This window comes from Streptomyces sp. NPDC006476 (assembly GCF_040612015.1).
Taxonomy (GTDB): Bacteria; Actinomycetota; Actinomycetes; order Streptomycetales; family Streptomycetaceae; genus Streptomyces; species Streptomyces griseorubiginosus_B.
Genome location: NZ_JBEXPK010000032.1, coordinates 1 through 55,240 on the forward strand (window position 1 = coordinate 1; position 55,240 = coordinate 55,240).

A 55,240-nucleotide genomic window follows, 5' to 3' on the forward strand; every position below is an offset into this window, starting at 1 on the left:
GCAGGGGGGACCCTGTGGGAGAGTAGGACGCCGCCGAACAATTTGTGAGAAAACCCCCGGCCGGGGATACCGGTCCGGGGGTTTTCTGCGTTCCGCTACCGTGGCTCCATGAGCTACAAGATCCGTTCCATCCGTGCCGATGAATGGCCGGCCGCAAAGGCGCTGCGGCTCGTCGCCCTGCAGGACCCGGTGGCGCCCCTCGCCTTTCTGGAGACGTACGACAACGCTCTGGCCCATCCCGACTCCTTCTGGCAGGAGCGAGCCAAGGGGAGCTGTGAAGGAGCCACTGGCGCCCAGCAGATCATCGCCGAAGGGCCGGACGGTGAGTGGGTCGGGACGCTGACCGTGCTCATAGAGGAGGCGGGGGCCACCGACTGGGCCGGATTTCCGGTCGAGCGGAGGCAGGGGCACATCGTGGGGGTGTTCGTCCGGCCCGAGTACCGGGGGATCGGGCTCACCGAAGTGCTCTTCGACGCCGGTCTCGAGTGGGCGTGGGCCCAGGGTGCCGAGCGGGTGCGGCTCATCGTGCATGAGGACAACGGGCGGGCTCAGCGGCTGTATCGGAAGGTCGGGTTCGTGCCGACCGGGGTGACCGTGCCGCTGCCGCAGGCCGGCGGGGAGGCCGAGCTGGAGTTCGCCCTGGAGCGCGAGGCTGGTTGATCAGACCGGGAGTTCGTCGTGGGGCCAGCGGGCGCGGCCCTGTTCGCGGGAGCGGAGCAGGGCCAGGGTCGGCAGGCCGCGGTCCGCGCCGGTGGCGAGCAGCTCGGGGAGCTGGGGGAGCGGGGCCACGGCTGCGACGTCGTCCAGGACGAGCGTGAGTGGTGGGTCGAGGCGACCGGCGGATGACCGTTCGGCCATGCGCCGGCCGCGCTCGACCACGCTGGAGACGAGGGCCGTCAGGAGAGGCATCGCGCCTGGGTTGCTCCTGGGATCCTCGATGGATTCCCCCACTACATAAAGCGTTCCCCCTTCGTCCACGAAGGAATCCAAGGCGATGGCATCGGTTCGGTTGGGTGTGCAGGCCTCTCGGATGTTGACCGTGAAGAGGGAGGACAGTGCTCTCGTCGTCAACTCCTGGGCCATGTCGCGGCGGTCGGGGTGCGCGGTGAGCGCGGCCTCGAGTTCGCCCGCGGAGCCGGGGGAGGCCTTGGGGTTCGTGCGGAGGATGCGGACGGCGTCCTGGATCTGGGTGCCCTGGGACCAGCGGTGGACGTGGCGGATGGTGCGGCCGTCCACGGCGGCGGCGTGCAGGTAGCTGCGGAGGAGCGTTTCCGCCGTGGTGGAGAGGGCCTCGTCCAGTTTGGCCGTGGGGCGGATGGGGGCGAGGAGGGCCGCGGCCCGTGCGGAGGCCGTCTGTCTGTCCTCGCAGCCGGCGGTGGGGGACCAGTGGAGGCGGGCCGGAGTGTCGCAGCGGTGGGTGGGGTCGTAGAGGAGGACCGGGCCCAGTTTCGCGCGGGGGTCCTTGGTGTCCGCCCAGAGGGACGGGTTCGAGGTGACGACGAGGGCGGGGCCCTCCGCGTCCCGTATGGCCTGGGTCGCGGTCGTGTGGCGGCTCGCGGGCGGGGCGTAGTGCACGGCGCCCTCGGCGCGGTCCCAGCCGCCCGCTACCGGTGCGACGGCCGTCTCGAGCTGGATCGGGGCCGCCGGCTGGGGGAGAGCCGGCTCCGTGCGGGGCACCGGCACCTCGTGGACATCGGCCGGTTGGGGCGGTCGTACCTCCGTCGGCTGCTGTGTCGTTCTTTCCAGCGGCTGTGCTGTCGGTTCCGGGGCCGGGGCGGTCGCCGCGGCCGTCGCGCGTTCCACCGCCGCCACTTGCTCCAGGCGGCGTCTGGCGCGGCCCGCGCGCCAGCGGGCCACGGTGCCCATGACGAAGACGGTCAGGACGAAGAGGACCATCAGCTGGCCGATGAACAGCCCCCAGAACAGGCCGTACCCCGACAGCTGGGCCGTCGGGGTGTCCGGCCAGGCGCCGGTGATGTCGTGGGGCCGGCCGATGAGGTGGCGCATGGCGAGCGGGGTGCGGGTGAAGGAGACGCCGTCGGGCCAGGAGCCCTTGGCGAACAGGCCCGCGAGGCCCGTCGCCGTCCACACCATCAGGGTCATGCCGAGGAGGAAGGCGAGTATGCCGACCAGCAGCCCGTCGGGGATGCCGCCCTGGCCCTCCCGTTCGTCCCGTCTCCGAACGTCCGGTCTCACCACGTCCGCCTCCCCGCCGCCGTTACGCCACCGTCGACTCGGACGAGTCGTCGTAGTCGCTCAGGTGCTGCTCCACGAAGGCCGCCGCGCGTTCCTCCGCTTCCAGTTCGGCGGCGCGCAGGGCGTCGTCGGCCAGCTCGAGGTCGGCGGACGACTCGGTCATCGCCCGGTCGGTGAAGACCAGGGGGCGTTCCGTCTCGGTGACCAGGTGTTTGACGACCTGGACGTTGCCGTTGACGTCCCAGACGGCGATGCCCGGGGTGAGCGTCGGGATGATCTCCACCGCCCAGCGGGGCAGGCCGAGGACCCGGCCGGTCGCGCGGGCCTCGTCCGCCTTCTGGGCGTAGATCGTCCGCGTCGACGCCATCTTCAGGATGGCCGCCGCCTCCTTCGCCGCCGCTCCGTCCACCACGTCACTCAGGTGGTGGACCACCGCCACGAAGGACAGACCCAGCCGGCGCCCGAACTTCAGCAGCCGCTGGAACAGCTGCGCCACGAAGGGGCTGTTGATGATGTGCCAGGCTTCCTCGACCAGGAAGATGCGCTTCTTGCGGTCGGGGCGGATCCAGGTGTGCTCGAGCCAGACTCCGACGATCGCCATCAGGATCGGCATGGCGATGGAGTTGCGGTCGATGTGGGAGAGGTCGAAGACGATGAGGGGCGCGTCGAGGTCGATGCCGACGGTGGTCGGGCCGTCGAACATGCCGCGCAGGTCACCGTCGACGAGCCGGTCCAGCACGAGGGCGACGTCCAGGCCCCAGGCCCGTACGTCGTCTATGTCGACGTTCATCGCCTCGGCCGACTCCGGCTCGGGGTGCCGTAGCTGCTCGACGATGTCCGTGAGGACCGGCTGGCGTTCGACGATGGTCTCGTTGACGTAGGCGTGCGCGACCTTGAGGGCGAAGCCGGCGCGTTCGTCCAGGCCGTGGCCCATCGCGACCTCGATGATCGTCCGGAGCAGGGCGAGCTGGCCGGTGGTGGTGATCGCGGGGTCGAGCGGGTTGAGGCGGATGCCCATGTCCAGGGCGGCCGTCGGGTCCAGGCGGATGGGAGTTATCCCCAGCTCCTCCGCGATCAGGTTCCACTCGCCGACCCCGTCCTCGCCCTGTGCGTCCAGGACGACGACCTGGCGGTCGCGGAAGCGCAGCTGGCGCAGGACGTACGTCTTCTCCAGCGCCGACTTGCCGTTGCCGGACTCGCCGAGGACCAGCCAGTGGGGGGCGGGGAGCTGCTGGCCGTAGAGCTGGAAGGGGTCGTAGATGTAGCCCTTACCGGAGTAGACCTCGCGGCCGATGATCACTCCCGAGTCGCCGAGGCCCGGTGCGGCGGTCGGCAGGTAGACCGCCTGGGCCTGGCCGGTCGAGGTGCGCACCGGCAGGCGGGTCGTCTCGACCTTCCCGAAGAGGAAGGACGTGAAGGCGTCGGTGAGGACGGACAGCGGATCCCGCATGCTTGGTCCCTACCTTCGGATGCCGGTGGCGAACGGGAGTGTGTTCACGAAGGCGCGGTGGTGCTCGCGGTCGCACCACTCCAGCTTCAGGTACGACTTTCCGGCCGAGGCCCGGATGGTCCGCTTGTCGCGGGCCAGGGCCTCGGGGGAGCGGGAGGAGACGGTGATGTAGCCGACCAGGTTCACTCCCGCGGCGCCGCTCGCCAGGTCCTCGCCCCGCTGGTCCAGGCGGGTGTGGGCGGCGACGTCACGGGGGTCCACGGTGCGGTTCATCTTGGCGGCGCGGGAGGCCTCGGCTTCGTCGTTGGTCTTCTCGGTCAGCATGCGTTCGATGGCTACCTCGGTGGGCTCAAGATCCATCGTCACTGCGACCGTTCGGATGACGTCCGGGGTGTGGACCAGGAGGGGGGCCAGGAAGTTGACGCCCACCGGGGTCATCGGCCACTCCTTCACCCAGGCGGTGGCATGGCACCAGGGCGCACGCGTGCTCGACTCCCGGGTCTTGGCCTGGAGGTACGTCGGCTCCATGGCGTCCAGCTCGGCCGGCCAGGCGTTGCGCTTGGTCATCGCCTGGATGTGGTCGATCGGGTGGTCGGGGTCGTACATGGAGTGGATGAGGGAGGCGAGCCGGCCCTGGCCGAGGGGCTGGCGGACGCGGATGTCGGCCTCCTGCAGGCGCGAGCAGATGTCGGTGAGCTCGCGGGCCATGACGACCGCGAGGCCCGCGTCCCGGTCCACCTTGCGGCCCGCCTGGGGCCTGGCGGCGCGTGCCATCGCCTGTGCCTCGGCGGCGAGTTCGCGGGTGAAGTGCATGCAGGCGACGAGATAGGCGCGGTGCTGCTCGCTGCTGGTGGACACCATGGACTGCAGCTGGTCGTACGACGACTGCAGCCACGGCAGGGACTTGTCGTCCCCGCGCAGGGCGACGTCCTTGGCGTGGGCGTCGGGGTCGGCGGGGAGGGTGCGGGCGAGCATCTGCAGGCGGGTGACGAAGCCGTCGCCGTTGGCCACGTGCTTGAGGAGGGTGCCGAAGCGGTCGACGAGGGCTTCCTGGTCCTCGGAGTCGCGCAGGCCGACGCCGGGGCCCTCGATCTCGATGGCGGCGGTGACGGTACGGCGGTCCGCGTGCAGGAGTACGGCGATCTCGTCGGGGCCGAAGGGGGCGGCCAGCCAGGTGATGCGGCCGATGCCGGGTGGCGGGCCGATCTCGACCTCACGGCCGTCGAGCCGGGTGCCGGCCTCCATGACTCCGGACCGGTAGAGCGTGCCCTGCTTCAGGGTGCGCTTGTAACTGCGGTTGATCTCGAACCACTTGTAGAAGGTGCGGTGCTTGTACGGCACGTACACCGCTGCCAGGGCGAGCAGCGGGAAGCCCATCAGCAGCACGATGCGCAGGGAGAGGACGGGGATGAGGAGCCCGCACATCATGCCGAGGAACGCGCCCACGATGATCAGCGCGATCTCGCCGGACTCGCGGTTGCGGCCGACGATCGCGTTCGGCCGGGCGCGGCCGATGAGATATGTACGGCGGGGCGTGACCGGATGGGACAGGTGGGACTCGGTCGTCAACGCCCTTCACCTCCCGTGCGGTTGGTACTGCTGTTGCGGGTGTTGCTGGCGTGCGGGGTGTTCACCGGGCTCGCCGAACGGGGTGCGGGTGCGGCGGAGGGGACAGTTCCGCCGCCACCACCGTTCGGGGTGCGGGTGCTGTGGGCTGCGACGCCGCCGGAGACCGGGTTGGCCGGCCGGGCGCCGCCGCCCGAGGACGACTGGCCGCCGCCTCCGTTGTCGTTGGCGCGGGCGCTGTGCGTCTTGATGCCCTGCGCGACCATGGTCGCCGGGGAGCTGATGACCGCGGCGGCCTTGCTCTCGGCGCCCTGCATGATGCGGTTGTTGCGGCCGCTGGCGATCTCGTCGCCGAAGCCGGGGACGAAGCGGTAGATCATCCCGGAGGCGAAGATCGCGAGCAGGATGATGGCGAGGCCGGAGACGACGGCGGCGAGGGAGTCGGGCCCTCCCCCCGAGGCGAGGGCCCCGGCGAGGCCGAGGACGATGACGATCACGGGTTTGACCAGGATGACCGCGATCATGATGCCGGCCCAGCGGCGGACGTGACCCCACAGGTTCTTGTCCACGAGGCCCGCGTAGACCACGACGCCTAGCAGGGCGCCGACGTACAACAGTACGGCCCGCAGATAGAGCTCCAGGTAGAGGACGCCCGCGGCGAGTACGGAGACCAGCGACACGATGATCAGCATGATCGGGCCGCCGCCGATGTCGTTGCCCTTGCTGAGGGCTGCGGAGAACGTGCCGAAGAACGTGTCCGTCTGGTCGCCGGTGCCTTTCGCGATGACGTCGGTGACGGCGTCGGTCGCCGATACGACGGTGTAGAGGATCAGGGGCGTGAACGCCGAGGCCAGGACCGTCAGCCAGAGGAAACCGACCGCCTCCGAGATGGCCGTCGTGAGGGGGACACCTCGGACGGCTCGCTTGGCCACCGCGAGCAGCCAGAGGAGGAGGGTGAGGATTGCGGACGCCGCGAAGACGACTGCGTACTGCTGAAGGAACTTCTGGTTGGTGAAGTCGACGTTCGCGGTCTCCTTGACGGCATCACTGAGTTTGTCGATGGTCCAGGAGGCGGCTTTGGCACAGCCCTGGGCCAGGGAGGCGAGCGGGTCGAGCGTCGAGGTGAGGCTGGGGGTGGTACCGCCGGTGGTGCCCTTGTCGCCGTTGCCGCGCTCGCAGTACTGCTTGGCGGGCCCGACGATGAGGTCGCACTTGTCGTCCGAGGGCGACGGGGAGGGGGCGGCTGCGGCTCGGGTCGCGAACAGTACGGCAGCGGTCTGTACGGCCGTCAGGGCGGCGGTGACCTTGAGAGCGCGGCTACCGGGCATAGGTGAAGCCTCCGTACTCCTCGACGGCCTTGGACATCTCGTCGGCGCTGGACGCCTTGTTGTCACCGGGGACCGGCGCGGGGCCGTCCTTCTGGGAGAAGCTGTCGACCTTCCAATCACCGCCGGACCAGCTCAGCTGGAGCGTCATGGTGAACCAGTCGCTGGTGACCGGGGTGGTCGACTGCTGGCCGGCGGTGCCGTACAACCCGGTGCACCAGACCTCGGCGGTGGCCGTGGTGTCCGAGTAACTCGTGGTCTTGGTGCCGATCGGCACGGTGCGGGAGACGTAGGTGCTGCCCGCGGCCGCGTTGCCGTTTGCGTCGAGGCCGATCTTGCTCAGGAAGTCGCTGGAGTAGGCGCTGTCGAGTTGCTGCTGCAGCGTGGCCTGCTTGGCGGGGACGAAGACCTGCTGGACGATCTCGGTACGCCGGGCCGGCTTGAGGATGTCGGCCGAGACGAGAACCGTCGCATAGTTCGCCGCCGCGCTCTCCGCCCCCTGCTGGTCGTGGGCGAAGCCCGACGGGATGCCTGCTGCTCTCGACCGGACCGGCTTGGTGCCCGTTGCCGTTGTCGATGAGCTGTTCGGCTTCTTCGCGTTGCTGTCGGTCGATGATGAGGAGTCGTCACCGCCGCGGTTCGCGAAGGCGATCGCTGCGATCAGGAGGACCACCACGCCGACCACCGTCACCAGGCCCCGGGACGACGAGCGACCGCCCCGCCGCGCGCCCCCGTACACGTCGCCGCCCGCGTCGGGCAGCCTCGTCCGGGTCTGCCCCTCGTCTCCGAGACTCATGCCGCGTACGCCCTCTCCACCTCGTAGAGATACGACGGTAGCCGTGCTGGTTCCCGCGCGGGCGCGGTGTGGTGACTCGACATCAGGGAAACGCAACCTCAGCCGGTGAGCACGACGGGCGGGTGGGGGAGGAGTTGTCTGCTAGACGGCCATGCCGTACACGATGGTGAAGAGCGTGCCCAGTGAACCGATGATGAAGACGCCGGTGAGGCCGGCGATGATGAGGCCCTTGCCCTGTTCCGCGCTGAAGGTGTCGCGCAGGGCGGTCGCACCGATGCGCTGCTTGGCCGCGCCCCATACCGCGATGCCGAGGCAGAGCAGGATGGCGACGGCCATCACGACCTCGATCATCACCTTCGCCTCGTTGCCCAGGCTGCCGAAGGGGCCCCAGTCCGGAGCGATCCCGCCGATGATGGTGTTGATGTCTCCCTTGTCGGCCGCAAAGAGCATGTAAGTCACCGCCCCTGGTGGGTAGTTCCGGTCGATCCGGTGGTTCCGGTTCCGCGTCCCCTGCCTCGGTGCAGAGGTCAGGCTCATTGTCGCCGACAATGTCGCCGTCGCATGTCGACTTGACGTCATTGGTTGGCGGGTTTCGTACGAATAGCTCGTACGGTAACTCTGTGTATCACGGCAGGTCACGCCGGGCAATGAGGCCTGCGCGGAACCAGTCGTGTGGTTCCGTCGTTGACCCCTTCTATGACCTGCGCCGTTTCTGACGGTCGGTCGGGTGAGTGGTCGTGCCGATGTTCTCCCGGTGAAGGGTAACCCGGCAACGCGAACGGGCCGCGGTGGGAGGCCGCGGCCCGCTCGGTGACGGAGGGTCAGTCGGTCAGCCGGTGAAGGCGGAGACCCCCTCGGGGGTGCCCCAGCCGGTCGGGCCGTCGTAACCCGACTGGGCGGTGCACAGGTAGCTGGTCGAGCAGGAGCCGTTGTTGCCGCTGGTCACGTCGTTCAGCGCCGAGGTGCCGGCCTTCGCGTAGGGGAAGGAGGCGGGGTAGGAGGAGGACGACGGGGTGCCGGCGAGGGCGTAGACGCCCGCGATGATCGGCGAGGAGGCGCTCGTACCGCCGAAGGTGTACCAGCCGGCGGTGACGCCGTAGGAGTCGTACACCGAGACGCCGGTCGCCGGGTCGGCCACCGCGGAGACGTCCGAAATCGTGCGCTTGGAGCAGCCGGTGTCGGTCTGCCAGCTCGGCTTGGCGTCGTAGGAGGAGCAGCCGGAGCCGGTGCCCTCGGTGCTGGAGGTCTTCCAGACGGTCTCGGTCCAGCCGCGGGCGGTGGAGGAGGTCTTCAGGGCGGTGCCGCCGACGGAGGTGACGTAGCGGGAGGCGGCCGGGTACTCGGCGCCGTAGCCGCTGTCGCCGGCGGAGACGGTGATGGCGACACCCGGGTGGTTGAAGTACGAGGAGTCGTACGACGTGTCCGAGGAGGACTCGCTGCCGCCATAGCTGTTGGAGACGTACTTCGCGCCCAGGGTGACGGCCTCGTTCACGGCCTTGCCCAGGTTGGCCATGGTGGCGCTGGTGGCCTCTACCAGGAGGATGTTGCACTTCGGGCAGATGGCGGAGGCCATGTCGAGGTCAAGGGAGATCTCCTCGGACCAGCCGCTGTCACTGGAGGGCAGCGAGGTGGTGGAGCCGGTCTGGCTGACCTTCTTGAAGCAGCCGTTGGCGGTGGTGCAGGCCGACAGGCCGTAGTAGGAGCGGTAGGAGGCGAGGTCCGACTCGGCGTTCGGGTCGTTGTACGCGTCGACGATGGCGATGGTCTCGCCGGAGCCGTTGGAGGCGGCGGCGGAGGTCAGGCCGTACGCGGACTGGAGGTTGCTCGGGCCGTAGCCGGAGGGCGTGGTGGCGTCGGCGGCCTTCGGGGTGACCCCGGTGCGGGCGGCCTGCTGCTTCTGGAAGGCGGTGAGTCCGCCGGTCACGCGGTAGGAGTTACAGGCCAGTTCGCCCTTGTGCTTGGGGGTGGCGCAGGGGGTCGCGGTCCAGGTGACCTTGGCGGGGGCGGTGGCCGCGTCGGCCTGTACGGCGGTGCCGAAGCCCGCGAGCACGAGGGCCGCTGCCGCGGCCGCTGCGGCCCCGATGCGGCGCCAGGCTCTGTGGCCGGCCGGTCTGTTGGGGGGAGTGGAACGCATCGTGCAGCCTCCTGATGTTCCTGAGTGGGGTGGAAACAGGGGCGGTGCGGGTGCGAAACCGCCGGTACGGGTTCCCCGGCGGTGGGGCGGCGGCCCGCCACGACTGTCGCTTGTTGAGTACGTGACAACAAGAGGTGTACGGAATTCTGACTTCCGGATTACTGAAGAAGGTCGGGGACTTTACCCAACGCACAGGAAGGTCAAGGTTGTTGCATGGGAAACGGGTCGCGGCCGGCTGCCGTGACCCGTTCCCCCTGCGTGCCGCCGAGGAGACCCCACGTACTCCTCACTCGGCCGGCTCCCCGTGACCCGTCGGGGAGGTCGTGCGTGCTCCGGTCAGCCGGCCGTGAAGGCGTCCAGGCCCTCTGGGGTGCCCCAGCCGGTCGGGCCGTCGTAGCCCGACTTCGCGGTGCAGAAGTAGCTGGTGGAGCAGGTGCCGTTGTTGCCGCTGGTCACGTCGTTGAGGGCGGAGGTGCCGGCCGCGTTGTACGGGTACTGGGCCGGGTAGTCGCTGGAGCCCGGGGTGCCGGCGAGGGCGTAGACCGAGGCGATGATGGGCGAGGAGGCGCTGGTGCCGCCGTAGGTGTTCCAGCCGGTGCCGTCGGAGCCGTAGGAGTCGTAGACGGAGACACCGGTCGCCGGGTCGGCGACGGCGGACACGTCGGCGATCATCCGCTTGCTGCAACCGGTGTCGGTCTGCCAGCTCGGCTTGGCGTCGTAGGAGGAGCAGCCGGAGCCGGTGCCCTCCGTGCTGCTGGTCTTCCACACGGTCTCTGTCCAGCCGCGGCTGTTGGAGGAGGTCTTCAGGGCGGTGCCGCCGACGGCCGTCACGTACCGGGAGGCGGCCGGGTACTCGGCGCCGTAGCCCTCGTCGCCGGCGCTCGCGGTGATGGCGACGCCCGGGTGCTTGTAGTACGAGGAGTCGTAGGTGGTGTCCGAGGAGGACTCGGAGCCGCCGTAGGAGTTGGAGACGAACTTGGCGCCCAGCTTGACCGCCTCGTTCACCGCCGTGCCCAGGTTGGCGTCGCTCGCGGACTTCGCCTCGACGAGCAGGATGTTGCAGTTCGGGCAGACGGCGCTGACCATGTCGAGGTCGAGGGACTCCTCACCGGCCCAGCCGCTGTCGGCCGAGGGCAGGGAGGTCGTGGAGCCGGTCTGACTGACCTTGCTGAAGCAGCCGTTGTCGGTCGTGCAGTCGGGCAGGCCGTAGTACGAGCGGTAAGTGGCCAGGTCCGCCTCGGCGTTGGGGTCGTCGTAGGCGTCGACGATGGCGACGGTCTCACCGGAGCCGCCCGAGGAAGCCGCGTCCGTCAGGCCGTAGGCCGACTGGAGGTCGCTCGGGCCGTAGCCGGTCGGGTCGTCCGAGGCGGCGTTCGGCTTCACGGTCTTCGGGGCGATGCCCTTCAGCGCGGCCTGCTTCTCCATGAAGGCGGTGGTGCCGCCGGTGACCCGGAGGGCGTCGCAGGAGGCGTAGCCCTTCTTCGGGTGCGCGGCGCAGGCGTTCTCGTAGCGCACATGGGCCTTGGCCACCTGCGCGGCGATCGTCCTGGCGCTCACCTTGTGGGTGCCGTCGGTCGCCGCATCCGCGTGGGCCGCGCTGCCGAGACCGGCGAGCACGAGGGCGGCGGTGGCCGCGGCCGCAGAGCCGATGCGGCGCCATCTGCCGCGTATGTGGGGGGAGTTGGGGGTGGACGTACGCAACGTACAGCCTCCTGGGAGTGGTGGACAGAGGCCTGCGGGTGGGGGGTCCACCGGTGTGGTTGCCGGTGGGGGCGGCGGCCCGCGACGACGATGGCTTGTTGAGTACGCGACAAACAAGACAGTTTCGGAATCCTGACTTCCGCGTTACCGAAGGGATGGGCGGGCTTACTGCGGGATGGGCGGGGGATGGGCGTGAGCTGGCGGGGGCTTGACCATCGCCACAGGAGGTCCACAGATGGACGCGCGTTGAGTAGGGCGAGCCTGCTGTTACGGTGGCCCGATGGCATCGGTGAAGCAGTTCCAAGTCACCTTCGACTGCGCGGATCCTGAGCGCGTCGCTCGTTTCTGGTGCGAGGTGTTGGGGTACGTCGTACCGCCCCCGCCGAAGGGGTTCGCCAGCTGGGAGGAGTTCGACCGCTCGCTGCCGTCCGAGCGGCAGGGCTCGGCGTTCGCCTGTGTCGATCCGACCGGTGTGGGCCCGCGCCTGTTCTTCCAGCGCGTTCCCGAGGACAAGGTCGTCAAGAACCGGGTCCATCTGGACGTGCGGGTGGGGACCGGACTCGTGGGCGAGGAGCGTCTCGCCGCGCTCGAAGCCGAGCGCGCGCGACTGGAGGCCCTCGGCGCGGTGTGCGTGCTGGTGCAGCGTGCTGACGGCTTCAACGAGTCGTGCATCACGATGCAGGACATCGAGGGCAACGAGTTCTGCCTCGACTGAGCTCGTCACCCCGGGGGGCTGCCCGCTCGGTCGCCATGTCGCTGAGCGCGTCGACGAGGGCCTTGTCGCCGCAGTCGTAGTGGCAGACAAGCGTACGGACGCGTTCCGAGCTGACACCGGCACGTCCCGCCTCGACATTGCTGATCTGGTTCTGCTGCACGCCGAGCAGGCGGCTGGCCTGCGTGGAGGTGAGGCCGGCACGTTCGCGGAGCTTGCGTAGTTCCCGCCCTGTCCCCAGAAACGCACCGCCCGACGGGACGGCAAGCCGCACGATCCACGCGCGCCGGGAATCGCCCGGGCCACCCTGCGTGCGCTGCTCACCGCCCACGAGCTCGCCGAACTCGCGCCGGCCGCCGAGCTGTTGGCCGGTGAACTGCTCGCCAACGCCCGCCGGCACACCCAGGGGCCGTACGCCCTGCGGGTGCGGCCCATGGAGTCGGGGCGGCTGTGGGTCGCCGTGTGGGACAGCGAACCGCGGGTTCCGGCCGGGTTTCGGGACGGGGAACCGTACGGCCCACCGCCGGTGGACGCCGAGCGCGGGCGGGGGCTGCAGATCGTGCGGGCCTGCGCGGACGTCGTCGGGGTATCCGTGCTGCGGGAGCTCGGCGCGTCCAAGGGCGCAAAGCTCCTGTGGGTCGAGTGCCCGGCCAAGTGACTCAGAGTGACGCGGAGGCGAGCGGGAAGTGGGCGCAGTACGGTGGTCGGGACGCCGTAGAGGTGGTGGACGAAGGAGGCGGTCCATGTTCACGGAGATATCTCAGTGAACGGCAGACGGTTTTCTCACCTTCGTCGGACACAGTGGGTGCCGATGAAGCGCACCTCTCGGATCAGCAGGCGTATCGCCAGTCCCTTGTGCGCGGCCGTCGTCCTGGCCGTGCCGGCTCTCACCTCCGCGTCCCTCGCCAACGCCGACGACGGGCCCGGACCGCTCGGCGTGACCGTGGCCGCCGCGGCGACCTCGCAGTCCGTGCGGGTCGGTCCGCTGTTCCCGGCCGACCGAAGATCCACTCTCATAGGCGGGCACCACTGCACCGCCTCCGTCGTCCACAGTCCCAACCGCAACCTCATCGTCACCGCGGCGCACTGTCTGGACAGCGACCAGGACTTCGTTTTCGTCCCCGGATACCGGGACGGCAAGGCGCCCTACGGGGTGTGGACCGTGCACCGGACGTTCCTGCCGGACGGGTGGCGCAAGGAGCAGGACGAGGACAGCGACGTCGCGTTCGGGATCACCGGCGATCAGCACGGCAAGGGCGTCGAGGACGCCGTCGGCGGGAACCGGTTCGCGACCGGGACGGCCACCGGGGCCACCGCGGTGACCGTCTTCGGGTATCCCAGCTCCCAGGAGGTGCCGGTCAGCTGCACCAACCGGCCGACCGCGCACAGCCGCACCCAGCAGCGGATCGACTGTCCCAGTCTGAGCGGGGGGACCAGCGGGAGTCCCTGGGTGAACGGCGACGGGCAGGTCGTCGGCGTGCTCGGCGGCCACGAGGAGGGCGGCGACACCGACGACATCTCCTACAGCGTGGTGCTGGGAGCCGAGGCCGCCGAGTTGTACAAGGACGCTGCCGCCGATCCGTGATCCGTCATCCGAGGGGGTGGCGGGCGTCTGACGTCTGACAATGGCCGAGTGTGATCATTCCGAAACACAGGCACCGCCCCTAGACTGACCCCTCGACGGATTCCTGGGCGGACTCCCGGGCGGCGAGGGGCGGGTGACGGTGCGTAAGGCATGGATCATCGCGTCCGTGGCTGTCGGCTCCGCCATGGCCTTCGTCATGCTGCTCGTCGTCGGGGTGTACGTCGTCGCCGGGAACCTCGTCAACGGCGTGGTGGGCGGCACCAAGGCGCTGGCCAAGGGGGCCGTACCGGCCGCGTACTCCGCCATCGTGCAGAAGTGGGGCAATCTCTGCCCCGCCCTCAACCCGGCTCTGCTCGCCGCCCAGCTCTATCAGGAGAGCGGGTTCAACCCGCGGGCCCGGAGCGCCGCGGCGGCCGAGGGGATAGCTCAGTTCATCCCGGGGACCTGGGCCACGCACGGGATCGACGGAAACGGCGACGGCGTCAAGGACGTCTGGGATCCGCAGGACGCGATCCCGTCCGCCGCGTCGTACGACTGCCAACTCGCCTCGTACGTGAAGGACGTACCCGGGAATCTGACTGAAAACATGCTCGCCTCGTACAACGCCGGGGCCTACGCGGTGATCAAGTTCGGGGGTGTCCCCCCGTACAAGGAGACCCAGAACTACGTCAAGACCATCACCACGTTGGAGGAGAGCTTCGCCGCGCCCGCGTCGCGGGTGGACCCGAGCCAGCAGGCCGCCGGGGCCATCTACTACGCGCAGAAGAAGCTCGGCACGCCCTATCTGTGGGGCGGCAACGGAACTGCCGCCGACAACGGGCGTTTTGACTGCTCGGGGCTGACGAAGGCCGCGTACGAGAGCGTCGGCATCACGCTGCCGCGCGTGGCCAACGACCAGTACAACGCGGGTCCGCACCCCCAGCGGGACGAACTGCTCCCCGGGGACCTGGTGTTCTTCTCGACCGATCCGACGGACTCCCGGGCCATTCACCATGTCGGTATTTATGTGGGTGGCGGGTACATGATCGACGCGCCGCGCACCGGCGCCGTCATCCGGTTCGATCCGATCGACACCTCCGAGTACTTCGGGGCGACCCGGGTCACGGAAGATGGCGCGAAAGCACTGCCCACCACGGTGTGAGCCGTCTGTGAACCCACCCCCTGAGCTGCGGCGATGAGTCTCTCTTCGATAACGTCTGCGTGATCATTCGGTGGAGTGTGGAACGTATTAACCGGGAGCGTGCGTTCCTGTTCCCGTAGCAAGCAGACGACGAAGGGGCCGCAGCACGATGGCTGGACTCGCAGACACCGGGTCGAACCCCGACGTCGACCTGCTCTATGACATCAACGGCCTGGCCAAGGACGCTCCGCACTGGTTCGACCGGGTCGTGGAGTTCGTCGGGGAGTACGGGCTGCTGGTGGCCATGGTGCTGCTGGTGGTGTGGTGCTGGTGGTCGGTGCGCAGGAAGGGCGGTGAGGAGGCGGCCTCCTCCGTGGCCGCGCTGGTGTGGACGCCGCTCGCCGCCGCGATCGCCGTGCTGGTGAACGTGCCCATACGGGGTTTCGTCGAACGGCCCCGGCCCTTCCTCGTCCACCAGGGGCTGGACGTCCTCGTGTCGGGCAAGACCGACTACTCCTTCGTCAGCGACCACGCGACCATCACCATGGCCATGGGCGTGGGACTCTTCGTCGCCAACCGGAGGTTCGGGCTCGTCGGTATCGGGCTCGCGCTGCTCGAGGGCTTCTGCCGGGTCTACATGGGCGTGCACTACCCGACCGACGTGGTGGGCGGCTTCGCGCTCGGCACGGCCGTCGCCCTGCTGCTGTCCCCGCTCGCCATGGCCCTGCTCACCCCGGTGCTGAAGGCCGTCGAGACCTCCGCGTGGGGCGCCTGGTTCGTCCGGGCGCGGGGACGCTCGGCCCTCGGCGAGGGCACGATGATCCCCGGCGCCCGCAAGGACGTCGAGTCCGAGGAACGGGACCTCGCGGCCTAGAGCAGGCCTGGAGCAGGCCCACAGCCGGTTACAGCGCCTGGGGGTAGGTGAAGAAGCGGTTCGGGTCGTACTGCTTCTTCACCGTCGTCAGCCTCGCCGCCGCGTCGCCGTAGTAGGCCTTGCGCCAGTTCGTCAGGGTCGGGTCGGTGTAGTTCTGGTAGGCCGCGCCGGAGGCGTACGGCTTCATCGCGTCGTGGGTCTTCGTCAGCCAGGACTGGGCGGCCGTGCCCGTCGTCCCCGCGCGCCAGGACGCTATGTACTGGGCGAGCATCCGGGAGCGGCGGTGGACGAAGGCCGTCGCGGTGGGGGAGACGCGGTTGACCGCGCCGCCGAGAGCGGTGAGGGCGATGCTGCCGGCGCCGCCCTGGACAGACTTGATGTGCGCCAGCATCGTCTGGATGCCGGCCGTCGAGATCGAGCGGTCGAAGAAGTCCGAGCGGGCCGCGTAGGTCTCCCGGCCGAGCGCGCCCTGCGGGCTGCGGCCCGGGGTGGAGCCGGGCAGATGGCACTGGGCGGCGGTGGGGAAGGAGGAGCAGCCGGCGTACGCCTCCATCGCGCCCTCGTAGGTGTGCCTCTTCAGCGTGACGCTGCGGGCGGGGGCGCCGACCTTCGAGGCCAGGCGGTCCAGCGCGTTCTGGAGTTCGCCGTAGGTGCCGAGCGAGAACGCGGCGACGGACACGGTCGGCGAGCCGCCGTTCTCCAGATGGCAGGAGGACCAGATCTCGTCGGGCTGGTCGGGGCCCCACTCCTGCCAGGCCTTCACCACGGCCGCCGCCTTCGCCCACGGCCAGGTGACGTACGCCGACACGGCCTGCGGCGCCGGGTGGGTCCTGAAGTGCAGTTCCGTCACGACGCCGAAGTTGCCGTTGCCCGCGCCGCGCAGGGCCCAGAAGAGGTCCTTGTTGGTCGTCGCGTTGGCGGTGAGCTGCTTGCCGTCCGCCGTGATCAGGGTGGCCTCGGTGAGGCTGTCGCAGGTCAGGCCGTAGGCCCGGGAGACCACGCCGTGGCCGCCGCCGAGCACCAGACCGGAGACGCCGACCGTGGGGCAGGAGCCCGCCGGTATCGTCACGCCCTTCGCCGTCAGGGCGCGGTAGACGTCGATCAGCTTGGAGCCGGCGCCCACGACGGCCTGTCCACCGCCGACCCGTATGCGGTTCAGCTCGGAGACATCGAGGATCAGCTTGCCGTTCCCCGAGGACCAGCCGGCGTAGGAGTGGCCGCCGTTGCGGATGGCGACCTGGATTCCGTGGGCGCGGGCGTACGTCAGGGTCGTACGGATGTCGTCGGCGTGGGCGACGTAGGCGACCGCGGCCGGCTTCAGACCGTCGAAGCGGGTGTTGTACAGCTGGTGGGCCGTGGCCCACTTGGCGTCGCCCGGGCGGATGAGGGTGCCGTCCAAGTCTCGGGCGAGAGCCGTCCAGTTCGCGGCGGCGGCCTGGGCCGACGTCGACCGGAGGGACGTACCGGAGGAGGACGAGGAGCTGGTGTCCGCGTCGGCGGAGCCGCCCTTGCAGGCGGTCGTGGCGACCGCCGCGATCGCGGCCGCGCCGCCGATGAACGTACGCCGTTCCATGCTGTGCCTCCCGATGGCTCTCGGGGTACGAGACGGCGCGCCGATCTCGTGGGTTCCAGGAGAACTGTCACTCCTGTGTCACCGTGAGGCCGGAACCTACACGTGCCCTCCCCGTGAGCATTCCGTGACCTAACCACAAAGTCTGCAGGGGTTCACCTCCCGTTCATTTGCGCCCATTGGCGCCTTCACCTGATCTGCCTAATTTCAGCCTTACGAGATGCGGCCGCATCGCTACAGACGCGTCCGCATCAACCGAAACTTCGCAACTCCGCACGCCGCCGATTCAGGACGGCGGCTCCTGGAAGGATCTCTTTCAAGTGAAGCTTCAGCGCATGAACCGGCGGGCCCTCGCTCTCGGTGCTCTCGCCGCCTCCGGCGCCCTGGTCCTCACGGCGTGCGGCTCGGACGACACCAGCAACAACAGCGGCGGCGGCAGCAGCGCTTCGGCCTCGACCCAGGCCGGTTCCGTCAAGTGTGACAACGCCAAGGGGCAGCTCCTGGCCGACGGCTCGTCCGCGCAGAAGAACGCGATCGACGCCTGGGTGGCCAACTTCTCCAAGGCCTGTGGCGTCCAGATCAACTACAAGGGCGGCGGCTCCGGCGCGGGTGTCACCTCCTTCACCCAGGGGCAGATCGCCTTCGCCGGTTCGGACTCGGCGCTGAAGCCCGAAGAGGTCACCGCCTCCAAGAAGGTCTGCACCGGCGGCCAGGGCATCGACCTCCCGATGGTCGGCGGCCCGATCGCGGTCGGCTACAACCTCTCCGGCGTGGACAACCTGGTCCTCGACGCTCCCACCCTGGCGAAGATCTTCGACAGCAAGATCACCAAGTGGAACGACCCGGCGATCAAGAAGCTGAACCCCTCCGCCAAGCTGCCCGACCTCAAGATCCAGGCGTTCCACCGCTCGGACGAGTCCGGCACCACGGACAACTTCACCAAGTACCTGAAGGCCGCCGCCCCGAGCGACTGGACGTACTCCGGTGGCAAGGCCTGGCAGGCCAAGGGTGGCCAGGCCGCCGCGCAGTCCTCCGGTGTCGCCGCCCAGGTCAAGCAGACCAACGGTTCCATCGGTTACTTCGAGCTGTCCTACGTGGCCGAGGGCGTCAACGCCGTCAGCATCAACACGGGTGCCAGCGCGCCGGTCGCCCCGAGCAGCGACTCCGCCTCCAAGGCCATCGCCGACGCCAAGGTCATCGGCACGGGCCAGGACCTCGCGCTGCAGCTGAACTACAACACCAAGGCAGACGGCGCGTACCCGATTACGCTGGTTACGTACGAGATCGTGTGCGACAAGGGCAACAAGGCGGACACCCTACCGGCCACCAAGGCGTTCCTGGGGTACATCGCCTCCGAGGACGGCCAGGGCGTTCTCTCCGGCCTGAAGTACGCGCCCATCCCGGCCGACATCATCGCCAAGGTCCGCACCACTGTCGCTGGCCTGAGCTGATCTGAGTGTGTGGGCCGGTCCCGGCCCCTGATCCCGGGACCGGCCCACACCGTCCGGTGCACCGCCGCCATGAGCCGTACGTCACGTACGGCTTCGCAGAGCCGTACCTCGTGTGCGGCTCCGCAGACCGGAGAACCCGATGGACACGACACAGATAACTGACGCACCCCCTCCCACGCCCCAGCCCACGCCGGCCGAGCAGAAGCGCAACGCCCGCGGCGCCACCCGACCCGGAGACCGGATCTTCCTCGGTCTCTCCCGTGGGTCGGGCATCCTGCTGTTGGTGATCATGGCCGCGATCGCGGTCTTCCTCACCTACCGAGCCTCCCTCGCGCTCAGCAAGAACCACGGCAACTTCCTGACCACCTTCGAGTGGAACACCAACGTCACGCCGCCCAGCTTCGGCATCGCCGTCCTGGCGTACGGCACGGTGATCTCCTCGATCATCGCCATGGTCCTCGCGGTCCCAGTCGCGGTGGCCATCGCGCTGTTCCTCACGCACTACGCGCCGCGCCGGCTGGCCGGTCCCATCGCGTACGTCGTCGACCTGCTCGCCGCGGTGCCGTCCATCGTCTACGGCCTGTGGGGCGCGCTGATCCTCGTACCGCACATGAACGGCCTCTTCGGCTGGCTCAACGACTTCTTCGGCTGGACCGGGGTCTTCTCCTGGGACCAGGGCGCCCCGCGCTCCCTGCTGACCGTGGGCATCCTGCTCGCGGTCATGATCCTGCCGATCATCACCAACGTCAGCCGCGAGGTCTTCCGCCAGGTCCCGCAGATGCACGAGGAGGCGGCCCTGGCCCTCGGCGCCACGCGCTGGGAGGTCATCCGCATGGCCGTCCTGCCGTTCGGCCGCTCCGGTGTGATCTCCGCGTCGATGCTCGGCCTCGGCCGCGCGCTCGGCGAGACGATGGCCGTCGCCACCGTCCTCTCCCCGGACTTCCTGATCCACGGCAGCCTGCTCAACCCGGGCGGCGGCACCTTCGCCCAGAACATCGCCAGCAAGTTCAGCGAGGCCACCGAGTTCGGCCGTGACGCCCTCATCGCCTCCGGTCTGGTCCTGTTCGTCATCACCCTGTTGGTCAACGGCGCGGCTCGCATGATCATCGCCCGCCGCAAGGAGTACTCGGGGGCCAACGCATGAGCAACGCCGCCATCGCCGAGAAGCGCCCCAGCACCCTGCGCGGCGCCAGTCTGCCGAAGTGGTCGCCCTGGGCGATCGCCGCCGGTTCCGTGGCCGTCGCCGTTGCCATCGGGGCGGGCGCCGGGCTCACCAAGGTGCAGTGGGGTCTGATCGCCGGTCTGCTCTTCCTGATCGCCACCTACGTCATCGCCGCCACCGTCGAGGGCCGCCGCCAGGCCAAGGACCGTATCGCCACCGGTCTGGTCTGGGTCGCCTTCCTCGTCGCCCTCGTGCCGCTCGTCTCCCTGGTCTGGGTGACCGTCGTACGCGGTGTGAAGGTCCTCGACGTCTACTTCCTGACCCACTCGATGGGCCTCGTCGCCGACTCCCAGCCGGGCGGTGGCATCTACCACGCCATCATCGGCAGCCTGGAGCAGGTCGGTCTCGCCACCATCATCGCGGCGCCGATCGGCGTCCTGACCGCCATCTACCTGGTGGAGTACGGCCGTGGCCGGCTCGCCCAGGCGGTCACCTTCTTCGTCGACGTCATGACGGGTGTCCCGTCGATCGTCGCGGGTCTGTTCATCCTCTCCCTGATGCTGATCTTCGACATGGAGCCGTTCGGCTTCGCCGGCTCGCTCGCCCTGGCCATCCTGATGATGCCGGTGGTCGTGCGCTCCACCGAGGAGATGCTCAAGCTCGTCCCGAACGAGCTGCGGGAGGCATCCCTGGCGCTGGGTGTCCCGAAGTGGCGCACCATCCTGAAGGTGGTCCTGCCGACCTCCATCGGCGGCATCACGACCGGCATCATGCTGGCCGTCGCCCGTATCACCGGTGAGACCGCCCCTGTGCTGCTGTTGGTGTTCGGAAACCGGTTCATCAACAACAACCCCTTCTCGGGGCCGCAGCAGTCGCTGCCGCTGTACATCTACCAGCAGTACGCCGCGGGCAACGACTACGCCTACAACCGGGCCTGGGCGGCTTCGCTCGCCCTGATCGCCTTCGTGATGATCCTCAACCTGGTGGCCCGGGCCATTGCCCGCTGGAAGGCCCCGAAGACCGGTCGCTGACGCGGCCATCGGCGACCGATCAAGACTTTCTGGAAGTGACGTAATCATGGCCAAGCGAATCGACGTAAGCGGACTGACCGCCTACTACGGCTCCCACAAGGCGATCGAGGACATCTCGATGACCGTCGAGCCGCGCACGGTGACGGCCTTCATCGGCCCGTCCGGCTGCGGCAAGTCGACGTTCCTGCGCACGCTGAACCGGATGCACGAGGTCACCTCGGGCGGCCGGGTCGAGGGCAAGGTGCTGCTGGACGACGAGGACCTCTACGGCCCCGGGGTGGACCCGGTGTCCGTGCGGCGCGAGATCGGCATGGTGTTCCAGCGGCCGAACCCCTTCCCCACCATGTCGATCTTCGACAACGTGGCGGCGGGGCTGCGGCTGAACGGCAACGTCAAGAAGAGCGAGCTCGGTGACGTCGTCGAGAAGTCGCTCAAGGGCGCGAACCTCTGGAACGAGGTCAAGGACCGTCTGAACAAGCCGGGTTCGGGCCTGTCCGGTGGTCAGCAGCAGCGTCTGTGCATCGCCCGCGCGATCGCGGTCGAGCCGAAGGTGCTGCTGATGGACGAGCCCTGCTCCGCCCTCGACCCGATCTCCACCCTCGCCATCGAGGACCTGATCGGTGAGCTGAAGGAGCGCTTCACGATCGTCATCGTGACGCACAACATGCAGCAGGCGGCGCGTGTCTCGGACCGTACGGCGTTCTTCAACCTCGCGGCGGTCGGGCAGCCCGGCAAGCTGATCGAGATCGACGACACGGAGCGGATCTTCTCCAACCCGTCGGTCCAGGCGACGGAGGACTACATCTCCGGCCGCTTCGGCTGATCCCGAAGACCCCTCGCGGTGCTGCATGGCGGTGCCACCGCGAGGTCGATGAAGGGCCCGCCCCTGGCTCCCGGGGGCGGGCCCGTCGTTCACACGGAGCCCGCGGCGCGGCCGAGGCGACCGGGGCCGAGACGGCGGCGACCGGAACCCGGGTTCCGCCGAGGCGGCCGGAACGGGGTTCCGCGATGGCGGCCGCCCGGGCGGGCGACCGCGGTGAGGCCGGGATGTCGCGGGGGCGGGTGAGGCGACCGGGGTCAGGGCGGCTGCGGGGGCTGAGGCGGCGGCGTCGGGGCCCGGGTTCCGTCATGGCGGTCGGCACGGGGTTCCGTGATGGCGGTCGCCCGGGCGGGCGACCGCGGTGAGGCCGGGGTGTCGCGGGGGCGGGTGAGGCGACCGGGGTCAGGGCGGCTGCGGGGGCTGAGGCGGCGGCGTCGGGGCCCGGGTTCCGTCATGGCGGTCGGCACGGGGTTCCGTGATGGCGGCCGCCGGGCGGGCCGCCGCAGTGAGGCCGGGGTGGCGGCTCGAAGGCGAGGGCTTCGGCCTGGTCTGCGTTGCCGGGAGCCGGGCGTCGCGTTCGGCGTTCGCTGGTGCCGGGCGGGTCGCGACAGGTCCTAGAGGAACGCCAGGTTCACCAGGCCGTAGGAGCCTGCCGCCACCATGGCCGCCGCCGGCATGGTGATGAACCAGCCCAGGACGATGTTCTTGGCGACGCCCCAGCGGACCGCGTTCACGCGCTTCGTCGCGCCGACGCCCATGATGGCCGAGGTGATGACGTGGGTCGTGGAGACCGGGGCCTTGAAGAGGTACGCGGTGGAGAACATGATCGCGGCGCCGGTGGTCTCCGCGGCGAAGCCCTGCGGCGGGTCCAGTTCGATGATCTTGCGGCCGAGGGTGCGCATGATGCGCCAGCCGCCCGCGTAGGTGCCCAGGGAGAGCATGACGGCGCAGACCAGCTTCACCCAGACCGGGATCGGGTCGCCGTAGGTCGCGTGGCCGGAAATCACCAGTGCCATGACGACGACGCCCATCGTCTTCTGGGCGTCCTGGAGGCCGTGGCCGAGGGCCATGCCGGCGGCCGACACGGTCTGCGCTATGCGGAAGCCGCGCTTGGTCTTGTGCGGGTTGGTCTTGCGGAAGATCCACAGGATCGCCAGCATCACCAGGTAGCCGACGACCAGGCCGACGACCGGGGACAGGAACATCGGGATGACGACCTTGTCCAGGACCCCGGACCAGTGGACCGTCGTACCGCCCGCGATCGCGGCGCCCACCAGGCCGCCGAAGAGGGCGTGGGAGGAGGAGGACGGCAGGCCGTAGTACCAGGTGATCAGGTTCCAGACGATCGCGCCGACCAGGGCAGAGAAGAGGATGGCCATCCCCTGGGAGCCCGACGGCGTGGCGATCAGGCCCTCGCTGACGGTCTTGGCGACCCCCGAGCCGAGGAAGGCACCTGCGAGGTTCATCACGGCGGCCATGGCGAGGGCCGCCCGGGGCGTCAGTGCCCGGGTCGAGACGGAGGTGGCGATCGCGTTCGCGGAGTCGTGGAAGCCGTTGGTGTACGTGAAGAAGAGCGCGACCGCGATGGTCACGACCAGGGCGAAGGTGTCCATCGACGCCTCAGGACTCCTTGACGGCGATGGTCTCCACCGTGTTCGCCACGTGCTCGAACGCGTCCGCCGCTTCCTCCAGGACGTCCACGATCTGCTTGAGTTTCAGCACCTCTATCGCGTCGTACTTGCCGTTGAAGAGGTGGGCCAGCAGCTTCCGGTGGATCTGGTCGGCCTGGTTCTCCAGGCGGTTGACCTCGATCCAGTACTCGGTGAGGTTGTCCATCGTGCGCAGGTTGGGCATGGCCTCGGCGGTGAGTTCGGCCGCCCGCGCCAGCACCTCGATCTGCTGCTCGACTCCCTTCGGCAGTTCCTCGACGTTGTAGAGGACGACCAGGTCGACGGCCTCCTCCATGAAGTCCATGATGTCGTCGAGGGACGATGCGAGGGAGTAGATGTCCTCGCGGTCGAAGGGCGTGATGAACGAGGAGTTCAGCTGGTGGAAGATCGCGTGAGTGGCGTCGTCACCTGCGTGTTCCGCGGCCCGCATACGCTCTGCGATCTCGGCCCGGGCGGAGGCGTCCGCCCCGAGCAGTTCCATCAGGAGCTTCGAGCCCGTGACGATGTTGTCCGCGGATGCGGCGAACATGTCGTAGAAGCTCGTCTCCCTGGGGGTCAGACGAAAGCGCACAAGGGGTCCTCGGGGTGCATCGGTTTCGGTCAGGCTGATGCTAGGTGCATCATCCGGCCACGGCTAATGGGCCGCCCACCAGTGTCGCCCATCGGGCAGAGTGATCCGCACGGGGGCGTACCAAGGGCCCTATACCCAGCAAAGTTCGGTACCATATACCCACCTGGGGTATATGTCCGCACGTCTCACGGGAGGACGCGATGACGACCACCGAGGCCGGCGCGACGGCGCCCTCCGTCAGCGCGGAAGACAAAACCGCACAGAACACCACACACGGGTACCACAAGCAGAAGGACGAGCACCTCAAGCGGCTGCGCCGGATCGAGGGCCAGATCCGCGGTCTGCAGCGGATGGTCGACGAGGACGTCTACTGCATCGACATACTCACCCAGGTCTCGGCGTCCACCAAGGCCCTGCAGTCCTTCGCGCTGCAGCTGCTGGAGGAGCATCTGCGGCACTGCGTCGCCGACGCGGCCCTCAGGGGCGGGGACGAGATCGACGCCAAGGTCGACGAGGCCACCAAGGCCATCGCCCGTCTACTGCGCACCTGAGCGCGGGGCGCCGGAGACGTCCTCGCGTTCCTCGGCCACCTTCAGGACCTGGTCGATGCTCTCCAGGCTGAGCCGGTCCCCGCCCGCGGCCGAGGCCGCGATGATCAGCTCTCCGCACAGCTCGATCTCGGCGAGGGCCACGTGGTCCTGAACTGCCGTACCGCCGACCGGAGCCACGTGCATCACCTCATCTCTGCCGTCACCGACTTCCTAGAGTAGGGAGCGGCCTACACACAGCGCATGGCACGTAAGGGCTAGTTCTCGCCGCCCGCCCTCCTTCGCGGGGAGGACACCGCTACTCCTGGATCTTCCCGGCGTAGATGTCCTTCGACGCCGGCAGGCGTACGGCGGCGGGGGCCCCGAAGTCGTACAGCAGCGTCGTCGAGGCGACCGCGACGGGCTTGTCGTGCCGTGATCCGGCGAAGCTGAAGCGGTGCCGGATCTTGCGGATGCGGCCCTGGTCGTCGAAGTAGACGTCGAACGGCACGTCGGCGCTGGCGAACCCTTTCGCCGCCGCGGCGAGGGACTCCCGGGCGTCCCTGGCGGCCCCCCGCGCGGCGAGCGCGAGGTCGGCGGTGCCGCGGTAGTGCCGTACCTCGGTCCCCGCGAGCTCGGTCCTGCCGAGGTAGGTCGCCGTGCGGGCGCCGCGCAGCAACTCGGCGGCGGCGAACGGGTCGGTCGCGCCGCCGGTCACCAGGTTGCCGTCGGACAGGGTGGCCGTCTCGACGCGCACCCATTTGTCGGCGGGCACCCCGGCGCCGCGGTTCTTCATGAACAGGGCGCCGGGCGCGAGGAGTTCGGTGATCGGACGGTGCTCGTCGGCGCCGGTCGGGTCCTGCGGCAGGCGGACCGTCAGCCGGCCGAGCCGACCCCGGAAGTCGTACACGCCGTGGCCGCGGATGGTGACGCGGGTGCCGCCCGCGGCCATCTCCATCGAGGTCGTGGCCCTGGACGTGCCTGCGGCCACCAGGGTGTCGGCGGCCCGGTGCAGCAGCGGGACGGCGTCGGCGGCGCGGGAGTCCTCGGTGACGGCGCCGGGGCCGGAGCAGCCGGCGGCCCAGAGACAGACCGCGATGCCCGCGGCGATCGCCCCGCCCGCCCCGCCCGCCCTGCGCTGCCGCTTTGCCATCGCCGCCCACCCCAGCCGGTGCGTGAGTCCCGTGCCCCTGTCGTTCCGCTTAACGACGGGTGGGTGGGGCCGTCACGCGGCACACCCCCACCGCCGCCGGAGGCGGCTGATTGCTGCGGCACTCGGGGTGGGTAACGTTGTCGGCGTGGCGCAGGAGGAACATCGCACGACAACGGTCGAAGAGGGCCGTTTCTGTTTTGCCCGGTGCAGTTGCGGCTGGCGCGGTCCGGCGCGAAGAGCCCGCAGCCAGGCCCGCACGGACGCCGAGGGGCATGTGACGCTCGTGCGGGACTGACCCCAACGACGTTCAGAGCGGCAGGAGTTCGTCGATCAGGGTGCGGTCGCGGTACTGGGTGAGCCGGCTGCGGGCCGCCGCGGGGGAGAGCCACAGGATGCGGTCCACCTCGTCGTTCGGGACGAAGCGGCCCTCGGTCGCCTCGGCCGCCCAGTAACGCACCTGCTTGGGGCGGCCGTTGGCCATGTAGCGGATGCTGGGCAGCTCCACGCCGGGATCGGCGGTGTAACCGGTCTCCTCCTCGACCTCGCGCAGCGCGCCCGTGAGCGGGTCCTCGCCGCGCTTCAACTTGCCCTTGGGGTGGGACCAGTCGTCGTACTTCGGCCGGTGGACGAGGCAGATCTCCAGCTCGCCGTCGACCGGGGAGCGGCGCCACAGGACGCAGCCGGCCGCCTGGATGAGGGTGTAGTCGCTGTCGGAGGTCGAGGTCACGTACTCACCACCTGCTTCTGCCAACACTGCTGGAACGCGAACCGGGCCGCTTCCACCTCGTGCCGCTGGTCCGCGTGGAGCACCCCGAGCGCGTACGCCGTCGCCGGGGCGATACGGGGGGTCCGGGCCGCCGAGGCCGCCGCGGCGGCCGCCTCCGAGGCGTCCCGGTGCCGGTCGAGTGCCTGCCCGGCGGTGAGGAGGCGGACGTCGATGGGGGCGTCCGGGCCGCACAGTGTCTCGCGGGCGTAGCGGTGCAGACGCAGCAGGAGACGGACCTGGTGCCAGGGGGCGTCCTGGGGGTGCGGGCTGGGGTCGGGGGAGAGGCCGTGCACGAGGGCCTCGGCGTTGTACGGGTGGCCCGCGGTGACCAGGGGGAGCGCGGCGATGGCGTCGGTGAGGCGTTCCTCGGCCGCGGCGGCCAGCGGGCCGAGCTCCGTGGCGTGGGCGGTGGGGGTGAGGGGGACCTCGCTGGCCAGGACGGCCACCTTGTCGGCGACGGCGTGGAAGCGTGAGGAGCCCAGGGCCTGCAGCGCGGTGGAGTGGGCGCGGGTCCGGGCGAGGGTCAGCTGGCGTTCGAGCAGGGCGCCCGCCTTCGCCGCGCCGACCGTGAGATTGCCGCGCTCCTGGCCCCCCGTGTCGCCGCGGCCGCCGACCGCGGGAACCCCGACCGTCTGGGCCGGGAACACCGCGGCGCCCGACAGCCGGTGCAGGGCGAGCAACAGGCGTTCCAGCCGTGCCTCGTAGGCGTGCTCCATCGACAACGTCCCGGACAGCCAGGCCAGTTCGGGGCGCAGGGTCTCGGACCAGTCGGCCTCCAGCAGGGGGCGGAAGGTGTGCAGGCTGCCGCTGATGCGGCGGACCGAGCGGCGCAGGGCGCGCGCCGCGTCGACGGACTCCTCCGTGCCGTTCGAGGCGGCAGCCGTCCCGGTCTCCCGGTGCTGCCGCAGGGCGCGGAGGAACTCCGTGGCCTGGGCCCGCAGATAGCCCGCCAGGGCGTCACCTGTGGGGGCGGGCCCGGCCGCGGGGTCCGTCGGGTCAAGGTGTTGCTGTGCCACGCCGGCGCCTCCGGGCGTCTATGAGCATCTCCTGGACGTTTCGCAGGGGTTGGCCGTCCGCGTCGGTGGCGTGCCGGATCCATTCGCCGTCCGGGCCGAGGTGCCAGGAGGAGGTGGTGTCGGACATGCCGGTCTCCAACAGCCGGTTCAGGGCTGCGCGGTGGGCCGGGTCGGTGACCCTGACCAGGGCCTCGATACGGCGGTCGAGGTTGCGGTGCATCATGTCGGCGCTGCCGATCCACACTTCGGGCTCGCCGCCGTTGCCGAAGGCGAAGACCCGGGAGTGCTCGAGGAAGCGGCCGAGGATGGAGCGGACCCGGATGTTGTCCGACAGGCCCATGACGCCCGGGCGCACGGCACAGATGCCGCGGACCCAGATGTCCACCGGTACGCCTGCCTGGGACGCCCGGTAGAGCGCGTCGATGACCGCCTCGTCGACCATCGAGTTGACCTTGATGCGGATGAACGCGGGACGCCCGGCACGGTGGTGCTGGGTCTCCTTGTTGATCCGCGCGATCAGGCCGTCGCGAAGGGACTTGGGGGCCACCAGCAGGCGGCGGTAGGTCTCCCGGCGGGAGTAGCCGGAGAGGCGGTTGAAGAGGTCCGAGAGGTCGGCGCCCACCTGCGGGTCGGCGGTGAGCAGGCCGAGGTCCTCGTACAGCCGGGCGGTCTTCGGGTGGTAGTTGCCCGTGCCGACGTGGCTGTAGCGCCGTAGGGTGTCGCCTTCCTGGCGGACCACCAGGGACAGCTTGCAGTGCGTCTTGAGGCCCACGAGGCCGTAGACGACGTGGCAGCCCGCCTCCTCCAGCTTGCGCGCCCACTTGATGTTGGCGTGCTCGTCGAAGCGGGCCTTGATCTCCACCAGCACCAGCACCTGCTTGCCGGCCTCGGCGGCGTCGATGAGCGCGTCGACGATCGGGGAGTCGCCGGAGGTGCGGTACAGGGTCTGCTTGATGGCGAGGACGTCCGGGTCGTCGGCCGCCTGCTGCAGGAAGGCCTGCACGGAGGTGGAGAAGGAGTCGTACGGGTGGTGCAGCAGCACGTCCCGGGTGCGCAGGGCGGCGAAGATGTCGGCGGCGGAGGCCGACTCGACCTCGGCGAGGTCGCGGTGGACGCCCGCGACGAACTTCTTGTACTTCAGCTCCGGCCGGTCCAGGCCGTGGATGCGGAAGAGGCCGGTGAGGTCTAGGGGGCCGGGCAGCGGGTAGACCTCCGCCTCGGAGATCTTCAGCTCGCGCACCAGCAGGTCGAGCACCTCGCGGTCGATGGACTCCTCGACCTCCAGGCGCACCGGCGGACCGAAGCGGCGCCGCATGAGCTCCCTCTCCAGCGCCTGGAGCAGGTTCTCCGCGTCGTCCTCCTCGACCTCGAGGTCCTCGTTGCGGGTGAGCCGGAAGGCGTGGTGCTCCAGCACCTCCATGCCCGGGAACAACTCCTCGAGATGGGCGGCGATGACGTCCTCGATGGGGACGTAGCGGCCCGGGGAGCTCTCCAGGAAGCGGGACAGCAGCGGCGGCACCTTGACGCGGGCGAAGTGCCGGTGACCGGTGACCGGGTTGCGCACGACCACGGCCAGGTTCAGCGAGAGGCCGGAGATGTACGGGAAGGGGTGCGCCGGGTCGACCGCCAGCGGGGTCAGGACCGGGAAGATCTGGTGCCGGAAGAGGGTGAACAGGCGGGCCTGCTCCTTCTCCGTCAGCTCGCTCCAGCGGACCAGGTGGATGCCCTCCTCCGCGAGCGCGGGGGCGACGTCCTCGTGGTAGCAGGCGGCGTGCCGGGCCATCAGCTCGCGGGAGCGGGCCCAGATCATCTCCAGGACCTCGCGTGGCTGCAGGCCGGAGGCGGAGCGGGTGGCGACGCCGGTGGCGATACGCCGTTTCAGACCGGCCACCCGGACCATGAAGAACTCGTCCAGGTTGCTGGCGAAGATCGCGAGGAAGTTGGCCCGCTCCAACAAGGGAGTGTTCGGGTCCTCGGCGAGTTCGAGGACCCGCTCGTTGAACGCGAGCCAGCTGCGCTCCCGGTCGAGGAAGCGTCCCTGCGGCAGTTGGACCCCGTCGACCTGCGACTCCTCGTAGGCATCGAGATCGGCGTCGATGTCCGGAATATCCGGTTCCAGGTCGGAAACCGTGGCCGCGACGTGCGGGCGGTGCGCGGCTATGGAGCCCACGGAGGGCTGGGCGTGCTGGACCTGTGCCTGGGTTTCTGACTGGCTCATGAACCCATTCTTCCGCGCCACGGGCGATACGGGCGCGTCGGACAACGCGGGCGGGAGCGCGTTCGCGGAGCCGAAGGCGTCCCCGTTCCCCGCGGGCCCGTCGAGGGGCGGCGAAGGTTCCGGCACGGAGGGCGTCATTGGCCGAGCGTCGCAAGCCCGTCTGAACCGTTGGTTACGGCGACATGGCGTGCGGGATATCGGGGAGCGGCTCCCGGGCGTCTACGCCGGCCGGAGGGCCGTAACGAGTGGCTGGAAGCCGCCCCCGAGAATACGTACGTCCTTCCCGTCGGCGGAAGGACGTTCGCGGGCCGGATGCCTCACACGTCGGCGCGGCGGCGCAGGACGGCGAAGGTCGCGGTGACGGTGAGGGCGGTGAGGGCCAGCAGGACGCCGGTCTCCAGGAGCTGGCGGGGCCAGTAGTCGGGGGAGGGCAGGTAGGCGCGGCCGAAGCCGACGATGTCGTGGCGGGCCAGACAGGCCTGGTCGGTGTAGCAGCCCAGGTCGTCGATCCTGGCTCCCGAGGAGGTGACCGCCCAGCTGTGGGAGCGCAGCTCCGGCTGCCGGTAGCGGCCCTGGAAGGGCCAGTGGTTGCCGCGGAAGGCGTAGACCAGGAAGTACGGCTCGGCCGCGTCCGCATCAGCGTGCCCATCAGCTCGTGCCGGGCGAGGGGTCGAGGTCGGCCATCGGCTCGTCCAGCAGCATCAGATCGGGCCGCTTGCCGAGCGCGAGGGCGAGTGCGACGCGGGTGCGCCGGCCGCCGGAGAGCGCGCGGATCAGCGCCCCGGGGTCGAGCGAGCCCTCCTCGACGATCCGGTGGGCGTAGGCCGCGTCCCAGCGGGCCGGGTTGAGCTCGGCACCCATCCGCAGGGTCTCGGCGACGGTCAGCCGGGACTACAGGGGCTTGTTCTGCGCGAGGTAGGAGAGGCGCTCACGGAACTCGCCGGGCGCCCCGCCGAGCACGGTGAGGGTGCCGGAGGTGGGACACAGCAGCCCCGCGGCCAGGGCCGGCAGCGTCGACTTGCCGGCGCCGTTCGGGCCGACCAGGGTGCTGATCCGGCCCGCCGGGAGGCGGAAGGAGCATTCGTCGAGGGCCGCGGCCCTTCTGTCGTACCGCTTGCCGAGCCGGGACGCCTCTAGGGCGACGGCCGGGGCGGTGCTGGTGGAACTCACTGGTCCCCCTTCGGGAAGTGTTCGTCGAGCACGGCGGTGAAGAGCGCGTCGACGTCCTCGCGCCCGAGTCCGGCCGAGCGGGCGCGCCTGGCCCACTCGTCGAGTTCGGCGCGCAGGGGCGAGTCGGCGGGCTGGGCGCCGAGGGAACGGCGGACGAAGGTGCCGAGGCCGCGCCGGGCCTCGACCAGGCCCTCGCGTTCCAGCTCCCGGTAGGCCTTCAGGACCGTGTTGGGGTTGATGGCGGTGGCCTCGACCACCTCGCGGGCGGTGGGCAGCCGGTCCCCCGGTTCGAGCAGGCCGAGCCGGAGGGCCTGCTTGGTCTGCTGGACGATCTGGACGTAGGTGGCGACGCCGGAGCGCCGGTCGATGCGGTACTCGACCACCCGTACAATCACCCTTTCACTAATTGAGTAGTGAAAAGGTGATGGAGTGGGGCTGCGAAAGTCAAGAAGGATCCGGTGAACCGATCCGGGGGGACGGTGCGATGAGGGGGTGTGAGCGAAACGAGAAGCGACGGGGAGCTGCTGCGGGCCGCCGCGGACGGGGACCGGCGCGCCTTCGAGGAGCTGTACCGGCGGTACGCGCCGTGGCTGACCGCCCGGCTGCGCGGCCGGTGCGCCGACGCGGGCGTGGTCGACGACGTCGTACAGGAGACCTTCCTCGCGATCTGGCGGGGCAAGGCCCGCTACCGCGAGGACGGTGACGTGGCCGGCTGGCTGTGGCGCATCGGCTCGCGGCGGCTGATCGACGCCCTGCGCGGGGACGGGGCACGGGGGCGGCTGCGGCAGGCGCTGGCGCGGCTGCGGCACCGGGACGAGGCGTCCGCGGAGGAACGCGTGCTCGCGGGGGTTGAGCACGGGGACCTCGCGGGCGCCCTCGTCCGGCTGTCGCCGGAACTGCGGGCGGTCCTGCAGGCCACGGTCATCGACGGGCTGAGCACCCGCGAGGCGGCCGTCCTGCTCGGCATACCGCCGGGGACGGTCAAGACACGGGCGATGCGCGCCCGCAAGCAGCTGAGGGAGGCGCTGGCATGACATGGCATGTGGATGCCGAGGACCTGCGGGCCTACAGCCAGGGGGAGTTGGCGCCGCCCGCGCTGTGGTCCGCCGACACGCACCTGGTCGCCTGCGCCGAGTGCCGGGCCGTGCTCGCCGAGGTCGGTGAGTCGGTCGACGCCGCGTGGGAGCGGCTGGACGCCGAACTGGACGCGCCCCGGCCGGGGTTGTTCGAGCGGCTGCTGGTGCGGGTCGGGGTCGCCGACCACACCGCGCGGCTGCTGGCGGCCACGCCCGTGCTGCGCCGCTCCTGGCTGGGCGCGGTCGTCGCCGTGCTGGTGATGTCCGTGCTGGCGGCCCAGAGCACCGGCTCCGTCACCCTCTTCTTGGCCCTCGCGCCGCTGCTGCCCCTCGCCGGGGTCGCGCTGTCGTACGGGCCCGCGCTGGACCCGACGTACGAGATGGCGGTGGTCTCCCCGGTGCACGGGTTCCGGCTGCTGATGATCCGCACGGTCGCCGTCCTCACCGCCGGTCTCGCCCTCTGCGGTCTGGCCACGCTCGCCCTGCCCGGACTGGGCCTGCGCGCCCTGGCCTGGCTGCTGCCCGCGCTCGCTCTCACCTCGGCCGGCCTCGCGCTCTCCGCCCGGCTCGGCCCGGTGCTCGCGCCGGCGCTGGTCGGCGGGACGTGGGTGGCGCTGCTCGTGACGGCCCATGCCGTCCAGGCCGACAGCACGCTTCTTCCGTTCACGGCGGCCGGCCAGGGGGTGGCGGCGGCGGTCGCCGCGCTCGCCGGCGGGCTGCTGTTCCTCGTACGTGACCGTTTCGACCGCTTCCAGGGGAGCGCCGCATGACACCCACCGTTTCCGCCTCCGGGCTGAGCCTGCGCTACGGCGGTACCCACGCCCTCGACGACGTGTCGCTGCGGCTCACCCCGGGCGTCACCGGCCTGATCGGCCCCAACGGGGCCGGAAAGACGACCCTGTTGCGGGTCCTGGCCACCGCCCTGCCCGCCGACGGCGGCGCCTTCACCGTCCTCGGCAACGACCCGGCCACCTCGGCCGGCCGCCAGGAGGTGCGGCGCGCGCTCGGCTACCTTCCCCAGACCCCGGGCTTCCACCCGGACTTCACGCCCTTCGAGTTCGTCGACTACGTGGCGATCCTCAAGGAGCTGACCGACCGCGGCGCCCGTCACCGTGAGGTGCGCCGGGTGCTGGAGCAGGTCGATCTCGGTGAGGTGCGCGGCAAGCGCATCAAGAAGCTGTCCGGCGGGATGCGCCAGCGGGTCGCGCTGGCCGCCGCGCTGATCGGCGACCCGGGCTTCCTGGTCCTGGACGAGCCGACGGTCGGCCTTGACCCCGAACAGCGCATGCGCTTCCGGGAGTTGATCGCGCAGGCGGGAGAGGGCCGTACGGTCCTGCTCTCCACCCACCAGACCGAGGACGTGGCGATGCTCTGCCACCGCGTCCTGGTGATGGCGGGCGGCCGCATCCGCTTCGACGGCACCCCCGCCGAGCTGACCGCGCGGGCCGCCGGCCGGGTGTGGAGCAGCACCGAACGCGACCCGGGCGCGAAGGCGGGCTGGCGCACCGGCACCGGCTCCTTCCGCAACGTCGGCCTGCCGCCCGTCGGCGCCGACCTGCTCGAACCCACCCTGGAGGACGGCTACCTGCTGACCCTGGACGAGGCGGAGGTGCCCGCGTGAGCACGATCCTGGAACAGACCCCGACGGCCACCGGGACCGAGTCCCGACCCGCCCCCTGGGCTGCCGTCCTCGCCCTGGCCCTCTTCGAGGCGCGCCAACTGCTGCTGCGCGCGCCGATGCTGCTGGCCCTTCTGCTGTACATCGCCTGGATCGTCTGGCGCACCCCGGACTTCGAGAACGGCTACCCCGCCCTCCAGGACGCCGACCGCGCCACCCAGTCCGGCCCGGTGCTGATCGCCCTGGCGCTGCTGGTCTGCGTCAACCAGGCGATGCTGCGATCCGCGCGCCGGGACACCGAACGGCACTTCGCGGTGCTGGTGCTGCGGCCGTGGCAGCGCACGGCGGGCCACGCGCTGTCCGTGGTGCCGATCGTGCTGCTCGTCGCGGTGTGTGTGAGTGCCCAGTTCGGCTGGATGGCGCTCGAGTCCGGTTCGGTCGGCACCGCCTCGGCCGGCGAACTGCTCGTCGGCCCCCTGGTGGTGCTGCTGGCCGGCGCGTTCGGGGTGCTGCTCGCCCGGCTGTTCTCGTCGGTCCTCGCGGCGCCGCTCGCGATCGTGCTGCTCTTCTTCCTCCTGTTCGGCGGAGCCTTCCCCGCGGGCAGCGGCGAGCGGGGCACGCGCTGGCTGACGCCGATCGTGAGCGAGAACACCAGCAGCGCGATCCCCTCCGACCTGATGGACCGCCCCGCCGCCTGGCACGCCCTGTATCTGCTGGGACTGGCCCTGACGGTGGCCCTGGTGGCGGTCCTCGTGGCCGGTGGCCGTGGCCCGGCCCTCATGGGAGCCGTCGCCGCGGCGCTGGCCCTCGCGCTGACCGGCGGAATCGTCCAGACGGGCGCGCTGCCGGACCGTACGACCGTGGCGCGGGCGCGGGCCACGAACGCCCCGGAGAAGGAACAGGTCTGCGTGCGGCGGGACGGGTCGACGTACTGCGCCTTCCCCGAGTGGAAGCCGCGGGCGGCCACCTGGGCGTCCGTGGTGGACCACGTCCGTTCCTCGGCCGGCGGCGGCGCGCGCACCCAGCCGATCCTCGTCCGCCAGCGCGTCTACGCCACGGACGGACTCGCCTCCGACGGCGCGCTCGACCCCTCGGCGAACCCGCACCAGGTCACCGTCGGCACCGGCTGGGGCGGCCCGCGTGTCCCCGAGTTCTCCGCCGCCGTGGCCGCCGTGCTGGTCACCGGCAGCGAGAAGGCGACCTCCGGGCTGTGCGACGGCCGCATGGTCACCATCATGTGGCTCGCCCTGAACTGGCTGCCCCACCCCGTGAAGTCCCTGAGCAACGTCCGCCTCGACGACAGCGTGACCGGCTCGGCGATCGTCCTCTCCCCGACCGACCCGATGGACATGACGTCCGGCCAGACTTCCGTCGTACGCGAACTCCTCGACCAACCGCGGGAGTCCGTGGCCGCGAAGGTGCGGGCCCACTGGACCGAACTGACGGCCCCGAAGGTCACGAGCGCGCGAGCGGCGGAACTGCTGGGGGTCAAGGCGCCGAAGGAGAAGGACAAGTGCGACTGATCATCCGGGAGTTGACGCTCCCCGTCTGGCGGACCCTGCCCTGGCGGGCGCTGGGGGCCGCGGCGGGCCTCGGGCTGCTGCTGGCCGGGGCGCTGCGATGGGGCGGGGGCGACGCCCACGGCTGGCCCGCGCTCACCCTGCTCCGTGCCGCCGTCCTCGCCTACGCGCTGGGCCTGACCTTCCTCCTGGACGACCCTGCCCGCCACACGACGGCCACGGTGCCGACCCGGCGCGCCCTGCGCACCGGTCTCCGGATCGCCCTGGTCACCCCGCTCACCGCGCTGTGGTGGACGGCGGTCGTCCTCCTGGTCCCCTCGGGGGTACGCCCCCCGGTGGGCGACGTCACCCTGGAGGCGGCGGCGGCCTGCGCACTGGCCCTGCTCGCGGGCGCCTCGGCGCTCCGCTGGACGAACGAGCCCCGCCCCGGCCCCTCGGTGGCGGCGGCCTACCTCCTCACGGCGGTGGTGACCCCCCATCTGCTCCCCGCCGGCTGGGAGCTGTTCGTGTGGCCGCAGGACAGCAACTGGGGCGCGGCACACGAGCGGTGGGCGTGGCTGCTGGTGGGGGCGCTGGTGGCGCTGGCGGTGTCTGCCCCGGAGCCCCTGCGCAGACGGGGCTTGCCGGCACGACGCCGGTCGACTGTCAGCCCGTCCGGCGTTTGAGGACGAGGCCCTGGGGCCGATGGGGGGTCTGGGGGCACAGCCCCCAGGGCGGCGCACCCCCACGCACCCGAACCCGGCCAACCGCCGGAGGCGTCACGTCTCCGTGCGGTACATCAGATCCGTCTCGTACGTCGTGAAGCCCAGCCGCTCGTAGACCGAGACCGCCGCCTTGTTGTCGCCGTCCACGTACAGCATCGCGGTCGGCAACTCCTGCGCCGCCAGGTGCCGCAAGCCGATCGTGGTCAGCGCCTTGCCCAGCCCGCCGCCCTGCGCACCGGGCCGCACCCCCAGCACGTACACCTCGCCGAGGCCCTCCGTCGCATGGACCTTCGTCCAGTGGAAGCCGACGAGTTCGTCGCCGCGGAAGGCGAGGAAGAAGCCCGCCGGGTCGAACCACGGCTCGGCCTTGCGGTCGTCGAGGTCGCGCTGGGTCAGCGAGCCCTGCTCGGGGTGGTGGGCGAAGGCGGCGGCGTTCACCGCGAGCCACGCCGAGTCGTCCTGCCCCGGCACGAAGGTGCGGACGGTCACGTCCGCCGGCAGCACCGGCTCGGGCAGGTTCAGGTCGGTCAACGGCCGCCGCATCTGCCGCAGTTCGCGAAACAGGGTCAACCCGAGGACCTGCGCCAGATGCCGGGCCGCCGAGTGCCCGCCGTGGGCCCACACCCGCAGCCGCTTGCCGGACGCGGCCAGCAACGCCGAACCGAGGGCCCGTCCGTGGCCCTGGCCCCGGTGCGCGGGGTGCACGACCAGCTCGGCGGCCGGCGCCTCCACCGGGTCGGTGTCCTCCAGCTGGGCGTAGCCGACGAGTTCGTCCCCGGAGCTGAGCAGCAGATGGGAGACGCCCTCGCGTTCTCCGCCGCGCAGTTGCAGCCGGCCCTGTTCGGACACCGCCTGCTGGCCGTCGTACCGCGCGGCCTCCGCCAGCAGGGCGAGCACGGACTCGATCTGCGCGGGGGTGAGCGCGGGGTGGGTCTCGATGGAGCGGGTCCGGCCCGCGGGTGCGGTGTCGTCGCTGGTCATGCGTACGAGGGTAAGGGGCGGGCGACGCAAAGTGGGGGCAGGGGACGAAGGGGACGTCAAGGCAAAGCGGAGGACAAGGAGAGGGCAAAGGGAAACCAGGATGTAACCAAGAGCCCCCTGTCGCGCTACGCGCGTTGACCCTAGGCTGCGCCGGACGGGCCATCCTCAGCAGACCCACAGGGGGGCGCATGCCAGCCACTTCCCAGCCGTACCGGGGCCGCAGACGCACATACCGTCTGCTGGCCGCGGCCGCCGCTCTCGCCACCGCGGGCGCCCTCGCCGCCGCGCTGCCGGCCGAGGCGCACGAGTCCAAGGGCCACGGCCATCTGCCGAGCCGCTACCAGGACGTCCAACTGCTGTCCTTCAACGACCTGCACGGCAACCTGGAGCCGCCGTCCGGCTCTTCGGGCCGGGTGAGCGAACTCCAGGCGGACGGCACGACGAAGACCATCGACGCGGGCGGTGTCGAGTACCTCGCGACCCATCTGCGCGAGGCCCGCAAGGGCCACCCGTACTCCGTCACGGCCGCCGGCGGCGACATGGTCGGCGCCTCCCCGCTGATCTCGGGCCTCTTCCACGACGAGCCCACCATCGAGGCGCTCAACAAGCTCGACCTGGACGTCACTTCGGTCGGCAACCACGAGTTCGACGAGGGCGCCAGGGAACTGGCCCGGCTGCAGAACGGCGGCTGCCACCCCACCGACGGCTGCTACACGGACCAGCGGTTCACGGGCGCGGACTTCCCCTACCTCGCCGCCAACGTCCTCGACGAGAAGACGAACAAGCCGATCCTCAAGCCCTACTGGGTGTGGAAGAAGAAGGACGTCAAGATCGGCTTCATCGGGGTGACCCTGGAGGGCACCCCGGGGATCGTCTCCGCCGACGGCGTCAAGGGGCTGAAGTTCAAGGACGAGGTCGAGACGATCAACAAGTACGCCCGCGTGCTGCAGGCGCAGGGCGTGAAGTCGATCGTCGCCCTCATCCACGAGGGCGGCTTCCCGGCCTCGGGGGCGTACAACTACGACTGCGACTCCGCGGGCGCGGGCAGCGGCATCTCCGGCCCGATCGTCGACATCGCCAAGAACATCACGCCGGCGGTGGACGCCCTGGTCACCGGGCACACCCACAACGCGTACGTCTGCACGATCCCGGACCCCTCGGGCAAGCCCCGCATGGTCACCTCGGCCGCGTCCTTCGGCCGCCTCTACACGGACACCACGCTGACGTACGACCGCTTCACCGGGGACATCGCCCGTACGTCGGTGAAGTCGGCGAACCACGTGGTCACCCGGACCGTGCCCAAGGCGCCGGACATGACCGAGCTGATCGCCAAGTGGAACACGCTGGCCGCCCCCATCGGCAACCGCGCGATCGGCTACATCTCCGCCGACGTGCCGAACACGGGGACGGAGTCGCCGATGGGCGACCTGATCGCGGACGCGCAACTCGCGTACGGCAGGGAGCTGGACCCGGGGACCGACCTCGCGCTGATGAACCCGGGCGGGGTGCGCGCCGGGCTGACCTACGCGGCGAAGGGCAGTGAGGGCGACGGCGTGGTGACCTACGCCGAGGGCTTCACGGTGCAGCCGTTCTCCAACACGGTGAACCTGCAGGACTTCACGGGGGCGCAGCTGATCCAGGTGCTCAAGGAGCAGGTGAGCGGCACGAACACCGCCGCCCCGAAGATCCTGCAGCCCTCGGCGAACCTGGCGTACACCCTCGACCTGACGAAGACCGGCGCCGACCGTGTCGTCACGGACTCCATCAGGCTCAACGGCGCCGCCGTCGACCCGGCCGCCACCTACCGGATCGCCACCAACAGCTTCCTCGCGGGCGGCGGCGACGGCTTCACCACGCTGGGCCAGGGCACGAACGACCTGGTCGGCACGGACGACCTGGCGGCCCTGGAGAAGTACCTGACGGCGAACTCCTCGCCGGCGAACCCGATCGCGCCGCCGGTGGCGAACCGGATCTCGATCGTGCAGTGACAGAGGATTACCCCCTCATGGGGCCCGGTGCCATCGGCACCGGGCCCTTTTAAATTCTGTGTAAGCACCGGTTCAGTTCCGAAAACTGCATAAGAATCACCCACAGAAATGACTCAGGAAGCTCTCAGTGGAATTGGCTTTTCGTGGCTCCGGAATCCAGTAATGTTTTCCGTGTCGAAAGCGAACAGCGCGAACGACACACATGTAAATCAAAAGTAATTGCAGCAGATCGGCAGAAGAACTGTTGCAGACCGGTGACAGAGAATTCCACGGAAAGGGACACCCCCATGAGCTTCCACAAGATCGCCCCCGTCAGGAAGACCCGCAAGCCCGCCCCGGCTCCGAAGCCCGTGGCCAAGAAGCCGGCGCCGAAGAAGCACGCTCCGAAGCGCCGCCCGATCGAGCACAAGGGCTGAGACATACCAGGAGGCGGGGCCCCGGCCCGCGAGCGAGTCTCGCGCCGGGGCCCCGCCTCGGCCATGTCCGCAAGCGAGCAAGGGAGTCGACGATGAGAGAAGTCCGTCAGGCCTTCCGCACGTTCTGGCCGCTGACCCGCGGCGATCGCAGATGGCTGGTGGTGATCATCGCCTGCGTGGTGCTCTCCGCGCTCGCCGAGACCGCCTCGATCCTGCTGTTCGCTCAGCTCACCGACAACGCCCTGAAGGCCGGATCGCTCTCCGCCTTCTGGGGACCGGCCGGCGCCTGGCTGGGCGTGGCCGCGCTCGGCGCGCTCGTCGGCTACCTCGGCAACTCGCTGGCCACCTGGACCGCCGAGAGATTCGTCCTGCGGCTACGGGCCAAGGTCTTCCGGCACGTCCAGGACCTGCCCCCGCACTTCTTCCAACGGCACCGCCAGGGCGACCTGGTGGAACGCCTCACCGGTGATGTCGAGGCCATCGAGCAGATGGTCGTCTCAGGAGTCGTCGGCACCGTCGCCGCCGCCTTCTCCGCCGTCTTCTACGCCTCCGCGGCCCTGTATCTGCGCTGGGACCTGGCCCTCGCCACCTTCGTCCTCGCGCCCCTCTTCCTGCTCGCCGCCCGCCGCTTCTCCGGCCGCATCAGGACGGCCTCGCAGGACGAGCGGGTCGCCGACGGCGCCATCACCTCTGTCGTCGAGGAGTCACTGGGCAACATCATGCTCACCCAGGCCTACAACCGCCGTGCCGACGAGGAGAAACGGCTCGAGAGGGAGGCACGCGCCTGGATGAACGCCAGTGTCCGGGGCGCCCGGCTGAGCGAGCTGTACGAGCAGTTCGTCGAGGTCGTCGAGACCCTGTGCGTCCTCGTGGTGATCGGCCTCGGCGTCTGGGAGATCTCCGCCGGCCGGATGACCCTCGGTCAGCTCCTCGCCTTCGCCGCGTTCATCGGCTACCTCTATCCGCCGGTCCGCAGCCTCGGCCGGCTCGGCCTCACCCTCACCGCGGCCACCGCGGGCGCCGAGCGGCTGAACGAGATCCTGGACACCGAACCCGCGGTCACCGACCCCGCCGAACCGGTCGCCGCCTGGCCCGTGCGCGGCTGGGTCGGCTTCCACGACGTCTCCTTCCGCTACCCCGGGTCCCGCCGCGCCTCCCTGCGCGACGTGAGCTTCGGGGCCGGTCCCGGCGAGCTGGTGATCGTCACCGGCTCCAGCGGCGCGGGCAAGTCCACCCTCTCCAAGCTGCTCACCCGCTTCTACGACCCCGCACAGGGCGTGATCACCCTGGACGGCGTCCCGCTGACCGACATGAGTCTGCAGTTTCTGCGCGAGAACGTGGCGTTGCTCCCCCAGGAGACCCTCATCCTCAACGGCACGATCCGCGAGAACATCGCCTGCGGACGCCCCGGCGCGAGCGAGCATGAGATCGAACGGGCGGCGCGGGAAGCGGCGGCCCACAACTTCATCACCGCGCTCCCCGACGGCTACGACACCCCCATCGCGCCCGGCACCGCAGCCCTGTCCGGCGGTCAGCTCCAGCGCATCGCCATCGCCCGCGCCATGCTGCGCGCCGCCCCGGTCCTCGTCCTGGACGAGCCGACGGCGGGCCTGGACGCGGTGGCCGCCCGCCAGGTCGTCCAGCCGTTGCGCAAGCTGATGGCGGGCCGCACGACCATCATGATCACCCACGATCTGAGCCTCGCCCCCGACGCGGACCGGATCCTGGTGGTCGACCGAGGACGCCTGGTGGAGACCGGCACCCACGCCGAACTCCTCGCCCGGGGCGGCACCTACGCGGCGCTCGCCGAGCCGCTGCCGGACGCGGTGGCGGACGTACCGCCGGCGGCGGACGAGACGATGATCCTCAGGTGGTAGCGGGCGGAGTGCGGTGGGTCCAGTACCAGGAGAACAGGGCGCCGAGCGTGACCAGGGCCGTCAGCGGTACACACACCAGCTCCAGGAAGTCGTGCTCCGGCCTGCCCGTGCCGGCCTGCCAGACGGTGAACACGAACATCGCGAGCAGTACGAGCAGCGCGCCGTTGAACCCCCAGCTCCACCCCTTGCGCCGGGCGGCCCGGTGCCGGATCAGGTCCTCGACCCGCGGCTGCCGTTCCCAACTGAGGCTGCGGTGCGGGGCGGCGGCCAGGCACAGCGCGGAGACCTCGGCGTAAGGGTCGTCCACCTGCCGGTCGTCCAGATGCGGAAGCAGGAAACGACGGCCCTCGAAGTCGTAGAGGTAGGCCGGCCATTGGGGAGCGGACCGGCCCTCGCCCCGCGGGTTGTGCTCGACCCGGATGTCGTACACCTCATGCCAGGCCCAGGTGCGCGAGCGCAGCGCCTCCTGTGCGGTGATCCCGGCCTCGGTGACGCGGGTGTGGGCCCGGAACTGCTCCAGACCGACCCGCGCGAGAGTGAGCCCACCGGACGTGACGACCAGCCATCGGCCCCACGCGGGTGGGCCCGTGTGCGAGCCGGCCAGGAACATCACCGCCAGCAGCCCGAGGTACTGCCACGGAAGTCCTGTCCGTCTCCGGTACTCCCGCTCGAATGCGCCGCCCCCGAAAGCGTCCATCGCCCGCCCCTCCCCGAAGCCTCTGCGGGCGATGGTACGTCCACCAACTGTGCACGTCAGGACAGGGTCGGCGGCCACCCCCGCGAGCCAGTCGGACCGGCTAGGGCACTTCGGGGGGAGGCGTCGGGGCGCCCGGGAGGCGTACGGTCGCCACCGTGCCGCCGCCGTCCGCGTGGGTCAGCGTGACCTCGCCGCCCGCCTGCTCGACCGTGCGGGCGACGATGGACAGGCCGAGGCCGGAACCGGGGAGTGCGCGGGCGCTGGGGGAGCGCCAGAAGCGGTCGAATACGTGCGGGAGTTCCTCGGCGGGGATGCCGGGGCCGTGGTCGCGGACGGTGAGGACGCCGTGGTCCAGCTGGACGTCGATCGTGCCGCCCTCCGGGCTGAACTTCACCGCGTTGTCGAGGATGTTGACGATCGCCCGCTCCAGGGCGGACGGCTCCGCGCGGACGTACCAGGGCTGGAGGTCGGCGGTGATCGTCAGCTCGGGCCCGCGCAGCCGCGCCCGGCGCAGGGCCGCCTCGACGGTGTCCCGCAGTGACACGACCTGGACGCGCTCGCCCCGCTGCCCCTCCGAACGCGCCAGCTCCTGCAGGTCGCCGATGAGCGAGGCCAGTTCGGTCATCTGTGCCTTCACGGAGGCGAGCAGGGCCTTGCGGTCGGCCGGGGGGATGGGGCGGCCGGTCTCCTCGCTGCGGGTGAGGAGTTCGATGTTCGTCCGGAGCGAGGTCAGGGGCGTGCGCAGCTCATGACCGGCGTCGGCGATGAGCTGCTGCTGCAGCTCGCGCGAGCTGGCCAGCGAGGAGGTCATGGAGTTGAAGGACCGGGACAGACGGGCGATCTCGTCCTCGGCGTCGTCCTCCACGGGGATGCGGATGCCGAGGTCCTCGGTACGGGCCACGTGCTCGACGGCCTCGGTCAGCTTGTCGACGGGCCGCAGCCCGGCCCGCGCCACCGCGAGCCCGGCGGCCCCGGCCCCGAGCACGCCGACACCGGAGACGAGGAGGAGGATCAGCGCCAGGTCGTTGAGGGTGTTCTGGGTGCCTCGCAGGGAGACCGCGACCATGAGCCCGACGTTGGGGCCGGCATCCCCGGTGACGGTGGTCGTCGTCAGGGGCTGGAGCATCACGCGTACCGCGTTGCCTTCCGCATCGGTGCCGTTGCGGAAGTAGATCGTGTTGGTGTTGCCGTTCTTGATCTCGTTCTTGTCGGACTTGCTGATCTTGACCTTGCCGACGGAGTTGTCGAGGACGCAGACGGTGCCGTCCTCACGCACTACCTGGAGGTAGTTGTTCCGGAAGGGGCTGTTGTTGCTGTTCTGCGGTGTCCCGGAACAGTTGTTGATGGCGTCGTTGATCATCTGCTCGGGGGCTCGCATGCCCCGACGCAGATCATTGTTGACCTGCTCGTACAGCTTCCCCTGCACCAGGAACCAGCACGTCACCGAGACCGCCGCCACCGCGAACGCCACCGCCGCCGCGACCAGCATCGCCAGGCGGGAGCGGATCGGCAGGGTCTGGAAGCGGCGGAGAACCCTTCTCACTCCGCGCCGCCCTGTCGGAGCACGTAGCCGACGCCGCGCACCGTGTGCACGAGGCGCGGCTCGCCGCCCGCCTCGGTCTTGCGGCGCAGATACATGACGTACACGTCCAGCGAGTTGGACGACGGCTCGAAGTCGAAGCCCCAGACCGCCTTCAGGATCTGCTCGCGGGTCAGCACCTGCCTCGGGTGGGCCATGAACATCTCCAGGAGGGTGAACTCGGTGCGGGTCAGCTCCACCGGCCGCCCGCCCCGCGTCACCTCCCGCGTCGCCAGATCCATCCGCAGGTCGGCGAAGGTCAGCGCCTCGTCCTCCTGGGCGGCGGCACTGGCCGCGGCGTAGGAGCTGCGCCGCAGCAGCGCGCGGACGCGGGCGAAGAGTTCGTCGAGTTCGAACGGCTTGACCAGGTAGTCGTCGGCGCCCGCGTCGAGCCCGGTGACCCGGTCGCCGACCGTGTCGCGTGCGGTGAGCATGAGGATCGGCGTCGTGTCGCCCGCGCCGCGGATCCGCCGGGCCGCGGTCAGACCGTCCATGCGCGGCATCTGGATGTCGAGGACGACCAGGTCGGGACGGTAGGCGGTGGCCTTGTCCAGGGCGTCCGCGCCGTCCACGGCGACCTCCGTGTCGTAGCCCTCGAAGGCGAGGCTGCGCTGGAGCGCTTCGCGCACGGCCGGCTCGTCGTCGACGATCAGGATGCGCTGGGGGTCACGGTCGCCATCGGCGGGGCTCATGGGCTTCGGGTTCCTCGGGTGCGGTGGGACGACAAGGACGCTGAGGGTGCTGGACGCCTTCAGCCTCGCATGTTTCCCTTCGGGCGCGTAGGAGTGCGGCGCGGTGCGCGATCAGGCGCTCATCGCCGCGATCCGGTTCAGCGGCACCTTGCGGCGGTGCGCACGGGCCGCGGTGGTGTGCAGCCCCATCAGCTGGGGTGCCACGGCGACTTCCGGTGCCCGCGTGGTCGGTGCGTGCAGTTCGTACGCCACTTCGAGGGCCAGGGCGATACCGGCCGGGTCGGTGCCGGCCACGGTGTGGGAAACCTGCTGGATCATGACGTACTCCCTGCTGGAGAGGTGAGGGGTCAGTTGGAGCCGCCGGCCCGCAGATGCGCCAGGTCGGCCTTGACGGTGTTGATCGGGATGGCGAAGCCGAGGCCGATGCTGCCGGCGTCCGAGGAGCCGGAGGACGATGAACTGGCGGAGTACATCGCGGAGTTGATACCGATGATGGCGCCGCTGGCGTTGATCAGCGCGCCGCCGGAGTTGCCGGGGTTGAGGGAGGCGTCGGTCTGGATCGCCTTGTAGGTCGTGGTGGAGGAGCCGGTGTCGCCGTTGAACTGCTGGCCGCCGAAGGAGAACGGCCACCGGCCGTCGCCGCCCTGGCCCTGCTGCTGGTTCTCGTCGGTGGAGACGGTCACGTCACGGTTGAGCGCGGAGACGATGCCGCTGGTGACGGTGCCGCTGAGGCCCTCGGGGGAGCCGATCGCCACGACCGTGTCACCGACCTGGACGCCGGAGGAGTTGCCGAGGGTGGCCGGATGCAGGCCGGAGGCGCCCTCCAGCTTGATCAGCGCGAGGTCCTTCTTGCTGTCGGTGCCGACGACCTTCGCGGTGTACGACTTCCCGTCGCTGGCCGTCACCTTGATCGACTGCGCGCCGGAGATGACGTGGTTGTTGGTGACGATCTCGCCGTCACTGGTGATGATCACACCGGATCCGGTGGAGGTGCCGTCGCTCAGCGTCGCACCGACCTCGACCACGCTCGGGCTGACGGCCGCGGCGATGGAGGCGACGTCGCCCTGCTTGCTGGAGGGGACCACGCTGGTGGTGGTGGAGCTGCTGGCGGCGGTGTCGCTGCCGGTCAGCTCCTGTATGCCGTACGCGGTGCCGCCGCCTATGGCCGCGGCGACGATCGCCACGGCGGCCAGCAGGGCGATGGGCCCCCGGGGGCGCTTCCTGGCGGCCGGCGTGGTGCCGGGGGCGGGCTCGGCGGGAACGGTGGGCAGCACCGCCGTACCGCCCCCGTTCCCGCCACCCTCTCCGCCGGCCATGGACTGGGGCTGACCCGGCCAGACGGTGGTGCCCGGCTGGACGGTGACCGGCTCCGCCTGCGGCGGCTGTGCGGGCCGGTGCGCCGGCGGGGGCGGCCACTCCGGGTTCACGGGGGAGGAGGAGTGCTGCTGGGCGCCCTGGTAAGGGTTCTCGTACTGCTCGTACTCGCCGTCGCGGCGGAAGCTCTCGGTCATGTCAAAAAGCTTGGCCCGTGACCATGAGAGCTTCCTGAGTGCCCGCTGAGAAGCCCGACAGAACCTCGTATGCCCGATATAAAGGCCGTACTCGCAGCTGGGAGAGTTCTCTCAGCCGCTTCTCATACGGCGCGGATCACTCGCACCCACAGGATTTCCGGGCCACCAGGCGCGAGGGGAAGGTCTTCAGCCGCTCCCGCCGGGACCCGGCCACCCGCAGCCCGTCGTCGAGTACGAGGTCCACCGCGGCCCGCGCCATCGCGCTGCGGTCGGAGGCGACCGTCGTCAGCGGCGGGTCGGCGAGCGCCGCCTCCTTGATGTCGTCGAAGCCGGCCACGGCCAGCTCGCCCGGCACGTCGATGCGCAGCTCGCGCGCGGCCCGCAGGGTGCCGATGGCCTGGTCGTCGGTGGAGCAGAAGATCGCGGGCGGCCGCTGGGGCCCGGCGAGGAGTTCCAGCGCTATCCGGTAGGCGTCGTAGCGGTTGTACGGCGCCTCGAACAGCCGCCCCTCGGTCGGCTTCCCGGCCTCCTCCATGGCGCGCCGCCAGCCCTCGACGTGGTCGGAGACGGGGTCGCCGACGGCGGGTGTCTCGGCGGTACCGCCCATACAGGCGACGTACTCGTACCCGTGTTCCAGCAGATGCCGCACAGCGAGGTGGGCTCCGCCGAGGTCGTCGGTGACGACGGCGACGTCGTCGATGGCCTCGGGCCGCTCGTGCAGCAGCACGACCCGGGCGTCCCAGGCCTCTATCTCGGCGGCGGCCAGGTCGTTGAGGGCGTGGCTGACCAGGATGAGCCCGGAGACCCGCATCCCGAGGAAAGCCCGCAGATAGTGGACCTCGCGCTCGGCCACGTAGTCGGTGTTGCCGACGAGCACCATCTTTCCGCGCTCGGAGGCGGCCTGCTCGACCGCGTGCGCCATCTCCCCGAAGAAGGGCTGGCGGGCGTCCGGGATGATCAGACCTATGAGATCCGTGCGCCGGGACGCCATCGCCTGGGCGACGCGGTCGGGGCGGTACCCCAGCTCCTTGATCGCGGCGAGGACACGCTCGCGCGTGGCCGGGGCGACCGGCCGGGGTCCGTTGTTGATGACATAGCTGACGACGGCGGTCGAAGTCCCCGCCAGTCGCGCCACATCATCCCGAGTCACCTTGGCCACGCGCGGAGTCTACGCGGATATACCCGCTGCGGGCAGGGCGTACGAGAGCTTCCGCACACACCTCGTGTGCGGAAGCAATGCCCAGCCCGGGCGCCCGCTATGCGTCCGCCGACACCTCGGCCGCGCCAAGCGCCGCCGGCTCGTCCGCATCCTCCACCTTTGCCCGTTCTGCCTTGGCCTTGGCCTCGTCGGAGACCCGGTCGCCCTTCTCGGGAGTAACGAATCGATAACCGACGTTGCGGACGGTCCCGATCAGCGACTCGTGCTCGGGGCCGAGCTTGGCCCGCAGTCGCCGTACGTGCACGTCGACCGTCCGGGTGCCGCCGAAGTAGTCGTAGCCCCAGACCTCCTGCAGCAGCTGCGCGCGCGTGAAGACGCGGCCCGGGTGCTGGGCGAGGTACTTCAGGAGCTCGAACTCCTTGAAGGTGAGGTCGAGGACCCGCCCCTTCAGCTTGGCGCTGTAGGTCGCCTCGTCCACCGACAGATCACCGTTGCGGATCTCCATCGGGGAGTCGTCGTTGACGATCTGCTGGCGTCCCATGGCCAGCCGCAGCCGGGCCTCGACCTCCGCCGGGCCGGCGGTGTCGAGCAGGACGTCGTCGATGCCCCAGTCGGCGGTGACGGCGGCGAGACCGCCCTCGGTGACGACCAGGATGAGCGGACAGCCGGGGCCGGTCGAGCGCAGCAGCTGGCACAGGCTGCGGACCTGCGGGAGGTCACGGCGTCCGTCGATGAGGATGACGTCGGCACCGGGGGTGTCGACGAGAGCGGGGCCTTCCGCCGGTGCCACGCGGACGTTGTGCAACAGCAGGCCAAGGGCCGGAAGCACCTCCGTCGACGGCTGGAGGGCGTTGGTCAGGAGCAGCAGAGAACTCATACGTCTGGTTCCTCCTCGGTCCCTGCGAGGACGTGTGCGGTACGTCACCTGCTCTGCGATCCCGAAGGCCCCGTACACCAGCGGTCACCTGGAGTTTCCCGCTTCGTATACAACGCTTCCGAAAGCACAAAAGGACCCGGGGGCGTCGCTGCCCGAGTCCTCTGCCCAGCAGAATAGCCCACATGAGCATCACTCCGGCAGGTCATGTGGCGCGTTCCATCGTTCGTCCGCATACCGAGACGAGCAGACACACCCCTATCCGGACGTTTCTGACCACCGACGACGGCGTGACGATCGATTCCGTATACGATCCGCCGGCCGCCGTATACGACGTCTCCGCGCCATCTGCCGTTGATCTCGCGTTCGTGATGGCCCACGGCTTCACAGGCGACGTCGACAAGCCGCATGTGCGCCGGGTGGTGGAGGCGTTCGCGCGGTACGGGGCGGTGGTCTCCTTCTCCTTCCGCGGCCACGGAGCCTCCGGCGGGCGCTCGACCGTCGGCGACAAGGAGGTGCTCGACCTGGCGGCCGCGGTGCGCTGGGCCCGGGAGCTCGGGCACGCGCGCGTGGCGACCGTCGGCTTCTCCATGGGCGGTTCGGTGGTGCTGCGGCACGCGGCGCTGTACCGGCCGGAAGCGGGTGGGAAAGCGCATACGGACGCGGTGGTCTCGGTGAGCGCGCCGGCCCGCTGGTACTACCGGGGCACGGCCCCCATGCGCAAACTCCACTGGCTGGTCACCCGCCCCGAGGGCCGGCTGGTGGGCCGCTACGGCTTCCGCACCCGGATCGTCAACCGCGACTGGGACCCGGTCCCGCTGTCCCCCGTCGAGGCGGTGCCGGCCATCGCGCCGACCCCGCTCCTCATCGTGCACGGCGACCAGGACGGCTACTTCCCGGTCGACCACCCCCGCATGCTCGCGACCGCCGCCGGTGACCACGGCGAACTGTGGATCGAGGGCGGCATGGGCCACGCCGAACACGCCGCCTCCGACGACCTCCTGGCCCGCATCGGGGACTGGACCGAGCGCCGGGCGGGCTAGCCTGACGCTGTACACCGCCGATTGATTGAGGAACGGATGCCAAAGGTCACGGTGCGCTACTGGGCCGCCGCGAAGGCCGCGGCCGGGCTCGCCGAGGAGCCGTACGACGCGGACACCCTCGCCGAGGCGCTCGACGCCGTGCGCGCGCGACACCCCGGGGAACTGGTGCGCGTGCTGCAGCGATGCTCCTTCCTCGTCGACGGTGACCCCGTGGGCACCCGCGGACATGAGACGGTACGGCTGGCCGACGGCGGCACGGTCGAGGTGCTCCCGCCGTTCGCAGGAGGGTGACGATGACCGACCAGCCGTACGACCCGTACCAGCAGCAGCCGCGGGAGGAGTGGCCGGCCCAGCAGCCGTACCAGGGTTACGACGACCCGTACGCCGCCCAGCAGCACACCCAGCAGTGGCAGGGCCAGACCTGGGAGACCCAGGCCCACGCACCGGTGCAGACGCCGGGGACGGCGCCCTACCCGCCGGAGGAGCGCGGTGGGCCGTCGCAGCAGCACGGGGCGCCGGAGTGGCAGCAGCAGGCGCACTACCCGCAGCACCAGGCACCCCAGTCCCAGCCTCAGCCTCAGCAGTGGCATCAGCAGGCGCACGAGGGGCAGGGCTACGAGGGTTACGCGGCGCAGGGCGGCCATGCCGCGTCCGTCGGCTACCCCGGCGCTGCTCAGGCTGATCCCGGCGGGTACCAGGCGCAGGCCGCCGCACAGATGGCCGGCGCGCCCGCGACTCACGGCCCCGCGCAGACGACGGGCGCCGCGGCGCACGCCCCCGGCCAGTCGGCAGGCGCCCCCGCCGCCGACCCCGGTTACGGCCCCGCGACCCTCTCCGGCAACGCACGCATCACCGATGCCCAGCGAGCCCGCCTGGAGGGGCGTTCCCCGATCATCGAGCCCGGGATGCAGCCGGCCGCGCTCACGGCACTGCTCGGGCTGCTCCTCTCGAGTACGGCGGCCGTGGGCTCGTACGCCCTTCTCCTCCCGCTCGTCGTCCTCCAGGCGGTCACCGCGGCGGGCTGGTTCCGCCTGAACGGCATGTGGCCCGCCCGCCAGGGCATCGCGCTGGCCTTCCTGGGCGCGCTGGTGGCCGACGTCGCCCTGCTGGCGGCGGGCCGCGAGCACGGACCGGCGGCCATCCTCGGCACGCTCGGCGTCTGGGTCCTGCTCTCCCTGGTCCTGCAACTGCGCTCGCACGCGGACCCGGACGAGCGGATGTACGGCCTGATGGCGACGGTCGCCTCGGCGGCGCTGTCGATCCTCGCGGCCGGTTACCTCGCGGCCGACACGGACGCGGTGTCCGTGGGCGCGGCGGCGGTGGCGGTGGCGCTCCTGGCCCGCGCCCTCCCGCTGCCCACCCCGGCCTCGCTGGTGGTCGCGCTGCTCGCGGCGGCGGGGGCGGGCATCGCGGTCGGCGGCATGACGGGCTTCGGTACGAAGGGCGCCCTCCTGGGCGCCGCCGCGTCCCTCTGCGCCCTCATCGGCCACCGCGTCGCGAGCTACGACTACCCGTCGAAATTCGTCCACTTCACAGCGGGAGTGGCCCTGCCCCTGACGGCAGCGGCCCCGGCGGTGTACGTACTGGGCCGAGCGCTGGGGTAGTCGTGGCCCGTTCAGGGCCGACGCGGGGGTCCGGGGGCGGCAGCCCCCAGTGGACGGCGCAGACAACACCGCCCGCCCCTGTCACAGGTGATCAACAATCCCCCTGGCCCAAGCCCCGCAGGGTTACGCTCCGAAACGGCGGTCACTAGTCCGTCGTAGACCAACGTTGTCGGCCGGGTGGGGGAAGTACGGAATGCGCGCCCTGCGAATACTTCTGATCGTCGTCGTGATCCTGGGCGGCCTCTTCGTGATCGCCGACCGCGTCGCGGTGCACTTCGCCGAGAACGAGGCCGCCGACAAGGTGAAGGCGACCGAGAGCCTCGCCTCCACCCCGGATATCTCCATCAAGGGCTTCCCGTTCCTCACCCAGGTCGCCGCCGGCAAGCTGGACGACGTACGCATCGGCATCAAGGACTACGAGGCCGACACGGGCGACACCACCGCCGGCGCCCCGAAGAGCATCCGCATCGACGACCTCCAGGCCGACATGAAGGGCGTCACCTTCACCGGCGACTACAGCTCAGCGACCGCGTCCACCGCGACCGGCACCGCCACCATCGCCTACGACGAGCTGCTGAAGGCCGCCAAGTCCCAGCCGACGCAGATCATCCCCGGCGTCAACGCCCAGGTCGTGGGCCTCTCCGACGGCGGCAGCGGCAAGATCAAGGTCGACGTCAAGGTCACCGTCGCCGGCGCCTCGCAGACGTACCCCGTGCTCAGCACCGTCACCGTCGACGGCGACACGGTCAAGGTGCACGCCGACAACCTGCCCAAGCTGGTCGTCGACCTCGCCGATGCCCGGATCCGCTCGATCACCGACTTCCAGCAGACCATCGACCGGCTGCCGGGCGGTGTGAAGGTGGACGGTGTGCAGGCCGCGAAGAACGGTGTGGAGATCACGGTGAAGGGTTCGAACGTCAAGCTCGCGGGGTAGGACCGGACCGTTCGGCGATGGACGGGGAGTGTCCGAAGGGCGAGACGCGGGGTCCGTACGGCAGCTGTGGTGACCGATACATCCGGCCGCGAGCCGCGCCACGACGGCCTGGAGGCTGATCGCATCCCACATCCCGGACGATCGCATCTCACGATACGACACACCGGTGACACGCCCGCCTGTCCGTCCCTACGATCGACCATTATGAAGCGACAGGCGGATCTCACGAAGCGGCGGGCAGTAGACCTGTGCCGCGTCGCCGCCATGCTCTGTCGCCCCTTCTGAGCGGAAGGCGCAGACCTCCGCATCCCCCCGCCCTGCTCAGGGCACCGGTGCGTCGCCCCCGTACGGGCGTGTGCACCCCGCAGACTCGTATGCCCCGCCGCAACTGCCCCGGAGGAGAAAGAGCATGAGCCGCAGTGACGTCCTGGTCGACGCCGACTGGGTCGAGGCCAACCTCGACGACCCGAACATCGCGATCGTGGAGGTGGACGAGGACACGTCCGCCTACGAGAAGAACCACATCAAGAACGCGATCCGCATCGACTGGACCAAGGACCTGCAGGACCCGGTCCGCCGCGACTTCATCGACCAGGAGGGCTTCGAGAAGCTCCTGTCGGCGAAGGGCATCGCCAACGACACGCTGGTGATCCTCTACGGCGGAAACAACAACTGGTTCGCGTCCTACGCCTACTGGTACTTCAAGCTCTACGGCCACGAGAACGTCAAGCTTCTCGACGGCGGCCGCAAGAAGTGGGAGCTGGACGCCCGCGAGCTGGTCGAGGACGTCCCGGAGCGCCCGGCGACCGACTACAAGGCCAAGCCGCAGAACACCGCGATCCGCGCCTTCCGTGACGACGTCGTCGCCGCGATCGGTTCGCACAACCTGGTCGACGTGCGCTCGCCCGACGAGTTCTCCGGCAAGCTGCTCGCCCCGGCCCACCTGCCGCAGGAGCAGTCCCAGCGTCCGGGTCACGTCCCGTCCGCGAAGAACATCCCGTGGTCGAAGAACGCCAACGACGACGGCACCTTCAAGTCGGACGACGAGCTCAAGGAGCTCTACGCCGAGGAGAACGTGGACCTCGCCAAGGACACCATCGCCTACTGCCGCATCGGTGAGCGCTCCGCGCTGACCTGGTTCGTCCTGCACGAGCTGCTCGGCGTGGAGAACGTCAAGAACTACGACGGCTCCTGGACCGAGTACGGCAGCCTCGTCGGCGTCCCGATCGAGCTCGGCTCCGGCAAGTAAGTCCAGCCCACCGCGACAAGCGAACAGACCCGCAGTTCCCCGACCGGCCTTCCTCCGGTCAGACCCCTCTTGGAGAAAGACATGTGTGGAGCGAAGGCCGGCGGCCCGGACGCCTCGACGATCAAGCCCGGTGAGACGACGATCCAGGGCCAGGTGACCCGCGACGGCGAGCCGGTGGTGGGCTACGTCCGCCTGCTGGACTCGACCGGCGAGTTCACCGCGGAGGTCCCGACCTCCGCGACCGGCCAGTTCCGCTTCTACGCGGCCGAGGGCACCTGGACCGTCCGTGCCCTGGTCCCCGGCGGCACCGCCGACCGCACGGTCGTCGCGCAGCAGGGCGGCCTCGCCGAGGTCGCGATCGCCGTCTGACCGACACCCCGCAAGCCAAGGGCCGCACCCCGGGCACCCACCCGGACGGCGGCCCTTCGGCATGCCCGGCCCTACCCTGGAAGCATGCTGGCCCGACGCCGTCACGTGGCCCCTGCTTGATGCGCGCCTCGCACTGCTGCGCAGGCTTCGGAGCGCTGCGCCGGACTCCGTCCGGCGGCCTTCGGCGCTGGGCGCGTGGTGATCTGGTCCTGCGGTGATCCGGTCCTTGCCCGCCTCGACGTCCCGTGTCCGACCGGTGCCGTGGCCCTACCCTGGAAGCATGCTGGCCCGACGCCGTCACGTGTATTTCGCCATGATGGGCACCTGCCTCACGCTGTTCGTCCTGGCCTGGGGAGTCGTACGCATCTGGTCGATCCCGGCGGCCGTCGCCATGTGCGTCGTTGCGATGGTCATCCCCCCGGTCGCCGCCATGGTCGCCAACCGGCGGGGCCCCGAGGACCGCTGGTGGGACGACCCCTCCGGCGACCCCAAGTCCGACGAGTGGTGGGACGAACTCGACGGCAAGAAGCGCCCCCGCTCGTAGCCGGTGCCTGTGGTTCCGGTCGGTCAGTACACCAGCGCCTGCGTCTCGTCCCCCAGTGCCTCCTGTACGAAGACCTGGGCGCCCGCGATCCGTACCCCCTCCAGGACGTCGTTCTCGGTGATGTCCCGGCGGGCCGCGCACTGGGTGCACAGGGTGACACGGCCCGCGGCGAGGACCGAGTCGAGGAGGTCGGGCAGCGGGGCGGCGTGCGGCAGCTCGAACTCGGCGGCCCGCCCCGGCAGCGCGAACCACGCGGACTCCCCGGTCAGCCACAGCGAGACGTCGACACCGCTGGCCACGGCCACCGCCGCCACCGTGAACGCCTGCGAGCACCGCTCGGGCGCGTCGGCCCCCGCCGTCACCTTGATCACGAGCTTCTTCGCCATGGCCGAATCGTAATCAACTTCCCTGCAACTCACTGCGCCGGCCATCGGTCTTCTGTGCGCGCACATATGGAATGCGCACGTCATGTTTTTCGGTGGGGGATGTCTTGCAGGTACCGCAAGAACCAGAAGAAGTTTCCGCAGCCGTGTCCGTGTCCGTGTCCGTGTCCGGCCCCGGGGTGCCTCGCCGCCGTGGCCGTACCACGGTCCTGATCGCCGTCGCCGCCGTGCTCGGTGTCGTCGCCGGTACCTGCACGGGTTACCTCGTCCAGGCGGACCGCGCCCCCGACGCGCTGCCCTCGCTCTCGCAGGCCGCGCTCCCCCAGGCGAAGGGCGACGGTCCCGAGCCGCTGTCCGCCGCCCAGGACCGCAGGATCAGGACGGACGGCGACCTGCGCAAGCTGCTGCTGAAGAAGCCGGTCGAGGCGCGGGACGCGGGCTACGCCATCGGTGCGGACGGGTGGCTGGACCTGGCCGGGTACGCGGAGACGTACGACAAGCCGGCCGGTGCCTTCGGCGACCTCGTCGCCGGCGAGTTCCGCCGGGCCGCCGTCGTCAACTGGCGGGAGGGCAGCTCGCTGTTCGTCGAGATCCGGCTGGTGCAGTTCCGCCAGGACGATGAACTCGTTGCCGCCGACGACGCGGGCGACGCCTACTACTGGGCCGGGAAGAAGCCCCACACCGACAGCTGGCCCATCCCGGGCACGGGTGACGGGATGGCGTACGTCCACAACTCGCCGGACCGCAAGGCCGGTTACACGGACGTCTACAACGGCGAGGCGCATGCCTGGCGCGGTGACATCGAGATGCAGGTCTGGGTCTCCTCCGCCAAGCCCGTCCCGAAGAAGAAGATCATGGACCTGGCCACGCGGCAGATGGAGCGGTTGTGAGCACCGAGAACCACACCGAGCGCGGGGAACCGGAGCCGGGCACGGAGCCGCGCACGGAGCCGGAGACGGACGTCCTCGTCCCCGAACTCGTCGACGGCTCACAGGAGTCGGCCCTCGCAGTCGTCGGGAAGCCGGTACGCGGGCGCCGTATCGCCGCGATCGCGGCAACCGTGCTGCTCGGCCTGGCCGTGGTCGGCGGGATCGGGTACACCGTCGTGACCGTGAACGGCGCGGACCGGGACGCGGGCGATGCCGTGTGGAACTTCCCGAAGGCGTCGGCGGAGAGGGCAGGGGGCACGGCCAAGGCCACCGGGCTCGCCGCGGCGCTCGTGCCGTACGGCCCGGACGGCTGGAGCCAGGGGCCCGACATCGGGGAGTACGGCCATGACGCGGCCTTCACCGGGCCGCAGGCGGCGGAACTGCGCAAGGAGTCGTTGAGGGGGCTGCCGCGCAAGGAGCGCGAGCCGCTGGAGAAGGCCATCGACAAGCAGCACACCAAGGGCTTGGCCATGCGCAGCTACGTCAGCACCGACGAGCAGGCGTCCGTAAACACGGACAAGGCGTCGGCGGTGAGCATCGTGCTGGCCCAGATCGAGGACAGGTCGGCGGTACGGCGCGCGTCCCGCTTCCAGAACCAATTCCTGGAAGGTCTGGGAGTCTTCCGGCCCGGCCCGTCGATCAACGGTTACAAGGACGCCCGGTGCTTCCTCTCGCCGAAGGAGGCCGGCGAGGAACTCGACAGGATCTACTGCTCCGCCTACCAGGGGGAAGTCCTGGTCACCCTCACGGCGCAGTCCGCGAAGCCGATGCAGTCGTACGCCATCGGCCGCCTGCTCCAGGAACAACTCGACCGCATCAAGGACCCGGGGGAGGCGGTATGACCGGCCGGCAGCAGGAGGAGAACACGGCACCGAGGCTCGTCCCCGTGACCCCGGAGCCCCCGCTCCT

General features: G+C 70.4%; 55 protein-coding genes and 2 pseudogenes (1 of these 57 cut by a window edge). 29 read left to right on the forward strand and 28 right to left on the reverse strand.

All coding sequences use genetic code 11. The features are described from left to right. The first annotated feature begins 108 nt into the window (after positions 1-108). Positions 109-660 carry a GNAT family N-acetyltransferase gene (locus ABZZ74_RS31135; RefSeq protein ID WP_356770574.1) on the forward strand — a complete coding sequence of 184 codons (552 nt, stop codon included), beginning with the start codon at positions 109-111 and terminating at the stop codon, positions 658-660. Here the strand turns inward: ABZZ74_RS31135 and ABZZ74_RS31140 are convergent, their stop codons facing one another. From ABZZ74_RS31140 to ABZZ74_RS31175, 8 genes are all read right to left on the reverse strand, one after another. Further along, positions 661-2,196 carry a type IV secretory system conjugative DNA transfer family protein gene (locus tag ABZZ74_RS31140; RefSeq protein ID WP_356770755.1) on the reverse strand — a complete coding sequence of 512 codons (1,536 nt, stop codon included), beginning with the start codon at positions 2,194-2,196 and terminating at the stop codon, positions 661-663. Positions 2,197-2,218: 22 nt separating this feature from the next. Further along, entirely contained in the window at positions 2,219-3,646 is a 1,428-nt protein-coding gene (locus ABZZ74_RS31145; RefSeq protein ID WP_356770576.1) for an ATP-binding protein, read from the reverse strand. A 9-nt stretch (positions 3,647-3,655) separates the two neighbouring features. Next, entirely contained in the window at positions 3,656-5,215 is a 1,560-nt protein-coding gene (locus ABZZ74_RS31150) for an SCO6880 family protein (RefSeq protein ID WP_356770578.1), read from the reverse strand. Further along, complete coding sequence (locus ABZZ74_RS31155) at positions 5,212-6,540, reverse strand: hypothetical protein (RefSeq protein ID WP_356770580.1); 1,329 nt, start codon at positions 6,538-6,540, stop codon at positions 5,212-5,214. The genes ABZZ74_RS31150 and ABZZ74_RS31155 overlap by 4 nt, the downstream gene beginning before the upstream one ends. Beyond that, positions 6,530-7,333, reverse strand: coding sequence for a hypothetical protein (locus ABZZ74_RS31160; RefSeq protein ID WP_356770582.1), 804 nt, complete (start codon positions 7,331-7,333; stop codon positions 6,530-6,532). Before ABZZ74_RS31160 ends, ABZZ74_RS31155 begins: the two co-directional genes overlap by 11 nt. A gap of 141 nt (positions 7,334-7,474) precedes the next feature. Further along, on the reverse strand, positions 7,475-7,783 hold the full coding sequence (locus ABZZ74_RS31165; protein WP_014673544.1) for a hypothetical protein: 309 nt from the start codon (positions 7,781-7,783) through the stop codon (positions 7,475-7,477). 379 nt (positions 7,784-8,162) lie between these two features. After that, positions 8,163-9,467, reverse strand: a complete 1,305-nt coding sequence (locus tag ABZZ74_RS31170) for a S53 family peptidase (RefSeq protein WP_356770584.1) — start codon at positions 9,465-9,467, stop codon at positions 8,163-8,165. 336 nt (positions 9,468-9,803) lie between these two features. After that, on the reverse strand, positions 9,804-11,168 hold the full coding sequence (locus tag ABZZ74_RS31175) for a S53 family peptidase (protein WP_356770586.1): 1,365 nt from the start codon (positions 11,166-11,168) through the stop codon (positions 9,804-9,806). A gap of 280 nt (positions 11,169-11,448) precedes the next feature. Here ABZZ74_RS31175 and ABZZ74_RS31180 point away from each other — a divergent pair, with 280 nt between their 5' ends. Continuing rightward, positions 11,449-11,883: a VOC family protein gene (locus ABZZ74_RS31180; RefSeq protein WP_356770588.1), complete on the forward strand. Its 435-nt coding sequence runs from the start codon at positions 11,449-11,451 to the stop codon at positions 11,881-11,883. Between the two features lie 40 nt (positions 11,884-11,923). Here the strand turns inward: ABZZ74_RS31180 and ABZZ74_RS31185 are convergent. Beyond that, positions 11,924-12,121 (reverse strand): annotated as a pseudogene (locus ABZZ74_RS31185) (helix-turn-helix transcriptional regulator); the annotation flags it as partial. Positions 12,122-12,244: 123 nt separating this feature from the next. Here ABZZ74_RS31185 and ABZZ74_RS31190 point away from each other — a divergent pair. The 4 genes from ABZZ74_RS31190 to ABZZ74_RS31205 all read left to right on the forward strand — a co-directional run bounded on the left by ABZZ74_RS31190 (position 12,245) and on the right by ABZZ74_RS31205 (position 15,459). Then, positions 12,245-12,538, forward strand: a complete 294-nt coding sequence (locus ABZZ74_RS31190; protein ID WP_356770590.1) for an ATP-binding protein — start codon at positions 12,245-12,247, stop codon at positions 12,536-12,538. Between the two features lie 153 nt (positions 12,539-12,691). After that, positions 12,692-13,465, forward strand: a complete 774-nt coding sequence (locus ABZZ74_RS31195; protein ID WP_356770592.1) for a trypsin-like peptidase domain-containing protein — start codon at positions 12,692-12,694, stop codon at positions 13,463-13,465. 133 nt (positions 13,466-13,598) lie between these two features. Beyond that, positions 13,599-14,606 carry a bifunctional lytic transglycosylase/C40 family peptidase gene (locus ABZZ74_RS31200; RefSeq protein WP_356770594.1) on the forward strand — a complete coding sequence of 336 codons (1,008 nt, stop codon included), beginning with the start codon at positions 13,599-13,601 and terminating at the stop codon, positions 14,604-14,606. 148 nt (positions 14,607-14,754) lie between these two features. Further along, positions 14,755-15,459: a phosphatase PAP2 family protein gene (locus ABZZ74_RS31205; RefSeq protein ID WP_356770596.1), complete on the forward strand. Its 705-nt coding sequence runs from the start codon at positions 14,755-14,757 to the stop codon at positions 15,457-15,459. Positions 15,460-15,487: 28 nt separating this feature from the next. Here ABZZ74_RS31205 and ABZZ74_RS31210 read toward each other — a convergent pair whose 3' ends face one another. Further along, positions 15,488-17,032: an FAD-dependent oxidoreductase gene (locus ABZZ74_RS31210; RefSeq protein ID WP_356770598.1), complete on the reverse strand. Its 1,545-nt coding sequence runs from the start codon at positions 17,030-17,032 to the stop codon at positions 15,488-15,490. A gap of 317 nt (positions 17,033-17,349) precedes the next feature. On the opposite strand from ABZZ74_RS31210, the gene pstS reads away from it, so the two are divergent. The 4 genes from pstS to pstB all read left to right on the forward strand — a co-directional run bounded on the left by pstS (position 17,350) and on the right by pstB (position 21,496). Continuing rightward, entirely contained in the window at positions 17,350-18,480 is a 1,131-nt protein-coding gene (pstS, locus tag ABZZ74_RS31215; protein WP_356770600.1) for a phosphate ABC transporter substrate-binding protein PstS, read from the forward strand. Positions 18,481-18,619: 139 nt separating this feature from the next. Then, complete coding sequence (gene pstC, locus ABZZ74_RS31220; protein WP_356770602.1) at positions 18,620-19,624, forward strand: phosphate ABC transporter permease subunit PstC; 1,005 nt, start codon at positions 18,620-18,622, stop codon at positions 19,622-19,624. After that, positions 19,621-20,673 (forward strand): phosphate ABC transporter permease PstA, encoded by a 1,053-nt coding sequence (gene pstA, locus ABZZ74_RS31225; protein ID WP_356770604.1) that lies wholly within the window; start codon positions 19,621-19,623, stop codon positions 20,671-20,673. Before pstC ends, pstA begins: the two co-directional genes overlap by 4 nt. A 46-nt stretch (positions 20,674-20,719) precedes the next feature. After that, on the forward strand, positions 20,720-21,496 hold the full coding sequence (pstB, locus tag ABZZ74_RS31230; RefSeq protein WP_356770606.1) for a phosphate ABC transporter ATP-binding protein PstB: 777 nt from the start codon (positions 20,720-20,722) through the stop codon (positions 21,494-21,496). Positions 21,497-22,107: 611 nt separating this feature from the next. On the opposite strand, the gene ABZZ74_RS31235 is transcribed toward pstB, so the two are convergent. Both ABZZ74_RS31235 and ABZZ74_RS31240 read right to left on the reverse strand, forming a co-directional pair. After that, positions 22,108-23,106: an inorganic phosphate transporter gene (locus ABZZ74_RS31235; RefSeq protein WP_356770608.1), complete on the reverse strand. Its 999-nt coding sequence runs from the start codon at positions 23,104-23,106 to the stop codon at positions 22,108-22,110. Positions 23,107-23,113: 7 nt separating this feature from the next. Continuing rightward, positions 23,114-23,734 carry a DUF47 family protein gene (locus ABZZ74_RS31240; RefSeq protein ID WP_009326469.1) on the reverse strand — a complete coding sequence of 207 codons (621 nt, stop codon included), beginning with the start codon at positions 23,732-23,734 and terminating at the stop codon, positions 23,114-23,116. Between the two features lie 200 nt (positions 23,735-23,934). Between ABZZ74_RS31240 and ABZZ74_RS31245 the strand changes: the two genes are divergently transcribed. After that, entirely contained in the window at positions 23,935-24,285 is a 351-nt protein-coding gene (locus ABZZ74_RS31245) for a metal-sensitive transcriptional regulator (RefSeq protein WP_356770610.1), read from the forward strand. Here ABZZ74_RS31245 and ABZZ74_RS31250 read toward each other — a convergent pair. From ABZZ74_RS31250 to ABZZ74_RS31280, 7 genes and pseudogenes are all read right to left on the reverse strand, one after another. After that, the gene (locus ABZZ74_RS31250; protein WP_133045764.1) at positions 24,271-24,468 is read right to left on the reverse strand and encodes a hypothetical protein; all 198 of its coding nucleotides are present in this window, start codon (positions 24,466-24,468) and stop codon (positions 24,271-24,273) included. The genes ABZZ74_RS31245 and ABZZ74_RS31250 overlap by 15 nt on opposite strands. A 112-nt stretch (positions 24,469-24,580) precedes the next feature. Continuing rightward, entirely contained in the window at positions 24,581-25,414 is an 834-nt protein-coding gene (locus ABZZ74_RS31255; protein WP_356770612.1) for a hypothetical protein, read from the reverse strand. A gap of 307 nt (positions 25,415-25,721) precedes the next feature. Continuing rightward, complete coding sequence (locus tag ABZZ74_RS31260) at positions 25,722-26,141, reverse strand: NUDIX hydrolase (protein ID WP_356770614.1); 420 nt, start codon at positions 26,139-26,141, stop codon at positions 25,722-25,724. Next, positions 26,138-27,196: a CHAD domain-containing protein gene (locus ABZZ74_RS31265; RefSeq protein WP_356770616.1), complete on the reverse strand. Its 1,059-nt coding sequence runs from the start codon at positions 27,194-27,196 to the stop codon at positions 26,138-26,140. The genes ABZZ74_RS31260 and ABZZ74_RS31265 overlap by 4 nt, the downstream gene beginning before the upstream one ends. Further along, complete coding sequence (locus ABZZ74_RS31270; protein ID WP_356770618.1) at positions 27,177-29,414, reverse strand: RNA degradosome polyphosphate kinase; 2,238 nt, start codon at positions 29,412-29,414, stop codon at positions 27,177-27,179. The genes ABZZ74_RS31265 and ABZZ74_RS31270 overlap by 20 nt, the downstream gene beginning before the upstream one ends. Before the next feature lie 634 nt (positions 29,415-30,048). Further along, positions 30,049-30,584: pseudogene (locus tag ABZZ74_RS31275) on the reverse strand (ABC transporter ATP-binding protein); the annotation flags it as partial. After that, a complete protein-coding gene (locus ABZZ74_RS31280) occupies positions 30,581-30,967 on the reverse strand; it encodes a GntR family transcriptional regulator (RefSeq protein WP_356770757.1) in 387 nt (128 codons plus the stop codon). The gene ABZZ74_RS31280 and the pseudogene ABZZ74_RS31275, both read right to left, overlap by 4 nt. 111 nt (positions 30,968-31,078) lie before the next feature. Here ABZZ74_RS31280 and ABZZ74_RS31285 point away from each other — a divergent pair, with 111 nt between their 5' ends. The 5 genes from ABZZ74_RS31285 to ABZZ74_RS31305 are packed head-to-tail and all read left to right on the forward strand — an operon-like array spanning position 31,079 to position 35,463. Then, positions 31,079-31,618 (forward strand): RNA polymerase sigma factor, encoded by a 540-nt coding sequence (locus tag ABZZ74_RS31285; RefSeq protein ID WP_240865194.1) that lies wholly within the window; start codon positions 31,079-31,081, stop codon positions 31,616-31,618. Beyond that, the gene (locus ABZZ74_RS31290; RefSeq protein ID WP_356770620.1) at positions 31,615-32,430 is read left to right on the forward strand and encodes a zf-HC2 domain-containing protein; all 816 of its coding nucleotides are present in this window, start codon (positions 31,615-31,617) and stop codon (positions 32,428-32,430) included. Before ABZZ74_RS31285 ends, ABZZ74_RS31290 begins: the two co-directional genes overlap by 4 nt. Beyond that, positions 32,427-33,281: an ABC transporter ATP-binding protein gene (locus ABZZ74_RS31295; protein WP_356770622.1), complete on the forward strand. Its 855-nt coding sequence runs from the start codon at positions 32,427-32,429 to the stop codon at positions 33,279-33,281. The genes ABZZ74_RS31290 and ABZZ74_RS31295 overlap by 4 nt, the downstream gene beginning before the upstream one ends. After that, positions 33,278-34,801 carry an ABC transporter permease gene (locus ABZZ74_RS31300; protein WP_356770624.1) on the forward strand — a complete coding sequence of 508 codons (1,524 nt, stop codon included), beginning with the start codon at positions 33,278-33,280 and terminating at the stop codon, positions 34,799-34,801. Before ABZZ74_RS31295 ends, ABZZ74_RS31300 begins: the two co-directional genes overlap by 4 nt. Beyond that, positions 34,792-35,463 carry an ABC transporter gene (locus ABZZ74_RS31305; protein ID WP_356770626.1) on the forward strand — a complete coding sequence of 224 codons (672 nt, stop codon included), beginning with the start codon at positions 34,792-34,794 and terminating at the stop codon, positions 35,461-35,463. Before ABZZ74_RS31300 ends, ABZZ74_RS31305 begins: the two co-directional genes overlap by 10 nt. Before the next feature lie 93 nt (positions 35,464-35,556). On the opposite strand, the gene mshD is transcribed toward ABZZ74_RS31305, so the two are convergent. Then, a complete protein-coding gene (mshD, locus tag ABZZ74_RS31310; protein ID WP_356770628.1) occupies positions 35,557-36,483 on the reverse strand; it encodes a mycothiol synthase in 927 nt (308 codons plus the stop codon). Positions 36,484-36,671: 188 nt separating this feature from the next. Here mshD and ABZZ74_RS31315 point away from each other — a divergent pair, with 188 nt between their 5' ends. The 3 genes from ABZZ74_RS31315 to ABZZ74_RS31325 all read left to right on the forward strand — a co-directional run bounded on the left by ABZZ74_RS31315 (position 36,672) and on the right by ABZZ74_RS31325 (position 40,764). Beyond that, complete coding sequence (locus tag ABZZ74_RS31315) at positions 36,672-38,471, forward strand: bifunctional metallophosphatase/5'-nucleotidase (protein WP_356770630.1); 1,800 nt, start codon at positions 36,672-36,674, stop codon at positions 38,469-38,471. A 287-nt stretch (positions 38,472-38,758) separates the two neighbouring features. After that, positions 38,759-38,887, forward strand: coding sequence for a hypothetical protein (locus ABZZ74_RS31320; RefSeq protein WP_356770632.1), 129 nt, complete (start codon positions 38,759-38,761; stop codon positions 38,885-38,887). Between the two features lie 92 nt (positions 38,888-38,979). Further along, complete coding sequence (locus tag ABZZ74_RS31325; protein ID WP_356770634.1) at positions 38,980-40,764, forward strand: ABC transporter ATP-binding protein; 1,785 nt, start codon at positions 38,980-38,982, stop codon at positions 40,762-40,764. On the opposite strand, the gene ABZZ74_RS31330 is transcribed toward ABZZ74_RS31325, so the two are convergent. From ABZZ74_RS31330 to ABZZ74_RS31360, 7 genes are all read right to left on the reverse strand, one after another. Beyond that, positions 40,754-41,461 (reverse strand): PH domain-containing protein, encoded by a 708-nt coding sequence (locus tag ABZZ74_RS31330; protein WP_356770636.1) that lies wholly within the window; start codon positions 41,459-41,461, stop codon positions 40,754-40,756. The genes ABZZ74_RS31325 and ABZZ74_RS31330 overlap by 11 nt on opposite strands. 100 nt (positions 41,462-41,561) lie before the next feature. Further along, a complete protein-coding gene (locus ABZZ74_RS31335) occupies positions 41,562-43,004 on the reverse strand; it encodes a HAMP domain-containing sensor histidine kinase (RefSeq protein WP_356770638.1) in 1,443 nt (480 codons plus the stop codon). Next, positions 43,001-43,732, reverse strand: coding sequence for a response regulator transcription factor (locus tag ABZZ74_RS31340; protein WP_356770640.1), 732 nt, complete (start codon positions 43,730-43,732; stop codon positions 43,001-43,003). Before ABZZ74_RS31340 ends, ABZZ74_RS31335 begins: the two co-directional genes overlap by 4 nt. A 111-nt stretch (positions 43,733-43,843) precedes the next feature. Next, positions 43,844-44,050 (reverse strand): hypothetical protein, encoded by a 207-nt coding sequence (locus ABZZ74_RS31345; protein ID WP_356770642.1) that lies wholly within the window; start codon positions 44,048-44,050, stop codon positions 43,844-43,846. A 29-nt stretch (positions 44,051-44,079) separates the two neighbouring features. Further along, positions 44,080-45,243 (reverse strand): trypsin-like peptidase domain-containing protein, encoded by a 1,164-nt coding sequence (locus ABZZ74_RS31350; RefSeq protein WP_356770644.1) that lies wholly within the window; start codon positions 45,241-45,243, stop codon positions 44,080-44,082. A gap of 136 nt (positions 45,244-45,379) precedes the next feature. After that, on the reverse strand, positions 45,380-46,402 hold the full coding sequence (locus ABZZ74_RS31355; protein WP_356770646.1) for a LacI family DNA-binding transcriptional regulator: 1,023 nt from the start codon (positions 46,400-46,402) through the stop codon (positions 45,380-45,382). 97 nt (positions 46,403-46,499) lie between these two features. Next, positions 46,500-47,279 carry a response regulator transcription factor gene (locus ABZZ74_RS31360; RefSeq protein WP_356770648.1) on the reverse strand — a complete coding sequence of 260 codons (780 nt, stop codon included), beginning with the start codon at positions 47,277-47,279 and terminating at the stop codon, positions 46,500-46,502. 182 nt (positions 47,280-47,461) lie between these two features. On the opposite strand from ABZZ74_RS31360, the gene ABZZ74_RS31365 reads away from it, so the two are divergent. The 7 genes from ABZZ74_RS31365 to ABZZ74_RS31395 all read left to right on the forward strand — a co-directional run bounded on the left by ABZZ74_RS31365 (position 47,462) and on the right by ABZZ74_RS31395 (position 53,019). Next, complete coding sequence (locus ABZZ74_RS31365; protein ID WP_356770650.1) at positions 47,462-48,319, forward strand: alpha/beta fold hydrolase; 858 nt, start codon at positions 47,462-47,464, stop codon at positions 48,317-48,319. Positions 48,320-48,355: 36 nt separating this feature from the next. Next, complete coding sequence (locus ABZZ74_RS31370) at positions 48,356-48,610, forward strand: MoaD/ThiS family protein (protein WP_133045745.1); 255 nt, start codon at positions 48,356-48,358, stop codon at positions 48,608-48,610. A gap of 2 nt (positions 48,611-48,612) precedes the next feature. Further along, positions 48,613-49,923: a hypothetical protein gene (locus tag ABZZ74_RS31375; protein WP_356770652.1), complete on the forward strand. Its 1,311-nt coding sequence runs from the start codon at positions 48,613-48,615 to the stop codon at positions 49,921-49,923. A 193-nt stretch (positions 49,924-50,116) separates the two neighbouring features. Continuing rightward, on the forward strand, positions 50,117-50,857 hold the full coding sequence (locus ABZZ74_RS31380; RefSeq protein WP_356770654.1) for a DUF2993 domain-containing protein: 741 nt from the start codon (positions 50,117-50,119) through the stop codon (positions 50,855-50,857). Positions 50,858-51,266: 409 nt separating this feature from the next. Further along, positions 51,267-52,106, forward strand: a complete 840-nt coding sequence (locus ABZZ74_RS31385) for a sulfurtransferase (RefSeq protein ID WP_356770656.1) — start codon at positions 51,267-51,269, stop codon at positions 52,104-52,106. An 81-nt stretch (positions 52,107-52,187) separates the two neighbouring features. Next, on the forward strand, positions 52,188-52,475 hold the full coding sequence (locus tag ABZZ74_RS31390) for a DUF1416 domain-containing protein (protein ID WP_007382995.1): 288 nt from the start codon (positions 52,188-52,190) through the stop codon (positions 52,473-52,475). Between the two features lie 280 nt (positions 52,476-52,755). After that, positions 52,756-53,019 (forward strand): DUF3099 domain-containing protein, encoded by a 264-nt coding sequence (locus ABZZ74_RS31395; RefSeq protein WP_356770658.1) that lies wholly within the window; start codon positions 52,756-52,758, stop codon positions 53,017-53,019. A 23-nt stretch (positions 53,020-53,042) separates the two neighbouring features. Here the strand turns inward: ABZZ74_RS31395 and ABZZ74_RS31400 are convergent, their stop codons facing one another. Then, positions 53,043-53,405, reverse strand: a complete 363-nt coding sequence (locus ABZZ74_RS31400) for a DsrE family protein (protein ID WP_356770660.1) — start codon at positions 53,403-53,405, stop codon at positions 53,043-53,045. Positions 53,406-53,548: 143 nt separating this feature from the next. Here ABZZ74_RS31400 and ABZZ74_RS31405 point away from each other — a divergent pair, with 143 nt between their 5' ends. The 3 genes in view from ABZZ74_RS31405 to ABZZ74_RS31415 are tightly spaced (each overlapping or abutting the next) and all read left to right on the forward strand, a layout consistent with a single transcriptional unit that may run on beyond the window. Continuing rightward, positions 53,549-54,292: a hypothetical protein gene (locus tag ABZZ74_RS31405; RefSeq protein WP_356770662.1), complete on the forward strand. Its 744-nt coding sequence runs from the start codon at positions 53,549-53,551 to the stop codon at positions 54,290-54,292. Then, complete coding sequence (locus tag ABZZ74_RS31410) at positions 54,289-55,173, forward strand: hypothetical protein (protein WP_356770664.1); 885 nt, start codon at positions 54,289-54,291, stop codon at positions 55,171-55,173. Before ABZZ74_RS31405 ends, ABZZ74_RS31410 begins: the two co-directional genes overlap by 4 nt. Continuing rightward, positions 55,170-55,240: the beginning of a hypothetical protein gene (locus ABZZ74_RS31415; protein WP_356770666.1), read on the forward strand. It continues 808 nt past the right edge of the window; 71 of the gene's 879 nt are visible here — the first part of the coding sequence; the start codon lies at positions 55,170-55,172; its stop codon lies beyond the right edge, outside the window. The genes ABZZ74_RS31410 and ABZZ74_RS31415 overlap by 4 nt, the downstream gene beginning before the upstream one ends.

What these genes read in the sequence shown, in the direction of transcription:
- ABZZ74_RS31400 (WP_356770660.1), bottom strand. Translation starts at nt 53,405, where the DNA reads ATGGCGAAGAAGCTCGTGATCAAGGTGACGGCGGGGGCCGACGCGCCC.
- ABZZ74_RS31210 (WP_356770598.1), bottom strand. Translation starts at nt 17,032, where the DNA reads ATGGAACGGCGTACGTTCATCGGCGGCGCGGCCGCGATCGCGGCGGTC.
- ABZZ74_RS31165 (WP_014673544.1), bottom strand. Translation starts at nt 7,783, where the DNA reads ATGCTCTTTGCGGCCGACAAGGGAGACATCAACACCATCATCGGCGGG.
- ABZZ74_RS31205 (WP_356770596.1), top strand. Translation starts at nt 14,755, where the DNA reads ATGGCTGGACTCGCAGACACCGGGTCGAACCCCGACGTCGACCTGCTC.
- ABZZ74_RS31360 (WP_356770648.1), bottom strand. Translation starts at nt 47,279, where the DNA reads ATGAGTTCTCTGCTGCTCCTGACCAACGCCCTCCAGCCGTCGACGGAG.
- ABZZ74_RS31255 (WP_356770612.1), bottom strand. Translation starts at nt 25,414, where the DNA reads ATGGCAAAGCGGCAGCGCAGGGCGGGCGGGGCGGGCGGGGCGATCGCC.
- ABZZ74_RS31250 (WP_133045764.1), bottom strand. Translation starts at nt 24,468, where the DNA reads ATGCACGTGGCTCCGGTCGGCGGTACGGCAGTTCAGGACCACGTGGCC.
- ABZZ74_RS31345 (WP_356770642.1), bottom strand. Translation starts at nt 44,050, where the DNA reads ATGATCCAGCAGGTTTCCCACACCGTGGCCGGCACCGACCCGGCCGGT.
- ABZZ74_RS31340 (WP_356770640.1), bottom strand. Translation starts at nt 43,732, where the DNA reads ATGAGCCCCGCCGATGGCGACCGTGACCCCCAGCGCATCCTGATCGTC.
- ABZZ74_RS31160 (WP_356770582.1), bottom strand. Translation starts at nt 7,333, where the DNA reads ATGAGTCTCGGAGACGAGGGGCAGACCCGGACGAGGCTGCCCGACGCG.
- mshD (WP_356770628.1), bottom strand. Translation starts at nt 36,483, where the DNA reads ATGACCAGCGACGACACCGCACCCGCGGGCCGGACCCGCTCCATCGAG.
- pstA (WP_356770604.1), top strand. Translation starts at nt 19,621, where the DNA reads ATGAGCAACGCCGCCATCGCCGAGAAGCGCCCCAGCACCCTGCGCGGC.
- ABZZ74_RS31245 (WP_356770610.1), top strand. Translation starts at nt 23,935, where the DNA reads ATGACGACCACCGAGGCCGGCGCGACGGCGCCCTCCGTCAGCGCGGAA.
- pstB (WP_356770606.1), top strand. Translation starts at nt 20,720, where the DNA reads ATGGCCAAGCGAATCGACGTAAGCGGACTGACCGCCTACTACGGCTCC.
- ABZZ74_RS31390 (WP_007382995.1), top strand. Translation starts at nt 52,188, where the DNA reads ATGTGTGGAGCGAAGGCCGGCGGCCCGGACGCCTCGACGATCAAGCCC.
- ABZZ74_RS31290 (WP_356770620.1), top strand. Translation starts at nt 31,615, where the DNA reads ATGACATGGCATGTGGATGCCGAGGACCTGCGGGCCTACAGCCAGGGG.
- ABZZ74_RS31180 (WP_356770588.1), top strand. Translation starts at nt 11,449, where the DNA reads ATGGCATCGGTGAAGCAGTTCCAAGTCACCTTCGACTGCGCGGATCCT.
- ABZZ74_RS31295 (WP_356770622.1), top strand. Translation starts at nt 32,427, where the DNA reads ATGACACCCACCGTTTCCGCCTCCGGGCTGAGCCTGCGCTACGGCGGT.
- ABZZ74_RS31370 (WP_133045745.1), top strand. Translation starts at nt 48,356, where the DNA reads ATGCCAAAGGTCACGGTGCGCTACTGGGCCGCCGCGAAGGCCGCGGCC.
- ABZZ74_RS31235 (WP_356770608.1), bottom strand. Translation starts at nt 23,106, where the DNA reads ATGGACACCTTCGCCCTGGTCGTGACCATCGCGGTCGCGCTCTTCTTC.
- ABZZ74_RS31325 (WP_356770634.1), top strand. Translation starts at nt 38,980, where the DNA reads ATGAGAGAAGTCCGTCAGGCCTTCCGCACGTTCTGGCCGCTGACCCGC.
- ABZZ74_RS31380 (WP_356770654.1), top strand. Translation starts at nt 50,117, where the DNA reads ATGCGCGCCCTGCGAATACTTCTGATCGTCGTCGTGATCCTGGGCGGC.
- ABZZ74_RS31155 (WP_356770580.1), bottom strand. Translation starts at nt 6,540, where the DNA reads ATGCCCGGTAGCCGCGCTCTCAAGGTCACCGCCGCCCTGACGGCCGTA.
- ABZZ74_RS31375 (WP_356770652.1), top strand. Translation starts at nt 48,613, where the DNA reads ATGACCGACCAGCCGTACGACCCGTACCAGCAGCAGCCGCGGGAGGAG.
- ABZZ74_RS31365 (WP_356770650.1), top strand. Translation starts at nt 47,462, where the DNA reads ATGAGCATCACTCCGGCAGGTCATGTGGCGCGTTCCATCGTTCGTCCG.
- ABZZ74_RS31330 (WP_356770636.1), bottom strand. Translation starts at nt 41,461, where the DNA reads ATGGACGCTTTCGGGGGCGGCGCATTCGAGCGGGAGTACCGGAGACGG.
- ABZZ74_RS31320 (WP_356770632.1), top strand. Translation starts at nt 38,759, where the DNA reads ATGAGCTTCCACAAGATCGCCCCCGTCAGGAAGACCCGCAAGCCCGCC.
- ABZZ74_RS31145 (WP_356770576.1), bottom strand. Translation starts at nt 3,646, where the DNA reads ATGCGGGATCCGCTGTCCGTCCTCACCGACGCCTTCACGTCCTTCCTC.
- ABZZ74_RS31135 (WP_356770574.1), top strand. Translation starts at nt 109, where the DNA reads ATGAGCTACAAGATCCGTTCCATCCGTGCCGATGAATGGCCGGCCGCA.
- ABZZ74_RS31385 (WP_356770656.1), top strand. Translation starts at nt 51,267, where the DNA reads ATGAGCCGCAGTGACGTCCTGGTCGACGCCGACTGGGTCGAGGCCAAC.
- ABZZ74_RS31315 (WP_356770630.1), top strand. Translation starts at nt 36,672, where the DNA reads ATGCCAGCCACTTCCCAGCCGTACCGGGGCCGCAGACGCACATACCGT.
- ABZZ74_RS31270 (WP_356770618.1), bottom strand. Translation starts at nt 29,414, where the DNA reads ATGAGCCAGTCAGAAACCCAGGCACAGGTCCAGCACGCCCAGCCCTCC.
- ABZZ74_RS31350 (WP_356770644.1), bottom strand. Translation starts at nt 45,243, where the DNA reads ATGACCGAGAGCTTCCGCCGCGACGGCGAGTACGAGCAGTACGAGAAC.
- ABZZ74_RS31170 (WP_356770584.1), bottom strand. Translation starts at nt 9,467, where the DNA reads ATGCGTTCCACTCCCCCCAACAGACCGGCCGGCCACAGAGCCTGGCGC.
- pstC (WP_356770602.1), top strand. Translation starts at nt 18,620, where the DNA reads ATGGACACGACACAGATAACTGACGCACCCCCTCCCACGCCCCAGCCC.
- ABZZ74_RS31395 (WP_356770658.1), top strand. Translation starts at nt 52,756, where the DNA reads ATGCTGGCCCGACGCCGTCACGTGTATTTCGCCATGATGGGCACCTGC.
- ABZZ74_RS31195 (WP_356770592.1), top strand. Translation starts at nt 12,692, where the DNA reads ATGAAGCGCACCTCTCGGATCAGCAGGCGTATCGCCAGTCCCTTGTGC.